Annotated in this window: 52 protein-coding genes (2 of these 52 only partly in view); 35 read left to right on the top strand and 17 right to left on the bottom strand. The window is 64.1% G+C overall.

Features of this window, described 5'->3' with window-relative positions; translation table 11 throughout:
- A protein-coding gene (locus ACMGE0_RS13415; RefSeq protein ID WP_436816352.1) for a hypothetical protein crosses the window boundary here: on the top strand, positions 1–623 show its 3' portion. Its footprint begins 10 nt before the window's first position; 623 of the gene's 633 nt are visible here — the last part of the coding sequence; the start codon falls outside the window, past its left edge; the stop codon is at positions 621–623.
- 9 nt (positions 624–632) lie between these two features.
- Here the strand turns inward: ACMGE0_RS13415 and ACMGE0_RS13410 are convergent, their stop codons facing one another.
- Positions 633–1,088: a nucleoside deaminase gene (locus ACMGE0_RS13410; protein ID WP_436816351.1), complete on the bottom strand. Its 456-nt coding sequence runs from the start codon at positions 1,086–1,088 to the stop codon at positions 633–635.
- A gap of 158 nt (positions 1,089–1,246) precedes the next feature.
- On the opposite strand from ACMGE0_RS13410, the gene ACMGE0_RS13405 reads away from it, so the two are divergent.
- From ACMGE0_RS13405 to ACMGE0_RS13395, 3 genes are read left to right on the top strand one after another with little or no spacing between them, the layout of a single operon-like run.
- Positions 1,247–3,295, top strand: coding sequence for a pseudouridine synthase (locus ACMGE0_RS13405; protein WP_436816350.1), 2,049 nt, complete (start codon positions 1,247–1,249; stop codon positions 3,293–3,295).
- A gap of 6 nt (positions 3,296–3,301) precedes the next feature.
- A complete protein-coding gene (gene rsmD / locus ACMGE0_RS13400) occupies positions 3,302–3,862 on the top strand; it encodes a 16S rRNA (guanine(966)-N(2))-methyltransferase RsmD (RefSeq protein WP_436816349.1) in 561 nt (186 codons plus the stop codon).
- Positions 3,863–3,872: 10 nt separating this feature from the next.
- The gene (locus ACMGE0_RS13395) at positions 3,873–4,751 is read left to right on the top strand and encodes a patatin-like phospholipase family protein (RefSeq protein WP_436816348.1); all 879 of its coding nucleotides are present in this window, start codon (positions 3,873–3,875) and stop codon (positions 4,749–4,751) included.
- Here ACMGE0_RS13395 and ACMGE0_RS13390 read toward each other — a convergent pair whose 3' ends face one another.
- The gene (locus tag ACMGE0_RS13390) at positions 4,752–6,557 is read right to left on the bottom strand and encodes a monovalent cation:proton antiporter-2 (CPA2) family protein (protein WP_436816347.1); all 1,806 of its coding nucleotides are present in this window, start codon (positions 6,555–6,557) and stop codon (positions 4,752–4,754) included.
- 112 nt (positions 6,558–6,669) lie between these two features.
- Here ACMGE0_RS13390 and ACMGE0_RS13385 point away from each other — a divergent pair, with 112 nt between their 5' ends.
- The 6 genes from ACMGE0_RS13385 to lpxK all read left to right on the top strand — a co-directional run bounded on the left by ACMGE0_RS13385 (position 6,670) and on the right by lpxK (position 12,466).
- Complete coding sequence (locus ACMGE0_RS13385; RefSeq protein WP_436816346.1) at positions 6,670–8,016, top strand: TldD/PmbA family protein; 1,347 nt, start codon at positions 6,670–6,672, stop codon at positions 8,014–8,016.
- Positions 8,017–8,021: 5 nt separating this feature from the next.
- Positions 8,022–8,810, top strand: coding sequence for a 3'(2'),5'-bisphosphate nucleotidase CysQ (locus ACMGE0_RS13380; RefSeq protein ID WP_436816345.1), 789 nt, complete (start codon positions 8,022–8,024; stop codon positions 8,808–8,810).
- Positions 8,811–8,873: 63 nt separating this feature from the next.
- Positions 8,874–9,116, top strand: a complete 243-nt coding sequence (locus tag ACMGE0_RS13375; RefSeq protein WP_436816344.1) for a DUF4170 domain-containing protein — start codon at positions 8,874–8,876, stop codon at positions 9,114–9,116.
- A 171-nt stretch (positions 9,117–9,287) separates the two neighbouring features.
- Positions 9,288–10,616 carry a lipid IV(A) 3-deoxy-D-manno-octulosonic acid transferase gene (gene waaA / locus ACMGE0_RS13370; RefSeq protein WP_436816343.1) on the top strand — a complete coding sequence of 443 codons (1,329 nt, stop codon included), beginning with the start codon at positions 9,288–9,290 and terminating at the stop codon, positions 10,614–10,616.
- Positions 10,613–11,341 (top strand): HAD family hydrolase, encoded by a 729-nt coding sequence (locus ACMGE0_RS13365; protein WP_436816342.1) that lies wholly within the window; start codon positions 10,613–10,615, stop codon positions 11,339–11,341. Before waaA ends, ACMGE0_RS13365 begins: the two co-directional genes overlap by 4 nt.
- Positions 11,342–11,434: 93 nt before the next feature.
- On the top strand, positions 11,435–12,466 hold the full coding sequence (gene lpxK, locus ACMGE0_RS13360) for a tetraacyldisaccharide 4'-kinase (RefSeq protein WP_436816341.1): 1,032 nt from the start codon (positions 11,435–11,437) through the stop codon (positions 12,464–12,466).
- A 399-nt stretch (positions 12,467–12,865) separates the two neighbouring features.
- Here the strand turns inward: lpxK and ACMGE0_RS13355 are convergent, their stop codons facing one another.
- Together ACMGE0_RS13355 and mutL are read right to left on the bottom strand one after the other, a co-directional pair.
- On the bottom strand, positions 12,866–13,099 hold the full coding sequence (locus ACMGE0_RS13355) for a DUF2093 domain-containing protein (RefSeq protein WP_436816340.1): 234 nt from the start codon (positions 13,097–13,099) through the stop codon (positions 12,866–12,868).
- A gap of 65 nt (positions 13,100–13,164) precedes the next feature.
- Positions 13,165–14,985, bottom strand: coding sequence for a DNA mismatch repair endonuclease MutL (gene mutL, locus ACMGE0_RS13350; RefSeq protein WP_436816339.1), 1,821 nt, complete (start codon positions 14,983–14,985; stop codon positions 13,165–13,167).
- A gap of 362 nt (positions 14,986–15,347) precedes the next feature.
- On the opposite strand from mutL, the gene ACMGE0_RS13345 reads away from it, so the two are divergent.
- The 3 genes from ACMGE0_RS13345 to ACMGE0_RS13335 all read left to right on the top strand — a co-directional run bounded on the left by ACMGE0_RS13345 (position 15,348) and on the right by ACMGE0_RS13335 (position 20,620).
- Positions 15,348–17,021 carry a response regulator gene (locus ACMGE0_RS13345; protein ID WP_436816338.1) on the top strand — a complete coding sequence of 558 codons (1,674 nt, stop codon included), beginning with the start codon at positions 15,348–15,350 and terminating at the stop codon, positions 17,019–17,021.
- Positions 17,022–17,121: 100 nt separating this feature from the next.
- Positions 17,122–18,468: a putative bifunctional diguanylate cyclase/phosphodiesterase gene (locus ACMGE0_RS13340; protein WP_436816337.1), complete on the top strand. Its 1,347-nt coding sequence runs from the start codon at positions 17,122–17,124 to the stop codon at positions 18,466–18,468.
- Between the two features lie 106 nt (positions 18,469–18,574).
- The gene (locus tag ACMGE0_RS13335) at positions 18,575–20,620 is read left to right on the top strand and encodes an oxidoreductase (protein ID WP_436816336.1); all 2,046 of its coding nucleotides are present in this window, start codon (positions 18,575–18,577) and stop codon (positions 20,618–20,620) included.
- Positions 20,621–20,689: 69 nt separating this feature from the next.
- On the opposite strand, the gene ACMGE0_RS13330 is transcribed toward ACMGE0_RS13335, so the two are convergent.
- Positions 20,690–21,271 (bottom strand): PRC-barrel domain-containing protein, encoded by a 582-nt coding sequence (locus ACMGE0_RS13330; protein WP_436816335.1) that lies wholly within the window; start codon positions 21,269–21,271, stop codon positions 20,690–20,692.
- A 196-nt stretch (positions 21,272–21,467) separates the two neighbouring features.
- Positions 21,468–22,349, bottom strand: a complete 882-nt coding sequence (locus tag ACMGE0_RS13325) for an SMP-30/gluconolactonase/LRE family protein (RefSeq protein WP_436816334.1) — start codon at positions 22,347–22,349, stop codon at positions 21,468–21,470.
- A gap of 377 nt (positions 22,350–22,726) precedes the next feature.
- Here ACMGE0_RS13325 and ACMGE0_RS13320 point away from each other — a divergent pair, with 377 nt between their 5' ends.
- The 10 genes from ACMGE0_RS13320 (at position 22,727) to ACMGE0_RS13275 (ending at position 32,497) form a co-directional block, all read left to right on the top strand.
- Complete coding sequence (locus tag ACMGE0_RS13320) at positions 22,727–23,458, top strand: LuxR family transcriptional regulator (RefSeq protein WP_436816471.1); 732 nt, start codon at positions 22,727–22,729, stop codon at positions 23,456–23,458.
- A gap of 377 nt (positions 23,459–23,835) precedes the next feature.
- Positions 23,836–24,999, top strand: coding sequence for an iron-sulfur cluster carrier protein ApbC (gene apbC, locus ACMGE0_RS13315; RefSeq protein ID WP_436816333.1), 1,164 nt, complete (start codon positions 23,836–23,838; stop codon positions 24,997–24,999).
- A 331-nt stretch (positions 25,000–25,330) separates the two neighbouring features.
- Positions 25,331–26,302, top strand: coding sequence for a magnesium transporter CorA family protein (locus ACMGE0_RS13310; RefSeq protein ID WP_436816332.1), 972 nt, complete (start codon positions 25,331–25,333; stop codon positions 26,300–26,302).
- Between the two features lie 15 nt (positions 26,303–26,317).
- Positions 26,318–28,219: a potassium transporter Kup gene (locus ACMGE0_RS13305; RefSeq protein ID WP_436816331.1), complete on the top strand. Its 1,902-nt coding sequence runs from the start codon at positions 26,318–26,320 to the stop codon at positions 28,217–28,219.
- Between the two features lie 164 nt (positions 28,220–28,383).
- Positions 28,384–29,538 (top strand): cell wall hydrolase, encoded by a 1,155-nt coding sequence (locus tag ACMGE0_RS13300; protein WP_436816330.1) that lies wholly within the window; start codon positions 28,384–28,386, stop codon positions 29,536–29,538.
- A gap of 270 nt (positions 29,539–29,808) precedes the next feature.
- Positions 29,809–30,171 (top strand): AtpZ/AtpI family protein, encoded by a 363-nt coding sequence (locus ACMGE0_RS13295; RefSeq protein WP_436816329.1) that lies wholly within the window; start codon positions 29,809–29,811, stop codon positions 30,169–30,171.
- A gap of 57 nt (positions 30,172–30,228) precedes the next feature.
- The gene (locus ACMGE0_RS13290) at positions 30,229–30,981 is read left to right on the top strand and encodes a F0F1 ATP synthase subunit A (protein ID WP_436816328.1); all 753 of its coding nucleotides are present in this window, start codon (positions 30,229–30,231) and stop codon (positions 30,979–30,981) included.
- 67 nt (positions 30,982–31,048) lie between these two features.
- A complete protein-coding gene (locus ACMGE0_RS13285) occupies positions 31,049–31,276 on the top strand; it encodes a F0F1 ATP synthase subunit C (RefSeq protein WP_037158317.1) in 228 nt (75 codons plus the stop codon).
- Positions 31,277–31,358: 82 nt separating this feature from the next.
- Complete coding sequence (locus ACMGE0_RS13280; RefSeq protein ID WP_436816470.1) at positions 31,359–32,006, top strand: F0F1 ATP synthase subunit B; 648 nt, start codon at positions 31,359–31,361, stop codon at positions 32,004–32,006.
- 5 nt (positions 32,007–32,011) lie between these two features.
- Complete coding sequence (locus ACMGE0_RS13275) at positions 32,012–32,497, top strand: F0F1 ATP synthase subunit B (RefSeq protein WP_436816327.1); 486 nt, start codon at positions 32,012–32,014, stop codon at positions 32,495–32,497.
- Between the two features lie 62 nt (positions 32,498–32,559).
- On the opposite strand, the gene ACMGE0_RS13270 is transcribed toward ACMGE0_RS13275, so the two are convergent.
- The 3 genes from ACMGE0_RS13270 to ACMGE0_RS13260 form a co-directional block, all read right to left on the bottom strand.
- Positions 32,560–32,994, bottom strand: coding sequence for a GNAT family N-acetyltransferase (locus ACMGE0_RS13270; protein ID WP_436816326.1), 435 nt, complete (start codon positions 32,992–32,994; stop codon positions 32,560–32,562).
- Positions 32,995–32,999: 5 nt separating this feature from the next.
- Positions 33,000–33,668: a ribonuclease HII gene (gene rnhB / locus ACMGE0_RS13265; RefSeq protein ID WP_436816325.1), complete on the bottom strand. Its 669-nt coding sequence runs from the start codon at positions 33,666–33,668 to the stop codon at positions 33,000–33,002.
- A 259-nt stretch (positions 33,669–33,927) separates the two neighbouring features.
- Complete coding sequence (locus tag ACMGE0_RS13260) at positions 33,928–35,085, bottom strand: PA0069 family radical SAM protein (RefSeq protein WP_436816324.1); 1,158 nt, start codon at positions 35,083–35,085, stop codon at positions 33,928–33,930.
- Positions 35,086–35,216: 131 nt separating this feature from the next.
- Between ACMGE0_RS13260 and ACMGE0_RS13255 the strand changes: the two genes are divergently transcribed.
- The gene (locus ACMGE0_RS13255) at positions 35,217–35,735 is read left to right on the top strand and encodes a glycosyl transferase (RefSeq protein WP_436816323.1); all 519 of its coding nucleotides are present in this window, start codon (positions 35,217–35,219) and stop codon (positions 35,733–35,735) included.
- A gap of 174 nt (positions 35,736–35,909) precedes the next feature.
- Positions 35,910–36,227 (top strand): hypothetical protein, encoded by a 318-nt coding sequence (locus ACMGE0_RS13250; RefSeq protein ID WP_436816322.1) that lies wholly within the window; start codon positions 35,910–35,912, stop codon positions 36,225–36,227.
- Here the strand turns inward: ACMGE0_RS13250 and moaB are convergent.
- The 4 genes from moaB to ACMGE0_RS13230 all read right to left on the bottom strand — a co-directional run bounded on the left by moaB (position 36,224) and on the right by ACMGE0_RS13230 (position 40,707).
- Positions 36,224–36,772 (bottom strand): molybdenum cofactor biosynthesis protein B, encoded by a 549-nt coding sequence (gene moaB / locus ACMGE0_RS13245; protein ID WP_436816321.1) that lies wholly within the window; start codon positions 36,770–36,772, stop codon positions 36,224–36,226. The two genes, ACMGE0_RS13250 and moaB, sit on opposite strands and share 4 nt — an antisense overlap.
- Positions 36,769–37,695: a 4-(cytidine 5'-diphospho)-2-C-methyl-D-erythritol kinase gene (locus tag ACMGE0_RS13240; RefSeq protein WP_436816320.1), complete on the bottom strand. Its 927-nt coding sequence runs from the start codon at positions 37,693–37,695 to the stop codon at positions 36,769–36,771. Before ACMGE0_RS13240 ends, moaB begins: the two co-directional genes overlap by 4 nt.
- A complete protein-coding gene (locus tag ACMGE0_RS13235) occupies positions 37,695–39,524 on the bottom strand; it encodes a tetratricopeptide repeat protein (RefSeq protein WP_436816319.1) in 1,830 nt (609 codons plus the stop codon). The genes ACMGE0_RS13240 and ACMGE0_RS13235 overlap by 1 nt, the downstream gene beginning before the upstream one ends.
- 166 nt (positions 39,525–39,690) lie before the next feature.
- Positions 39,691–40,707: a polyprenyl synthetase family protein gene (locus tag ACMGE0_RS13230; RefSeq protein WP_436816318.1), complete on the bottom strand. Its 1,017-nt coding sequence runs from the start codon at positions 40,705–40,707 to the stop codon at positions 39,691–39,693.
- A gap of 104 nt (positions 40,708–40,811) precedes the next feature.
- Here ACMGE0_RS13230 and ACMGE0_RS13225 point away from each other — a divergent pair, with 104 nt between their 5' ends.
- The 9 genes from ACMGE0_RS13225 to glyS all read left to right on the top strand — a co-directional run bounded on the left by ACMGE0_RS13225 (position 40,812) and on the right by glyS (position 50,753).
- Positions 40,812–41,033 (top strand): putative signal transducing protein, encoded by a 222-nt coding sequence (locus tag ACMGE0_RS13225; protein WP_436816317.1) that lies wholly within the window; start codon positions 40,812–40,814, stop codon positions 41,031–41,033.
- A 247-nt stretch (positions 41,034–41,280) separates the two neighbouring features.
- Complete coding sequence (locus ACMGE0_RS13220; RefSeq protein WP_436816316.1) at positions 41,281–42,078, top strand: tRNA1(Val) (adenine(37)-N6)-methyltransferase; 798 nt, start codon at positions 41,281–41,283, stop codon at positions 42,076–42,078.
- Positions 42,079–42,190: 112 nt separating this feature from the next.
- A complete protein-coding gene (locus ACMGE0_RS13215; protein WP_436816315.1) occupies positions 42,191–43,057 on the top strand; it encodes a S49 family peptidase in 867 nt (288 codons plus the stop codon).
- 26 nt (positions 43,058–43,083) lie between these two features.
- On the top strand, positions 43,084–43,275 hold the full coding sequence (locus ACMGE0_RS13210; protein ID WP_436816314.1) for a hypothetical protein: 192 nt from the start codon (positions 43,084–43,086) through the stop codon (positions 43,273–43,275).
- Between the two features lie 236 nt (positions 43,276–43,511).
- Positions 43,512–44,468 carry a glycine--tRNA ligase subunit alpha gene (locus ACMGE0_RS13205; protein WP_436816313.1) on the top strand — a complete coding sequence of 319 codons (957 nt, stop codon included), beginning with the start codon at positions 43,512–43,514 and terminating at the stop codon, positions 44,466–44,468.
- 99 nt (positions 44,469–44,567) lie between these two features.
- Positions 44,568–45,119 (top strand): LemA family protein, encoded by a 552-nt coding sequence (locus tag ACMGE0_RS13200; RefSeq protein ID WP_436816312.1) that lies wholly within the window; start codon positions 44,568–44,570, stop codon positions 45,117–45,119.
- Between the two features lie 94 nt (positions 45,120–45,213).
- Positions 45,214–46,485 (top strand): 3-phosphoshikimate 1-carboxyvinyltransferase, encoded by a 1,272-nt coding sequence (locus ACMGE0_RS13195; RefSeq protein WP_436816311.1) that lies wholly within the window; start codon positions 45,214–45,216, stop codon positions 46,483–46,485.
- A gap of 40 nt (positions 46,486–46,525) precedes the next feature.
- Positions 46,526–48,451 (top strand): DUF2207 domain-containing protein, encoded by a 1,926-nt coding sequence (locus tag ACMGE0_RS13190; protein WP_436816310.1) that lies wholly within the window; start codon positions 46,526–46,528, stop codon positions 48,449–48,451.
- Positions 48,452–48,542: 91 nt separating this feature from the next.
- The gene (gene glyS / locus ACMGE0_RS13185) at positions 48,543–50,753 is read left to right on the top strand and encodes a glycine--tRNA ligase subunit beta (protein ID WP_436816309.1); all 2,211 of its coding nucleotides are present in this window, start codon (positions 48,543–48,545) and stop codon (positions 50,751–50,753) included.
- Between the two features lie 61 nt (positions 50,754–50,814).
- On the opposite strand, the gene ACMGE0_RS13180 is transcribed toward glyS, so the two are convergent.
- The gene (locus ACMGE0_RS13180; protein ID WP_436816308.1) at positions 50,815–52,653 is read right to left on the bottom strand and encodes a methyl-accepting chemotaxis protein; all 1,839 of its coding nucleotides are present in this window, start codon (positions 52,651–52,653) and stop codon (positions 50,815–50,817) included.
- Positions 52,654–53,005: 352 nt separating this feature from the next.
- Positions 53,006–53,608 carry a TetR/AcrR family transcriptional regulator gene (locus tag ACMGE0_RS13175; protein WP_436816307.1) on the bottom strand — a complete coding sequence of 201 codons (603 nt, stop codon included), beginning with the start codon at positions 53,606–53,608 and terminating at the stop codon, positions 53,006–53,008.
- A gap of 136 nt (positions 53,609–53,744) precedes the next feature.
- Here ACMGE0_RS13175 and ACMGE0_RS13170 point away from each other — a divergent pair, with 136 nt between their 5' ends.
- Entirely contained in the window at positions 53,745–54,302 is a 558-nt protein-coding gene (locus ACMGE0_RS13170) for a DUF308 domain-containing protein (RefSeq protein ID WP_436816306.1), read from the top strand.
- 55 nt (positions 54,303–54,357) lie between these two features.
- Here the strand turns inward: ACMGE0_RS13170 and ACMGE0_RS13165 are convergent, their stop codons facing one another.
- Both ACMGE0_RS13165 and purD read right to left on the bottom strand, forming a co-directional pair.
- On the bottom strand, positions 54,358–54,867 hold the full coding sequence (locus tag ACMGE0_RS13165; protein WP_436816305.1) for a plant virulence effector HPE1-like domain-containing protein: 510 nt from the start codon (positions 54,865–54,867) through the stop codon (positions 54,358–54,360).
- Between the two features lie 99 nt (positions 54,868–54,966).
- Positions 54,967–55,917 carry the 3' portion of a phosphoribosylamine--glycine ligase gene (purD, locus tag ACMGE0_RS13160; RefSeq protein WP_436816304.1) on the bottom strand. It continues 321 nt past the right edge of the window, so the window shows 951 of its 1,272 coding nt (coding positions 322–1,272); its start codon lies beyond the right edge, outside the window; it ends in the stop codon at positions 54,967–54,969.

Here is a 55,917-nt window from a genome sequence, read left to right as displayed (position 1 = left end):
CATATGCGTTCCGTGTCGGCATGGGCGTGGCCGGCATCCTCGCCTCGACATTGACCCTTTCGGGCTGCATCGGCGGCCCCACTTACGGTACCGACAAGACCGCCATGGAGCAGCTCGCCGACGACCTCGGCAAGTCCGTTTCCCTCGGCGGAGGCCGGGAACAGGCGAACCGCAGCGTCAAATACAATCCGCGTCCCTCGCTGGTCGTCGCCACCAAGGAACAGGGTAGCGCCCTGCCGCCGCCGCAGCAGTCGCTTGCCAACCGCGAGAACAACCCGAACTGGGTGGAATCTCCGGAAGAGACCCGCCAGCGCCTCCGCGACGAGGCTGCCGCGAACGAGAAGGACCCCAATTACCGTTCGCCGCTTCTAGCCGGCAACGGCCAGGCCGGTCAGATGACCGAGACCGAGAAATGGGAAGCCTTCCGCAAGGCCAAGCAGGATGCCGAAACCGTGGACATCTCGGCGCGCCGCCGCTCGCTGGTCGATCCGCCGGCGGAATTCCGCTCGACCGATGCCGCCAATCTCACCGATCTCGGCGAGCCGGAAACGCAGAAGGAAAAGCGCCGCAAGCAGCAGGCGGCCGATGCGAAGAAGTCCAGCGAGTGGTGGAAGCTCTTCTGATAGGGCCGCTCAGCTTTCCCTTTTCGATTTGAAGAAGCCCGTAAGCAGGCTGGCCGCTTCGGTTTCCCCCAGGCCGGAATAGACCTCCGGGGCATGATGGCAGGTCGGCTGGCTGAAGAAGCGTACGCCGCTGTCCACCGCGCCGCCCTTCGGGTCTTCCGCGCCGTAATAGAGGCGGCGGATGCGCGCGAAGGAAATCGCCGCGGCGCACATGGTGCAGGGTTCGAGCGTCACGTAGAGATCGGCGCCGGCCAGCCGTTCCTGACCGAGCGTGGCGGAAGCTTCGCGGATGACGGCGATTTCGGCATGGGCGGTGACGTCGTTGTCGGCGCGGGTGCGGTTCCCGGACCGGGCGACGATCGCGCCGTCGAGCACCAGCACGGCGCCGATGGGGACCTCGCCGCGGGCCGCGGCATCGCGCGCTTCGACAAGTGCCACATCCATGAACCCGTCGGTATTCGGCATTTCGGCGATTTCCTCTTAACCCGGATCGCGCGAACTGGTAGGAAGCATCCAATCGCAGGCCCGATTTGCGGGCATCGCTCCATCGCAGTCAACACGAACAAGAATGTCCGGATCAATCTCACAGACCCGCTAGACATCACGCTTCAGGCAAACAACAAATGAATTCAAAAGACAAGCCGAAGCGCGGCGAAGGCAGGACCTTCGTTCGCGAAACCAAGCCCCGGTCGGCCCCGAAAGACGGCGCTGCGGCCAAGTCCGCTGCCGGCGCAGGGAAGAAGGCTGCCGCGGAGAAGCCCGCAAAGGCGGCTCGCAAGCCGGCGGTGGCTGTCGCGGCGCCGGTCGAGGCGGAGGGCAAGCCGGAGCGCATTTCCAAGATCCTGGCCCGTGCCGGCATCGCGTCCCGCCGCGATGTCGAGCGGATGATCATGGAAGGCCGGGTGAAGCTGAACGGCCAGGTTCTCGATACGCCGGTCGTCAACGTCACGCTTGAAGACAGGATCGAAGTGGACGGCATGCCGATCCGCGGCATCGAACGCACCCGCCTCTGGCTCTACCACAAGCCGGCCGGCCTCGTGACCACCAATTCCGATCCGGAAGGACGTCCGACCGTCTTCGACAACCTGCCGGAAAGCTTGCCGCGCGTCATGTCGATCGGCCGCCTCGACATCAATACGGAAGGCCTGCTGCTGCTTACCAACGACGGCGGTCTGTCGCGCGTGCTGGAACTGCCGACCACCGGCTGGCTGCGCCGCTATCGCGTTCGCGCTCATGGCGACGTCGACCAGGAGGCGCTCGACAAGCTTAAGGAAGGCATTGCCGTCGACGGCGTGCTCTACGGTTCGATCGACGCGACGCTGGACCGCACCCAGGGCCGCAACGTGTGGATCACCATGGGCCTTCGCGAAGGCAAGAACCGTGAGATCAAGAACGTGCTCGGCGCGCTGGGCCTCGAAGTGAACCGCCTGATCCGCATCTCCTACGGCCCTTTCCAGCTCGGCGACCTGCCGGAGGGTCAGGTGGTCGAGGTGCGCGGCCGCATGCTGCGCGACCAGCTCGGGCCGCGCCTGATCGAGGAAGCCAAGGCGAATTTCGACGCGCCGATCTACAACGACAAGGGTGCGGAAGACGACAAACTGGTGCGCGCGGAACGGTCCGATTGGTCTGGGAAGCCGGAAAAGACCGGGAAGACGGAGCGTCCGCGGGCCGGCAGGGATGAGGATCGGCGCGAGAAGGCGCTTGGCCGGCTGGATACGAAGCCCGGCGATCGGAAATTCGGCGACAAGAAGCTTGGGGACAAGAAGTTCGGCGACGGGCCGCGCGGCGCCAAGGGCAATGACCGTGATTTCGGCGACGACCGTCCGAAGAAGCGTCCTCCCATGGGCACCAGCCGTACCGCCAATGTCTGGATGGCGCCGGGCGCCCGCCCAACCACGGACAGCAAGGCGAAAAAATCTTCGGCGCGCGCCGAGGCGGAGCAGTTCTTCAAGAAGCCCGCTCCCGAGAACGACCGCCGCGTGGTGGTGAACCGCGCCGACGACGACAGCGACTGGATCCGCGCCGAAGCGCCGGCCCGCCGGCCGCGCGAGGAGGAGGGCGGCGATTCCGGCCGCAAGCGTTCGTTCGGCGACCGTGGCGAGCGCAGCTTTGGCGATAGGCCGCGCGGCGAGCGCAAGCCGCGCGAAGAAGGTGACCGCCCGCGCGGCGAACGCTCTTTCGACAGGTCGAGAGGCGAGCGCCCGTTTGGCGACAAGCCCCGCGGGGACCGCAGGCCCCGCGAAGATGGCGATCGTCCAGCCCGTTCTTTCTCCGGCGAAAGCCGGTCCGAGCGTCCGCGCGGCGAGCGCAGCTTTGGTGATCGCCCGCCCCGTGGAGATCGTCCGTTTGGCGACAAGCCGAGAGGCGACCGCCGCCCGCGTGAGGATGGCGACCGCCCCGCACGATCCTTCTCCGCAGGCGAGGGGCGTGCCGAGCGCAGCCGCTCCGAGCGCCCGGCGGGAGATCGGCCGTTCGGCGACAAACCGCGCGGTGGAAAACCGGGTGGAAAGCCCTTCGGCGGCAAGCCGGGTGGCGCCAAGGGCGGATTTGCCGGCAAACCTTCCGGCGGACGGGGAAAACCGGGTGGCGCGGGCAAGCCGGGCGGCCGTCCGGGCGGTGCCCGGAGCGGCGGCAGACCGGCCGGCGGCAAGCCGCGCACGCCGAGGGGGTGACGGGCAGTGCGGATCGTCGGCGGTGAATTTCGCGGCCGTTCCCTGGCCACGCCCAAAACAAATGCGATCCGGCCGACCATCGACCGGACGCGCGAAAGCCTGTTCAACATCATCGGCCATGTCTATCCGGAGGCGCTGAACGGCACCCGGGTGATCGATCTTTTTGCCGGCACCGGCGCGGTGGGCCTCGAAGCGGTCTCGCGGGGCTGCCGACACGCGCTCTTCGTGGAGAACGGCGTCGAGGGCCGCGGGCTGCTCTGGGAAAATATCGATGCTCTCGGCCTGCACGGCCGCACCCGCATCCTGCGCCGCGACGCGACCAAGCTCGGCGCGGTCGGCACGATGGAGCCGTTTCATTTCCTTTTTGCCGATCCGCCCTATGCTCAAGGTCTTGGCGAAGATGCGCTGCTGGCGGCGCATGCCGGCGGCTGGCTGGTTCCGGGCGCGCTCGCGATCCTGGAGGAGCGCGCCGACGTGACGCCGTCCGTCGTCCCCGCCTTCAAGCCGCTCGAAAGCCGCGTCTTCGGCGACACCCGCATGGATTTCTTCCGTTATCAGCCCGCGTGAGAGAAAAGGAATGAACACCAAGCTCGCCCTTCCCGATCTTGAGGCCGTCAGGAAGAGGGGCGGACTGACCTTCGCGGTCGCCTTCGGCGGCGGGGGGGCGCGCGGCATTTCGCATATAAGGGTCATCGAAGCGCTAGACGAACTCGGCATCCGGCCGGTGGCGATCTCCGGTTCCTCGATCGGTGCGATCATGGGAGCCGGCATGGCGTCCGGCATGACGGGCCGGGACATCCGCGACTATACGCTGGAGACGGTGGGAAACCGCGGGGCGCTCCTCAACCGGCTCTGGAGCCTCGGGCCTGCGACGATGCGCGACAAGCTCGGCGGCTTCCGCTTCGGCCACTTCAATCTCGAACTCATTCTCGACGCCTTCCTGCCGCCGCAGGTGCCGGAAGATTTCGCCGATCTCGAAATCCCGATGAAGATCTCGGCGACGGACTATTACGGTCAGGCGGAAGTGGTGCTGGAACAGGGCGGGCTGCGCACCGCGATCGCCGCATCCGCCGCCATTCCCGGCCTCTTCATGCCAGTGCATGTCAACGGCCGGATCATGATCGACGGCGGCGTCTTCAATCCCGTGCCCTACGAGCAACTGATGGAGCTTGCCGACGTGGTGATCGGCGTCGATGTGGTGGGCGCGCCGGAAGGGGACGGCACGCATCCCCCGAGCCGCATCGACGCCCTGTTCGGCGCGAGCCAGCTCACCATGCAGGCGAGCATCGCGCTCAAGCTCAAGCTCAATCCGCCGCATATCTTCCTGCGGCCGTCGGTCAACCGGTTCCGGGTTCTGGATTTCCTGAGGGCCCGCGATATCCTGGACGAATCGGAAGGCGTCAAGGACGAGCTGAAGCGCGCGGTCGACGCGCTTCATGCGGCCGCCGAGATGTGATCAGGTTTCTGCCGCCTCCGGCTCCGAACCCATCTCGTCGACGAGAGTAGGCCGCTTGGGCTTGATCAGCGGCTCCGGCCGGACCGGGCTGTTGAAGAGCATTTCGCGGCCGGCGCCGAGACCCTGCACGGCCTGGATCTGCAGCCGCTCCTCGTCGCGCTTGCGGATGTCCTCGCCGATCTCGTAGGCGTCGCTCTCCGCCATGCCGAGCCCTTCCAGCGTCCGGCGGCCGAAGAGAAGCCCGGATTCCAGCGTTTCGCGGAGTTCGTATTCGACATCCCTGTCCCTGAGCGACAATGAATGGATGCGGTCGTAGGAGCGCACGAAGAGCCGCACGTCGGGGAATTCGGAACGGATGAGATCGACGATGCGGTCGGTCGTCTCGCGCTTCTGCGTGGTGACCGCGACAATCTTCGCCTTCTCGATGCCGGAAGCGATCAGCACGTCGCGGCGCGTGCCGTCGCCGAAATAGATGCGGAAGCCGAAGCTCGCGGCCTGGCGGATGCGGTCGGCGGAATCGTCGATGACGGTCACCGCGCTGCCGCCGGCAAGCAGGATCTGCGCGGCGATCTGGCCGAAGCGCGAGAAGCCGATCATCAGCACATCGGCTCCGGCTCCGTCGAAATCCTCCTCCAGCTCCTCGCGGGTCTCGCCGCTCATGAACCGTTTGGAAAGTGCTGCTCCGAAAGGCGTGAGCGCCATGGAAAGCGTCACGCCGGCGATCAGGAGCGAGGCGGTGGCCGAGGAGAAAAGGCCCGCGGCGGTCGCGGTGGTGAAGAGCACGAACCCGAATTCGCCGCCCTGCGGCAGCAGGAAGGCGATCCTGACCGCATCGTCATGGGGCGAACCCCAGAGCCGGCAGAGCCCGTAGACGATCAGCGCCTTCACCGCCATGAAGACCGGCACGGCCGGCAGGATGAAGAGGATGTTGTCCAGAATGACCTCGACTTCCAGCGACAGGCCGACCGCCATGAAGAAGAGCGCGAGCAGCAGGCCGCGAAAGGGCTCGATATCCGCTTCCAGCTCGTGCCGGTAGGAGGATTCGGCGAGCATCACGCCCGAGAGGAAGGCGCCCATGGCCATGGAAAGCCCGACCGCCTGCATGGCCGCGGCCGACCCGAGCACGACCAGAAGGGCTGCGGCGATCATCACCTCCCGCGCGCCGGTTCGGGCGATCACCTGGAACATCGGCGTCAGCAGGTAGCGTCCGGCAAGCACCATGGCTCCGACCGCGCCGACTGCGGTCGCGAAATCGAGGAGCGGGGTCGCGGCGGCTTCGTTGGTGCCGGGGGAAAGGATCGTGATCAGCGCCAGGAGCGGCACGATGGCGAGGTCCTGGAAGAGCAGCACGGAAAAGGACCGCTGCCCGTAGCGGCTGTTCATGTCGCCGTCGTCGTTCAGGATCTGCAGTGCAAACGCGGTCGAGGACAGCGCCAGGCCGAAGCCGATGATCAGGCTGCCGCGCCAGCCCGCCATGTTCGCGAAATAGGCAAGCGCCGTCAGGATGAGGCCGGTCAGCGCCACCTGCGCGGGGCCAAGGCCGAAGACGTCGCCGCGCATCTGCCAGAGGCGCGACGGATTGAGCTCCAGGCCGATGATGAAGAGCAGGAAGACGACGCCGAATTCCGCAAAGCTCAGAACCTCCTCCGCCTCCATGATCGTGTGCATGATCGGACCGATGACGATGCCGGCGGCCAGATAGCCGAGCACCGTGCCCAAACCCAGCTTCTTGAACACCGTGGCGGCGATGACGGCGCCGCCGAGCAGAAGCAGGACTTGGAAAAACAAGGAGTCGGGCGATGTCATGCGGGATACTTTCGGGTCATGGGAAGCGAGCGGCTTCTCAAGAATCGGAGAGGCGCCCTTGATGCATCTGACAGTGCACAATAAATGGGACGATAATGAAAGGCTTGCAATCATGACCTCTGAAATCGATTCCGCCGCCCTGCTTTCCCGCGCCAGTGAACTTATCGATCTCGCCAAGGCCGCGGGAGCGGATCAGGCGGATGCGGTGGTCGTGCGATCCCGTTCGCGCTCGGTGAGCGCCCGCCTCGGCAAGGTGGAGGGAACGGAGGCCTCCGAGAGCGACGATTTCTCGCTCCGCGTCTTCGTCGGCAGAAGGGTCGCGAGCGTCTCGGCCAATCCCGGCTTCGACATGAAGACGCTCGCCGAACGCGCCGTCGCCATGGCGAAGGTCTCGCCGGAAGATCCGTTCGCCTGCCTGGCGGACGAAAAGGACCTGGCGAAATCCTATCCGGATCTCGAACTGTTCGATCCGACCGAAGTGCCGACCGATGCCCTGCGCGACGTCGCGCTCGAAATGGAGCAGGCCGCGCTCGATGTTCAAGGGGTGACCAATTCTTCCGGCGCCGGCGCCTCTGCCGGCATGGGCGGCATGGTGCTCGTCACCTCGCACGGTTTTTCCGGCAGCTACATGGCGAGCCGCTTCGGCCGTTCCGTCAGCGTCATCGCCGGCGAGGGCACCAAGATGGAGCGCGACTACGATTTCGACAGCCGCCTCTATGCCGCCGATCTCGACGATCCGAAGCTGATCGGCCGCCGCGCCGCCGAACGGGCGGTCAAGCGCCTCAGCCCGCGCCAGGTCGATACCGGCAGCAACGTCACCGTCGTCTTCGACCCGCGCATCGCCCGCGGTTTCGTCGGCCATATCGCCGGCGCGATCAACGGCGCGTCGGTCGCCCGCAAGACGAGCTTCCTGCGCGACAGGATGGGCCAGCAGGTCCTGAAAGCCGGGCTTGACATCACCGATGATCCGCTCGTGGTGCGCGGCTCTTCCTCCCGCCCCTTCGACGGCGAAGGCATTTCGGGCGAGCGCATGGTGATGATCGAGGACGGCGTGCTGAAGCACTGGTTCCTGTCCACCTCCACGGCGCGCGAGCTCGGGCTTTCGACGAACGGCCGCGGCGTGCGCGGCGGCACGGCGGTGACGCCCGCCTCCACCAATCTCGCGCTGGAGCCCGGCGACATCTCGCCGGAGGACCTGATCAGGTCGGTCGGCACCGGCTTCTATATCACGGAGCTGATCGGCCAGGGCGTCAACATGATCACCGGCGAATACAGCCGCGGCGCGACCGGCTTCTGGATCGAGAACGGCGAGCTTGCCTATCCGGTCTCGGAAGTGACGATCGCCTCCAATCTCAAGGACATGTTCATGCGGATCACGCCGGCGAACGACATCGACCGGAAGTTCGGGGTCGCTTCGCCGATGATTGCCATCGAGGGCATGACGCTGGCGGGACGTTGATCCCGATGGCTGCAGGAAACTGGCAGGACGATCTCGAACTCATCCGCGACGCGACGCGCCAGGCGGCCGAGATCGCCCATGGCTTCTTCGGCAACGCGCCGGAAGTCTGGTGGAAGAACGAGGGGAGGTCGCCGGTCAGCGCCGCCGATTTCGCCGCCAACGACCGGCTGCAGAACCTGCTTCTGAAGGCGCGGCCGAATTACGGCTGGCTGTCGGAGGAGACCGACGACGATGCCGCCCGGCTTTCCGTCGAAACCCTCTTCGTCGTCGATCCGATCGACGGGACGCGCGCCTTCATCAACGGGCAGAAGACCTGGTGCGTCTCGGTCGCCGTCGTGCATGGCGGCCGTCCGGTGGCGGGCGTGCTCGTGGCGCCGGCATTGGAGGAGGAGTTCTGCGCGGTGAAGGAAGGCCGGGCCTTGAAGAACGGCCGGCCGATCGCCGTCACCGCCGGCCGCCGGGATGACAAATTGGTGATCGCGGCCGACGAGAGCCTCGTGAAGAAATTCGATCCGGCGTTCCGCGAGGAGATCCACCGCGTGCACCACGTTCCCTCGCTTGCCTACAGGCTCGCCATGGTGGCCGACGGGCGCATCGACGGCACGGTCGTCAAGCGCAATTCCCATGATTGGGATCTCGCCGCCGCAGACCTGATCCTCGAACGCGCCGGCGGTATCCTGCAGGACTTGGACGGCAACCGGCTCTCCTACAACCGGACGGAGGTCAGTCACGAAATGCTGATCGCCGGTGCCGGGCACGCGCTCCGGAGCCTGGCTCCACACCTTCCCGGTTGACCTTTTTTCCGGAATGCAGCAGAGGAAAAGCCGGGGGAGCTGGAACGGACGGGATATCGGACAATGACGGAAACGGTCGAAAAGAAACAACTCCTGCACCTGGTCTTCGGCGGTGAATTGCAGAGCCTCGAAGGTCTTCAATTCAAGGATCTGTCCAAGCTCGACATCGTCGGTATCTTCCCCGATTACGCGAGCGCGCTCGTCGCGTGGCGGACCAAGGCGCAACAGACGGTCGACAACGCGCAGATGCGTTATTTCATCGTCCATATGCACCGGTTGCTGGATCCCGACAGCAAGTCGGCCTGAGGTCGGCCTGCCCCCTGGAAGTGCCCGTTTCAATGCAGGTCCTCTGCCTGTCGACGCTTTGGAGGACCCTATTTTGACGCATTTGTAAAACACAAAAAATTCGGCTACGGATGACGAAATCGGAGGGGCTATCACATTGACGGCGGTCACGATGGATCAGGGGCGGATGCGATGAGCAGCGGCTTGGCGCGCACGGCTCTCTTTGGCTATCGGCTGGCCGGCATCCTGCTTTATCCGCTGGTCGGTCCCTACCTCAGCTATCGTGCGATCAAGGGCAAGGAAGACAAGACCCGCCGCCTGGAGCGGCTGGGTTATGCGAGCCTTGCCCGGCCGCGCGGGCCGCTCGTCTGGGTGCATGCCGCAAGCGTCGGCGAAACCATCGCCATCATGCCGCTGATCCGCGAGCTGCGCCGCCGGGAAATCCATGTCCTGCTCACCACCGGCACCGTCACGTCCGCCAATCTCGTCCAGTCGCGGCTGGCCGACGAGGTGATCCATCAATACGTGCCGCTCGACCTGAAATTCCCGATCAAGCGCTTCATCGCCTATTGGAAGCCGGATGCCTGCATCACGGCGGAATCCGAGATCTGGCCGACGACCGTCTCGGAACTTGCCCGCCGCCATATCCCGCAGATCCGCGTCAACGCCCGCATGTCCGACCGTTCCTTCGAGCGCTGGCGCAACCACGGCTCGATCGCCGAGAGGCTGTTCGAGAAGATGGCGCTGGTCGTGGCTCAGTCGGATCTCGATGCCGAGCGGTTCCGCGATCTCGGCGCCTGGCCTGTCATCGTGTCCGGCAACCTGAAGAGCGACACGGACCCGCCGCCCTGCGACGAGGCGCTGCTTGCGCGTTATCGCAAGGAGATCGGCAATCGCCAGACCTGGGCGGCGATCTCCACTTTCGAGGGGGAAGAAAAGGCGGTCGCCACCGTGCACCGCACGCTCAAGCCGAAGAACGGCCAGTTGACCATTCTCGTGCCGCGTCATCCCGACCGCGCCGATGCGATCGAGGCCATGCTGAAGGAGGGGGGGCTGACCGTCGCGCGCCGCTCGCGCAACGATCCGCTGACGCCGGAGACCGACGTCTTCCTGGGCGATTCCATCGGCGAGATGGGGCTTTACCTGCGGCTCACGGAGATCGCCTTCGTCGGCAAGTCGCTCGCGACTTCAGAAGGCGGCCAGAACCCGCTGGAGCCGGCCATGCTGGGCTGCGCCGTACTCTCCGGCCCGCATGTCCAGAATTTCCGCGATGCCTACCAGCATCTCGTGCGCAAGGGCGGCGCCCGCATCGTCAAGGATGTGGAAATGCTCGCCAAGGCGGTGCATTATCTGATGATCAACGAGCTCGCCCGCAAGAAGATGGTGGATTCCGGCCATGATGCGATGGACGAGATGCGGGGCGCGCTGTCGAAGACGGTGAAGGCGCTGGAGCCCTACATCAATCCGTTGACGGTCAGCGCCCGGCTGCAGCCGAAAACCGCTGCGGCGGCCACAAGATGAATCCGGACAAGCTCGCAAAGATCGCCGGCATCCTGTTCGACAAGGACGGCACGCTTCTGCGTTACGACGAGAGCTGGGGACCGGTGAACCGCGAGGCGGCCCGGATCGCCGCCGCCGGCAATGCCGAGCTCGAGCCGCAGCTCCTGTTTTCGGGCGGCATGGATCCGGTTTCCGGCCATACGCGGGCGGACAGCCTGCTCGCAGCCGGCAACGCGGCCGAGATCGCCGCCGGTTTCGTCTCCGCCGGCTCGCCCCTCGATGTCGCGGAACTGACCAGGCTGCTCGACGAACTCTTCGTCCGCGCGGCGGAGTTTTCGGTGCCCGTCGCCGATCTCGCCGGGCTTTTCTCCCGGCTGAAGGCCCGCGGCTTCAAGCTGGGCGTCGCCTCCAGCGACAACGAGGAATCGATCCGCCAGACCGCCATCCGCTTCGGCTTCATCGGCCATCTGGATTTCATCGCCGGCTACGACAGCGGCCACGGCGTCAAGCCGGAGCCCGGCATGGTGCTCGGCTTCTGCGGCGCCACCGGCCTCGATCCCGGCGAGGTCGCCATGGTCGGCGACAACAATCATGACATGCATATGGGCGAGAAAGCGGGCGTCGGCTTGAAGGTCGCAGTGCTGACCGGCACAGGCTCGCGCGAGACGCTGTCGGCCGCCGCCGACATCTGCCTCGACGATATAACGGCGCTCGAAGGGCTCCTGCCCGAAAAGGTCGAAGCCTGAGCCGTGCGACCGGTGCGCAGGCTTGCCTTTTGGGAAAAAGTCCCTTCTTCTTCGCGGGCTTTTTCAGGACGGATCAGCCGGAGAGCGTAGCGTATGGTATCGGAAGCACCGCCATTCTGGTGGACGAAAGCGGATTGGCGTGCCTGGGCCCTGTCCCCCTTTTCCTTCCTCTACGGACGGATCGCCGGACGCCGGATGGCGCGCGCGCGCCGTGCCGGCGTGCCTCTCCCGGTCATATGCGTCGGCAATTTCACGGTCGGCGGGGCCGGCAAGACGCCGACGGCCCTCGCGCTCGCCCGCGCGGCGAAGGAAAAGGGCCTGAAACCGGGTTTCCTGAGCCGCGGATACGGCGGCTCGATCGATGTCACGACCGTGGTCGATCCCGCCCATCACCGCGCCGAAGCGGTCGGTGACGAGGCGCTGCTGCTTGCGCGCGAAGCGCTGACGGTGATCTCCCGGGGGCGCGTCGAAGGCGCCCGGAAACTGGCCGAGGAGGGCGCCGATCTTGTCATCATGGACGACGGTTTCCAGAGTGCGCGGCTCGTGCTGGATTTCGCTCTCGTCGTCATCGACACGGTGCGCGGCATCGGCAACGGCCATCTCGTGCCGGGCGGGCCGGTGAGGGCGCCGATACCGGAGCAGATGCGCCAGCTTTCGGCCATCCTCAAGGTCGGCAGCGGCGATGCCGCCGACCGGCTGGTGCGCCAGGCCGCCCGCGCCGGCAAACAGGTCTATGTCGCGACGCTGAAACCTCGGGAAGACCGTGAGATCGCCGGCAAGGCGCTCCTTGCCTTTGCCGGCATCGCCGATCCGCAGAAATTCTACCGCACCGTGAGGGAGCTCGGCGGGGAGATCAGGCAGGAGCGTGCCTTCCCCGACCACCACTATTTCAGCGAGGACGAGATCGCAGACCTCCTGGACGACGCGGCGAAGGAGAACCTGATGCTCGTCACGACCGCGAAGGACGCGGTGCGGCTTGCCGGCCATCACGGCCGCATGGAGGAGCTGGCAAGGAAGGCAAAGGTGGTGGAAGTCGAGATGGCGTTCGACGACCCGCTGGCGCCTTCGAAGATCATCGACACGGCGATCGCCAATTTCCGTGCGCGGCGGATCAGAGAGAAGTGAGGGGGAATCGAGCAGGTCAGCTTGCGCCCTCTTCTCCCCAGCGGGGAGAAGTGCCGAGCAAAGCGAGGCGATGAGGGGGTGTACACGCGGCAAACGCTGCATCGCTGTATTTTGGCTTCGCCCCCCTCATCCGGTCCTACGGACCACCTTCTCCCCGCTGGGGAGAAGGGGAAGCCGCTGCCGCCTCATCATTCCACAGAAGCATCAGCAATTTTGCTCAGATGCAATTGCCCTGCAACAAGCGGGAGAAAGGGGATGCGCGACGCTGAAGATGGAGGAAACCGGTGCGGCATATTTCCTTCTCCCCGCCTGCGGGGAGAAGGTGCCGGCAGGCGGATGAGGGGCAACAAGGCATGCGGATGAAGGAGAGCGGATGCCTGCCTCTGATTCCGTTCCGGGTCAGCCGCGGCTCTGGTTCGGCAAGCCGCCGGCGCGCTTCTCGGCTTCCAGCGAGGCGGCGCAATCGACATAGGGCTCCTGCCGTGCGACGCTCCAATAGCGCAGCTCGTCGATCGGGATCTGCGTGCCAGTCATGGCGCAGACGACATAGGAGCCGGCGGCGAGGATCTGGTAGTCGCCGTCGAGATACCGGATTTTGGCCTCGCGATAGCCGCTGCCCTCGAACCGGTTCATTTGTCGTCTCCTGCGGGAAAACATGGAACTGCTCTACCCCGACCGCGCCTCGATTGCCAGCCTTTTCAGCTCCGGCCGAACAGCCGCTCGATATCGGCGAGCTTGAGTTCGATATAGGTCGGCCGGCCGTGGTTGCAGGTGCCGGAGCCAGGCGTCGCCTCCATTTCCCTCAGAAGCGCGTTCATTTCCTCCGGTTTCAACCGGCGGCCGGAGCGCACCGAGCCGTGGCAGGCCATGGTGGCGGCGACATATTCGAGCTTGCCGCGCAAGCCGCCGGCGGTGTTCCATTCGGCGATCTCGTCGGCGAGGTCGCGGACCAGCGAAACCGCATCCACTTCGCCGAGCATGGCGGGCGTTTCGCGCACCGCCACCGCGCCGGGGCCGAAACGCTCGACGGCAAGCCCCAGCCGGTCGAGTTCGGATGCATGCGCCATCAGCCGGTCGCAGTCTTCCTCCGGCAGGTCGATGATCTCCGGGATCAGCAGGACCTGCGAGGCGAGCCGCTTGTCGTCGAGCGCCTTGCGCATCGCCTCGAAGACGAGACGCTCGTGCGCCGCATGCTGGTCGACGATGACGAGCCCGTCTTCGGTCTGGGCGACGATATAGTTCTCATGGACCTGCGCGCGGGCGGCACCCAGCCGGTAGCGCGATGCGTCCTCCGTGGCCTGCCTCGAAACAGGTTCCGCAATAACGGCGTCCGCTCGCGCCGCCGGCATGGTCAGCACGCCGAAATCCGACTGCGCCCGTTCGGAAAAGTCGTTGGCCGGTTGCGGGTGAAGCGGCCGGAAGGGTGAATTCGCGGCGGCCCGGGGCGTGCGCGGCGCGGGCTGCGTGGGGGCTGCCGAAAAACCCGGCCGGAAGGCGCGCATCATGCCGGAGGCGCCGGTCGTCGCGGCGCGGTCGCCTTCCCGGCGCAGCGCCTCGCGGATCGCGCCGACGATGAGGCCGCGCACCAGGCCCGGATCGCGGAAGCGCACGTCCGCCTTGGCCGGATGCACGTTGACATCCACCAGCGCCGGATCGAGCGTGATGGAGAGCACGGCGACTGGATAGCGGCCGGAGGGCACGCTTTCGGCATAGGCGCCGCGGATTGCCGACAGGATCAGCTTGTCCTGCACCGGCCGGCCGTTGACGAAAGCGTATTGATGCGCCGAGTTGCCGCGATGGAAGGTCGGCACGCCGACGAAGCCCTTGAGTTCCACGTCCTCGCGCATGGCGTCGATCTCGATCGCGTTGTCGCGGAAATCGGCGCCCAGCACCTGCGCCATGCGGGCGAGATGGTCGTCGCCCGTCGCCGCGAATTCCAGCGTCGAGCGATCGGAGCCCGAGAGCACGAAGCGGATTTTCGGAAAGGCGATCGCCATGCGCTTGACGACCTCGGTGATGGCGCCCGCCTCGGCCTTTTCCGTCTTCAGGAACTTGAGCCGGGCAGGGGTGGCGAAGAAGATGTCGCGCACCTCCACGACCGTGCCGGGATTGGCGGGCGCCGGCCTGACGCCGGAATTCCTGCCGCCAACGACGGCGACCTGCGAGCCTGCCGCATCGCCCGCTCTCCGGCTGGTGATGGTGAGCTTGGCGACCGAGCCGATCGAGGGCAGGGCCTCGCCGCGGAAGCCGAGCGTGCGGATGTCGTCGAGCGTCTCGGAGATTTTCGACGTGCAGTGCCGCCGCACGGCCAGATCGAGGTCGGCGGCATCCATGCCGAAACCGTTGTCGGTGATGCGGATGAGGCTCTTGCCGCCGCCGGCCGTGGCGATCTCGATGCGTGTGGCGCCTGCATCGATGGCGTTTTCGATCAGCTCCTTGGCGGCGCTGGCGGGCCTTTCGATGACCTCGCCGGCGGCGATCTGGTTGATCAGCGTCTCGGGCAGTTGTTTGACGGACATGCGTCATTCTCCGGGATTCGCCGTTCGAAGAAAAGCCTCGGCAGGTGAATTCAACGGTTTTGAGGAGAGGTTCGCACAAGCGTGCCGCTGTTTATTAATCGGAGCTTAAGACAAGGACGATAATTTGTTCAAGATTGAATTTGGATGAAGCCGGGGGAGCTCCCGCTCCCCGCGTGTGATCGGGATGGCGGCCGGCTGGGCACCGCCATGCGGGACCGGATCACCCGTTGAGGACTTGGAGCCAGCATGTTCTCGACCCCACACGACTTAAACCAGAAGGAATAACGCCCGAGAGGCGAACAAGCGGTTATAACGGTCCGGCTTTCGCCGTGTCCGAAAAAGCATACGGGGAGTTTCATGCTATGAATGATTTGTCGTCGGCGGACGCGAACATTCAGATTGCCATGCTCGAAGTGATTTCCGAAGGCATCTCGGGTGGCGTGCTTGTCTACGACAAGAACGACCTGATCGTCTTTGCAAGCCAGCAATTGCTTGGTCTTCTGCCGGTTCCGAAGAGCTTTCTTGCGCCCGGTACGCGCCTCAGGGATTTCCTCGGCGCCGTTTACGACAGCGGCGGGCGCTTCTCCGCCGACAGCACCGGTCCGCGCCGCATGCTGAGCCGCGAGGATTGGATCGCGGAACAGATTGCCACCCTTTGGAAGGAGCGCGCCGAGACGCTGGAACGGCGCGGCACCGACCGCTGGCTGAGCTTCACCAAGCGCCGCGTGTCCTCCGGCTACGGCGTCTGCGTCATCAGGGACGTCTCGGACCACAAGAAGCGCGAGGAGCAGTGGCGCACGGACATGGAGCGCGTGCAGATCACCGAAGAGGTGCTGGACAATCTGCCGTTCCCGGTCACCGTCAAGGATGGCAATTTCACCTTCGTCGCGGTCAACAAGGCCGCCAGCCGTTTTCTCGATCTGCCGGCCGAGGCCGTTCTGGGACACAAGGGCTCGGATATCCATCCGCCGGAGCTGGAAAAACGTCTCGACGGCATCAACCGACAGCTTTTCCAGACCGGCGAACCGGTTCAGCTTCCCGAGCGCGTCACGCGGCCCGACGGCTCGGAAGTCATCATCATCGCCAACAAATACCGTATCGGAAAGCCGGGACGGTATTACATCGTCACCGCTATGGAGGACATCACCGATCTGGTGGAGGTGGGCGAGGGCGGCCGGGTCGTCTCTCCGAAGCGCCAGGCTGCGCTGATCTCGTCCTCTCTCGGCAGGCATGAGCGCAAGGCGCGCGCCGAATCCGGGCCTGATGCCGCAGGTGTCGCCGGCCGCAAGGTCCTTGTGGTCTCCTCCGACCTTCAAATGGAGGCCGAAGCCTTGGATATCCTCGGCGGACTCGGGCTCGATACGTCATCGGTATCCTGCGCCGAGGAGCTCGAGCTCTTCCTGCGGCTGGCATATGAATCCGGAATCCGCATCGATCTCGTCGTCGTCGTCGACGTGGCGATGGACTTCCAATGCCTCAAGATCGTCGAGCGGCACGGCGTTCCGGCCCTGGCGATCGGCAGTTTGCGGATGAGGGGGGAGCTGGCCGCGGCCGTCACCCGTCTGCTTGCCTCACCTGCGAACGCGGCGGAGAAGCCGCAGGAGGAGAATTGGCGGATTGACCCCGGATGCGAGGCGGAAACTCCGGGCATCGATATCCTCGTCGCCGAAGACAATGAGGTGAACCAGATCGTTTTCTCGCAGATCCTCGAAGGCTTCGGTTACCGTTATGCGATCGCCCCGGACGGCGAGGAGGCGGTCCGTCTCTGGAAGGAGCGCTCGCCGCGGCTGATCCTGATGGACATCACGCTGCCGAAGCTGAGCGGCTTCGAGGCGAGCGCCAGAATCCGGTCGCTTGAAACGGCGGACAGTTCCATTCCGATCATCGGCGTGCTCGCCCAGCCCTTCGACCGCGACCGGGACGAATGCTTCGCCTCCGGTATGAACGAGGTCATCCTGAAACCGATCAGCCCCGAGGCCTTGGAAACTCTTTTCCAGGCCTTTCTCGACATGCCGGAAAAGCAGTCCTATGCTTAACCGATTAATCATACTGTTCCCGTAAGTTAAGCTGAGGGCAGGATTTTTTAATCTTTTTCCCGCATTCTTCCCGCGATTGTGAAGCGTAACGGGATTGTTCATGAAGTCGGCGGGAAATCCATTGCCGCAGGTCAGCCAGAATGAGCTGCAGGCAATGGCCTACAGCGATCCTCTGACGGGTCTCGGAAACCGGTACCGCCTCCGCGACAAGGTGCGCCTTCTGGCGGCCGAGCGCGCCCAGGACCCGGCACCCTTCACCATCTGCATCGCCAATCTCGACGGGTTCAAGCCGATCAACGACCTTTTCGGCGCTGAGGCCGGCGACGAGATCCTCTGCCAGGTGGCCCACCGCCTGAAGGCCTGCATTCCGGACGGGGCCACCGTCACCCGCCACGAGGGCGACGAGTTCGCCTTCATCCTGCCGCTCGTCTTCGAGCGGACCGGCGCCGAGCGCATCGGCCAGATGATCAAGGACGTGCTCTCCGCGCCTTACGACCTCGGCGACCGCAACGTGCGCCTTTCCGCCTCCTTCGGCTTTGCGATCTATCCTTTCGCGGGCGCGGATTTCGAGGAGCTGCTGAAGAGCGCCGAAACCGCCCTTTACCGCTCCAAACGTCGGGGCCGCGGCCAGATCACCGTCTATTCCCGCGAGATCGCCCAGGAGATGAAGCGGGCCACACAGCTCGAGCAGGCATTGCGCAACGCCATCATCGCCGATGCGGTCGATGTGCATTTCCAGCCGATCGTGCGTGTCGCCGATGGCGGGGTCGTCGGTTTCGAGGCGCTCGCCCGCTGGATCGATGCGGATCTCGGATCCGTTTCGCCTGCGGTATTCGTGCCACTCGCCGAGGAGCGCGGTTTTATTGACGCGCTTTCTGAAACGTTGCTGCGCAAGGCGGCGGAGGCCGCGCTCTCCTGGCCGCGCGAACTTTTCCTCTCCTTCAACCTGTCTTCCGCGCAGCTCATGGACCCCGGCACGACCGAGACCATCCTCTCGACGCTTGCCCGCGTCGGGCTCGATCCCTATCGCCTGGAGCTGGAGATCACCGAAACGGCGGTGATGACCTCCGCCGACACGGCACAGCGCATCATCACCGATCTTCGCCGGCAGGGCGTGCGCATCGCGCTCGACGATTTCGGCACCGGCCAGTCGAGTCTCGGCCGCTTGCGCGATTTCACCTTCGACAAGGTCAAGATCGACCGCGCCTTCGTCTCGCGCATCACTACCGACCGAGCCTCCGAGCATATCGTCAAGGCGATCATCGCCATGTGCCAGGGGCTGGATCTGGAGGTGGTGGCGGAAGGCATCGAGACGCCGGCCGATGCCGGTAAGCTCAACCAGCTCGGCTGCGGCATGGGGCAGGGATATTTTTACGGCAAGCCGGCCGACAGCGCCGCGACACTGCGCTACCTTCACGAACATTACCGCGATTTCGTGACGCTCTGACATCGTCCGACGACGCTCTCCGGACAATCCGCGCCGCGCGTGGTTCTCGCCATGTCCGCGTGCCTGGGCAATGATGGCCTGTCAGACCACTGCCCCCGGAAAGCCGATGCCAGCCTCCAACAATCCTCTTCTGCAGCCGTTTCAGCTCAGGCACCTGACGCTGAGGAACCGCATCATGTCGACCGCGCACGAGCCGGCCTATTCCGAGGACGGCATGCCGAAGGACCGCTACCGGCTCTACCATGCCGAAAAGGCGAAAGGCGGCATCGCGCTGACCATGACGGCGGGATCGGCCGTGGTGTCTTCCGACAGCCCGCCGGCCTTCGGCAACCTGCATGCCTATCGCGACGAGATCGTGCCGTGGCTCAGGCGGCTTGCCGACGACTGTCACGAGCATGGCGCGGCGGTGATGATCCAGCTCACCCACCTCGGCCGCCGCACCGGCTGGAACAGGGGCGACTGGCTGCCCGTGCTGGCGCCGTCGCCGGTCCGCGAGCCCGCCCATCGCGCCTTCCCGAAGGAGATCGAGGACTGGGACATCGAACGCATCGTCGCCGATTATGCCGACGCGGCCGCGCGCATGCAGGCGGCGGGCCTCGACGGCGTCGAATTCGAGGCCTACGGGCACCTGATCGACCAGTTCTGGTCGCCGGCCACCAACCGCCGGGAGGACGAATTCGGCGGTTCGCTCGAAAACCGCATGCGTTTCACCGAAATGGTCATGGAGGCGGTGCGAAAGGCGGTCGGCCCGGATTTCATCGTCGGAATCCGCATGGTGGCGGACGAGGACTGGGACAGGGGCCTGAGCCGGGAGGAGGGGGTCGAGATCGCCCGGCGCCTGGCGGGTTCCGGCAGGATCGATTTCCTCAACATCATCCGCGGCCATATCGATCACGATGCGGCCCTGAACGAGGTGATCCCGATCCAGGGCATGCGTTCGGCGCCGCATCTCGATTTCGCGGGCGAGGTGCGCGAGGCGACGAAATTCCCCGTCTTCCACGCGGCCCGCATCGCGGACGTGGCGACCGCCCGCCATGCGGTCGCGGAGGGCAAGCTGGACATGGTCGGCATGACGCGCGCCCATATCGCCGATCCGCACATCGCCGAAAAGGTGGCGCGCGGCGAGGAGGCCCGCATCCGCCCCTGCGTCGGCGCGACCTACTGTCTCGACCGCATCTACGAGGGCGGCGAGGCGCTCTGCATCCACAATGCCGCGACCGGCCGCGAAGCGGAAATCCCCCATGACATTCCCAGGGCGGATGCCTTCCGCAAGGCCGTCGTCGTCGGCGCCGGGCCTGCGGGGCTGGAGGCGGCCCGCGTGCTCGCCGAGCGGGGCCACAAGGTCATCGTGCTGGAAGCGGCGGGGGAGGCGGGCGGACAGGTCAATCTTCTCGTCCGCAATCCGCGGCGGAAGGAAATGATCGGCATCGTCGATTGGCGGCTTGCCGAGCTGGAGCGCCTGGGTGTCGAGATCCGCTACGATGTCTATGCCGAGCCGGAAGACGTGCTCGCCCTGGAGCCCGATCTGGTCGTCGTCGCGACCGGCGGCGTGGCGCAGGCGCCGGAGGTGGAAGAAGGTGCCGAGCTGCTGACGTCGAGCTGGGATATCCTTGCGGGCGCGGTGAAGCCGGCCGGCCCGGTTCTGCTGTTCGACGACAATGGCGGCCATCCCGGCATGAGCGCGGCGGAAGTGATCGCCGAGGCCGGCGCCGAGCTGGAGGTGGTTTCCCCGGAAAGGTTCTTCGCCCCGGAAATGGGCGGCATGAACCATGTGCCCTATGCCAGGGCCTTCGCCGAGAGGGGCGTGCGCGTCACCATCAATGCCCGGCTGAAATCGGTCCGGCGGGACGGCAACGCGCTGATCGCGGTCCTGGGGTCGGATTTTTCTGCCGGTGCGCTGCAGGAGCGGCGGGTCGCGCAGGTCGTGGTGGAGCACGGCACGGCGGCCAACGCGGACCTCTATCTGGCGCTGAAGCCGCTTTCGAAGAATTTGGGCGCGGTGGACTACCAGGCGCTTATCGCCCGCAGGCCACCCCTGCCGATGCGGGAGCCGCAGGCGCGCTTCGATCTCATCCGGATCGGCGATGCGGTTGCCGGCCGCAACATCCATGCGGCGATCTACGACGCATTGCGCTTCTGTTCCCTCTTATAAAAAGAGAGGCGGCACCTGGGGTACCGCCTCTTTCTCCATGGATGACGGCGAGTCATCCGTTCCGGGCCCTTACTGCTTCGGAGCCGTCGACGGGGAAGTGCCGCCGCCACCGGCAGGCATCTGCGTACCGGTAGACGATGTGGTCGTCTGGTCGGCTTCCGCCTGCTTGTCTGCCAGGGTCTTGAATTCCGGAGCGGCCTGCAGCGCTTCGGCCGTTTCGGTCGTGGTCAGACGGACCTCGTTGTTGTTCTCGGCATCACGGGTCATGGTGATCTTGTCCATGGGGACCGCGACGTCCTTTTCGCCGATGCCGAGGAAGCCGCCGACGCCCACCACGGCCGCGACGATGCCGCCGTTTTCTTCCATGATCAGGTCGTTGACGTCACCGATGCTCTTGTCTTCGGCATTGTAGATGGGCTTGCCGATATAGTCGTTGGCGCTGACCTGGGTTTCGCCCTGTTCCGTCAGGTAACCGCCGGAAGCGGCTGCGCTGTCGGCCGGCTTGGCGGCCGGGTCGGCCGGAGCGGCGGGCGCTGCCGGCGCCGGTGCCGGAGATGCTGGCGGCGCAGGCTGGGTTTGGGCGATTGCCGGCGCAATGGCGGTGGATGCCAAAAGAACTGCGGCGGCCACCGTGCTAAGGGTCTTCTTCATAACGATCCTCCTACCTTCCTCTACGAGGTTTCTCTTTATGACCGCGCGGTTTCTCCGTGCCCGGAATTCCCGGGCCGCGCCGGTTCGAGAGGGGAATGTTATGGGAGACGAATAGTTCCGGATTTGGCTGCTGAAATTTTAGGCGATTTTAAGGGAACTTTCCGGGATTTCCGCAGTTAGGTTCCCCTTGCCTCTATTATAGGCGGAAGGCAGGCTCGGGATCGCATCGGATCGGCACGGCGATCTCGAAAAGCGCCCCCGCCAGCGGGTCGGCCGCGCGGGCGGCCTCGTCCAGCCCTTCCCAGGAGGAGGTTACGGCAAGCCGTCCGTCGCCGATGAAAGCGGGGCAGGTGGTTCGGCGCGCCGGCAGAAGATGGCGGGAAAGATGGGTTCCGTCGGATGCGTAATGATCCACCGCGCCTTCTCCCCAGCGGGCATTCCAGATCGTTCCGTCGCTCGCGCAGATCGACCCGTCCATGCCGCCGGGTTTGCCGTTCTCGTCGATGAGCACCGCCGCATTTCCGGTCGGAAGTCCCGTTTCGGAATCCAGCGGCACGCGCATCAGCAGGTTGATGCGCGTATCGACATAGTAACCGATCGTCCCGTCCGGCGAAAAGCAGATCGAATTGGGAACGCTGATCCGGTCGAAGAGCTTCGTCACCACGCCTTCGCGGACATGATAGATCGAGCCTGCGCCGCCTTCTCCTTTTTTGCTCATCGTGCCGATCCAGAGGCTGCCGGAGGGATGCACGCGGCCGTCGTTCGAGCGGTTGCCGGGCTTTTCCGGCTCCAGCGCGCGGTAAAGCGAAAGCTCCCCGCTTGCCCGGTCGCGGATGAAGAGGCCTTGGTCGCTTGCCAGCAATTGCCAGCCGGCGTCGATGGCGGCCAGCACGCTGCCCATGACCGGCAGCTTGTGGACGATCTCCCGGCCCGTCGGAAGATGAAGCTCGTGCAGCGCCTTGCCGAGGATGTCGAACCACCAGAGCGTCGCCGTCTCCGCTTCAAAGGTCGGGCCTTCTCCAAGTTCGCAAAAGGAGGAGGAAAGGACTGAGCCTTCAAAATTGTGTGTAGTCGCCATACGAAATCTCCAATTGCAGCCGGGGGTACCGAATCTGTATCATCGCCGCGGGAGTCCGAAAACTCTCCGTCTAGCTGATTTGATCCCCAATAATTATCTCCTGACAAAGGGTTAGAAGCATGCGAGAAGATTTGCAAAGGCGAGCAGATGTCATCATTATCCCAAATGATAAGCGGCAGCATATTCAGAATATTCTTATATTTGAAATACCAGTCTTGGCCAGGCAGACACGTTCAGCAAGACTTCGGGCAAATCCAGCCCCCGACCGCATCGCGGCCGGTGGCTAAGGTAGCGTGAACACGAAGACCGGTTCGGGGCGAATGCATGGGAAATGCCAAGAATCGCTCGATGATAGCGGGCGAGCAAAGAAACAGATGATGTCCAATTCCGAGAAAGCTGAAGAAGCTCGGGGCTTTGACGGAAACGTCGAGGAGATTGCCGGTCTCAAGACCCAGTTCGATGTGATCCGGTTCATGAAGCGCGTCACGGAACATTACCGTTGCCGCACTTTCCTCGTCCTCAACCTGCCCGCGGCCACCTCGCTCGAACTGTCCAGCAATACCGTCGTCACGAATTGGCCGGTCGAACTCATGTCCCATTTCGACAGGGAAAGCCTGATGCAGACGAGTCCGATCCTGCGCAAGCTCCGCAAATCGACGCTGCCCTTCACCTTCGATCTGGAGACGGTCGCCACCGATCGGCGTGGACAACTGGCCCACAGCATCTTCGGCCGGTTCGGTGTCGTGCGCGGCGCCTATTTCCCGGTACACGACATGTCCGGCGCCCGCGGCGCGGTGTCCTTCGCTGGCGACGGTCCGCTCTTCAATCGTCAGCAGATGATGGAGATGATGTATATCTCCATCCATGTCTTCGAGCGGCTGGCTGAAATCCGCAATCTCGATGTGCGCGCCACCGACACGCTGACGGACCGCGAGATCGACTGCCTCAACTGGACGGCTGCGGGCAAGACCAGCGCCGAAATCGCCGATATCCTCACGCTCTCGGAGCATACGGTGAACCATTACCTGAACCGTGCGGCCAAGAAGCTCGATACGGTCAATCGCACCCAGGCGGTCGCCAAGGCTCTCCGCATCGGTTTGATCAAGTAACTAAAATCTGTGCTGCACTGCACACTGTTTCATCATCGCACAAAGCTTGACCAGCGCTAAATGGGGCGGATAGCAGCGGGTTGCTGCGCCGCAGCAGCGGCTTTACTCAGAACTTGTTGAAAAAACTCAATAAAAATAAGCATCTTCCCGTCTGGCATGTTTCGTGCTTCTGTAAGGAACAGGTCCAGAGGGGACTGTAAGCGCCCCAAGAGGCGTGCGAAGAAAAGCCGCCGTCCGATCCGCGCGCCATATGGCTGCCGATCGGACGGCGGTTTTTAATCTTTCTTGCTCCCGGCAATAGCGAACTCCTATATATCGCCGAAAGCGGGCCTGCTTCAGGACGGGACGCCCGCATGATGAAATCGGGAGTTTTCGATATGTCCGAGGTGACGAAGGAAGAAGTTCTGGCGGTGCTCGCGAAGGTGCGCGGGCCGGATCTGGAAGGTGACATCGTCTCGCGCGGCATGGTCTCGGACGTCTTCATCTCCGACAGCAAGGTTTATTTCTCGATCACGGTGCCGTCCGAGCGCGCGCAGGAACTGGAGCCGATGCGCATGGCGGCGGAGCGTGCCGTCACCTCCATGCCCGGCGTCAAGGGTGCGCTGGTGACGCTGACGGCGGACCGCAAGGCCGGCTCTGCGCCGCCGCCACGCCCGCAGCCCGCGCCGGCGGCTCATTCCCACGGACATGCCCATCCGCCCCATGGGCAGCAGCCCGGCCAGCCCCCGCAGCGCCAAAAGTCGGGCGTGCCGGGTGTCGGCGCGATCATCGCGGTCGCGTCGGGCAAGGGCGGCGTCGGCAAATCGACCACGGCCGTCAATCTCGCCCTCGGCCTCCAGGCGAACGGCCTGCGCGTCGGCATTCTCGATGCGGATATCTACGGACCTTCCGTGCCCAGGCTTCTGAAGATTTCCGGGCGCCCGCAGCAGATCGAGAACCGCATCATCAAGCCGATGGAGAATTACGGCCTGAAAGCCATGTCCATGGGTTTCCTCGTGGATGAGGAGACGGCGATGATCTGGCGCGGTCCGATGGTCCAGTCGGCGCTGATGCAGATGCTGCGCGAGGTCGCCTGGGGCGAGCTCGACGTGCTGGTCGTCGACATGCCGCCGGGCACCGGCGACGCGCAGCTCACCATGGCGCAGCAGGTGCCGCTTGCCGGCGCCGTCATCGTCTCGACGCCCCAGGATCTGGCGCTCATCGATGCCCGCAAGGGGATCGCCATGTTCCGCAAGGTCGAGGTGCCGCTGCTCGGCGTCGTCGAGAACATGAGCTACTTCCTCGCGCCCGATACGGGCAAGCGGTACGACATCTTCGGTCATGGCGGGGCGCGCGGCGAGGCGGAACGCATCGGCGTGCCCTTCCTCGGCGAGGTGCCGCTGACGATCGACATCCGCGAACGTTCCGACGCCGGGACGCCGGTGGTCGTTTCCGATCCGGAGGGCCCGTCTGCGAAGATCTACCGGGAGATCGCCGCCAAGGTATGGGCCGAACTCGGCGGGCGTACGCCGCGGCATGCGCCCTCTATCGTTTTTGAATGAAGGGCATCGTTTCCGAATAGGAATTCGAATAAATGAACCCGCGACGTCTTGGAAGAGGCACTTCGACTTTGGTCGGAGCCCCTTTTCGCGACGTTTCCGGCCAAGGCCTTGATTGAGATTGCAAATCGCCTCGTTGTTGCCGCCCCCTTGAACATCCGCCACGCCGGAGTCATGTTGCAGCGCCGAACGCGAGGCTTATGCACCTCTTGATTTTGACTATGGCTGTCTTTATAGGCGCCTCCCGCCGGAGGCCGGCTGGCGGTTCCGGAACACGGGAACCGGCAGGCCCGCTTCTCGTTCAAGGCCGACGAATTTCGGCCGGAGACACAGATTGATCAATGCCTATAGCGCCAATGGTTCGATGAAGACGCTCGCGCCGGCCGAAGCGCTGCGGCAGCTTCCCGACGGTGTCGTCTGGATCGACCTGGTCGAACCGACGCCGCAGGAGGATGCCTATGTGGAGAGCCTCGTCGGCATCCAGATTCCGACCCGGGAAGACCTGAAGGACATCGAGCCGTCGAGCCGGCTCTATATCGAGAAGGACTCGGTTTTCATGACCGCTTCGCTCGTCTGGCGGGCGGACGGCAAGGACCCGCAGCTCACCGACGTTGCCTTCATCCTTTCAGGCAACCGGTTGATCACCGTTCGCTATGCCGAACCGAAAAGCTTCCAGCTTTTCATCGCCGCGCTCGGACGCGTGCCCGAGGAGATGCGCGACGGTGTGACGCTGCTTGGCCGGCTTCTCGAGACGATCGCCGACCGGACCGCCGAGATCCTCGAGCATACGGTCGATCGGGTCGATACCCTGTCGACCCACATTTTCCGCGACCGGGGCCGGCGGCGCCCGCCGAAGTTCCTGGAAAGCAAGCTTGCCGACATCGCCGAGCAGCACCGGCTGATCAGCAAGGTGCGGGACAGCCTGGGTTCGCTGTCGCGGCTCCTGACCTTCCTGATGAACGTTCCGGTGGTCAATCGGGACGAAGCCGACGGCAGCCTCTGCCGCACCGTGGCGCACGATGTCGAGACATTGTCGGAACATGCCGCTTTCGTCGCCGGCAACATCTCCTTCCTGCTGGACGCTTCGCTCGGCCTCATCAACGTCGAGCAGAACACCATCATCAAGATCTTCTCGATCGCTTCGGTGGTCTTCCTGCCGCCGACGCTTGTCGCTTCCATCTACGGCATGAACTTTCATTTCATGCCGGAGCTCGACTGGCATATCGGATATCCGCTCGCGATCGTCGCGATGATCCTGTCCGCCATCATCCCGTTTTTCATTTTCCGCTGGAAAGGTTGGCTCTGACGAGCCAGACATCCCATGGGTCATCCCGCTGAACATCACGCTGCCGAAAAGACCAAGGTGCAGGGCCTCTTTGCCCTGGCGCTCGGCTCCGTCGGAGTCGTCTACGGCGATATCGGCACGAGCCCGCTCTATGCCTTTCGCGAGGCTTTGAAGCCGATTTCCCACGACGGCGTCACCGAAGTCGAAATCATCGGCCTTATCTCGTTGATGATCTGGACGCTGACGATCATCGTCACGCTCAAATACGTGCTCTTCCTGCTGCGCGCCGACAATGATGGGGAGGGCGGCACGCTCTCCCTCCTCGCAATGCTGACCAAGACGGCGAACGGCCACACGGCCACGCTGATGCTGCTTGGCCTGATCGGCGCCGCGCTCTTCCTGGGCGACGCGATGATCACGCCCGCGCTGTCGGTCATGTCGGCGGTCGAAGGCCTGAAGCTCGTGACGCCGAACCTGCAGAGCGCCGTGCTGCCGATCTCGGTCGGCATCCTGATCGCCCTTTTCGCCATCCAGTCGAAGGGAACGGCCCTTGTTTCCCGCTTCTTCGGGCCGATCACCGCGGTCTGGTTCATCGCGCTCGCTGCCGGCGGCATCGCCCATATCTCGGACGATTACAGCATCCTCTCCGCCTTCAATCCCTGGTATGCTATTCAATTCATGCTGCACGAGGGCTTCGTCGGCATCGTCGTGCTCGGCGCCGTCTTCCTGACCGTCACCGGCGCGGAAGCGCTCTATGCCGACCTCGGCCATTTCGGCCGCCGCCCCATCCAATGGGCCTGGTTCCTGCTGGTCTTCCCGGCGCTGACGCTGAACTATCTCGGGCAGGGGGCTCTCGTGCTCAAACGCCCGGAGACCATGTCCGATCCGTTCTACCTGATGTTCCCGCAATGGGCGCTGTTGCCGGTGGTGATCCTCGCGACCGCCGCCACCATCATCGCCAGCCAGGCGGTGATCACCGGCGCCTTCTCGCTGGTGCGCCAGGCGATCCACCTCGGCTATCTGCCGCGCATGCAGATCCTCTTCACCTCCGAGACCAATACGGGGCAGATCTTCCTGCCCTCGGTCAACACGCTGCTTCTGGTCGGCGTCATCGCCCTGGTGCTGGGCTTCGAAAGTTCCGATGCGCTTGCCACCGCTTACGGCATCTCGGTGACCGGTGCGATGGTCGTCACCACGCTGATGGCCTTCGAATTCGTGCGGGTGAAATGGAGATGGCCGCAGGCTTTTGCGGTCAGCGTGCTGGCGCCGCTGCTTGCGCTGGAACTGGTCTTCCTCGGTGCGAACCTCTTGAAGATCCATGACGGCGGCTGGGTGCCGGTCCTGATGGCGATCATCTTCACCGTCGTCATGTGGACCTGGAAGCGCGGCACCGCAATCCTGTTCGAAAAGACCCGCCGCATCGACGTGCCGCTCGCAACCTTCGTGCCGATGGTCGAGAAGAAAAGCGATCACGCCCCGGTTTCCGTGCCCGGCGTCGCGATCTTCCTGACCAGCGATCCGGAAACGGCGCCTGCGGCCCTGCTGCACAACATCAAGCACAATCACGTCCTGCACGAGAAGAACGTCGTCCTGACCATCGTCACGGTCAACAAACCGCGCGTCTCGCTCGAAGATCGCTTCAAGATCGAGAAGGTTTCCGAACGTTTCACGCTGATCGAGCTGCGGTTCGGCTTCATGCAGTCGCACAACGTCTCGCAGGCGCTCGCCTATCTGAGGAAGACGGGCTTCAAGTTCGACATCATGTCGACCTCTTTCTATCTCGGCCGCCGCAAGCTGGTGCCGGATGCCGAATCGGGCATGCCCATGTGGCAGGATCGGCTGTTCATCGCCATGGCCAACACCGCGACCGACCCGTCCGACTATTTCCACCTGCCCGCCAACCGCGTGGTGGAACTCGGCTCGCATGTCATCATCTGAGGCGGCAAGCGCGAATCTCCGGCTGACATTTATGTGAATGTCCTAAATCAGCCCGGCTTCCGGGCGTTTCCGCCATCCGCGTTAACCGCTCATCAAGGTTAATGATCGATCTTCACCGGGTCGTCTTGCCTTGTGGAGTTCCGGTTTTGCGTTCGAAGAGCGTTTTGCGTCGCAGGTCCTCGTCCCGTCGGGATGCCTGGACTTCTCCGGCCGTCTTCGGCCTCGCCTGCTGGCTGATCTTTCCCTCAGCGCCCGCTCACGGCGATCTTTCCGATCTTCTGACCGGTTTCGACCGCGCCGACCAGTGGCGCATGGTCCTGACCGATTCTCCGGCGGGTTCGATCCACCAGGCCTCGCTCGCTTTCCCGGGCGTGAGGGACGCGGTCTCCGGCAACGCCGGGCTCGAGCTTCCCGATGGCCGGAAGATCGCGCTCGCCGACGAACGGAAATCCTCCGATCCGCGGCCGGACGAGGATCGTGTCAACCGCGCCGCCAAGAAGGGCCGTATCGTCGCCGTCGAGCCCATGCAGCCGCCCAAGGCCTTCTCCGCTGGCTCCGTGCTGCAGCGTTCGAGTTCGCTCACGCTGCCGATCGAAAGCCGCGAGGAGCTGACGGCCTTTGCCCGGCCCGAAAAGGCGCAGAAGCAGATCGAGCTCGCCTCCTTCTATTTCCGCAAGGAGGAGAAGCCGAAGCCCTCCGACGACCTGATGCCGATGGTGGCAAGCCTCATCAACAACCATCAGGCCGATGTCCTGGCGGTCGCCTACGCGCCGCCGGAGCCGGACTTCGCCAAGCAATCGCCCTTCGACGCGATTCTCACGGAAAAGCCGAATGCGGGGCGCTTCATCCCGCCGATCGGCCCGGACGATCACGCCTGGGCGGCGACGCCGCTGCCGCCTTCCGCCTTCTCGGCCCGCGAGCAGCAATGCCTTTCATCCGGCATCTATTTCGAGGCGCGCGGCGAATCCGCCCGCGGCCAGGCGGCGGTCGCCCAGGTGATCCTGAACCGTGTGCGCAACCCGGCCTATCCGAAGACCATCTGCGACGTCGTCTATCAGAACGAGGACTGGCGCAACCGCTGCCAGTTCTCCTTCGCCTGCGACCGGATCAAGGACCGCATCCGCTCGCAATATCACTGGAAGATGGCCCGCGAAGTGGGGATGGCCGTGACCGCCGGCAGGATCTGGCTGCCGGAAGTGGGCTCTGCGACCCATTACCATGCCGTCTATGTCCGCCCGAAATGGGCGCGCACGATGAAGAAGGTCGGCCGCATCGGTTTGCATGTCTTCTACCGCACCTATGGCGGGGGCTGGAGCTGACGCCCGTCGAGGCCATGGCAAAATAGGCCGCGATTCCCGCGACAGTTTTACCCAGCTCAGGTTGCGTTCCTTATAAGTCAATGAAATTCCTTGGTTAATTAACCTCTGTCTAATGGCCTTGGACGCCTTGACTATGGGGACGCCCAAAACTATGTTGCGCGCGACTTGAAAACGGGCCGGAAGGCGCGAAATCCCTCGCTGGCTGACCTTTCGGGGCGGTTGGCCGGCAACCGGACCGGGCGAGCCGGAAGCCGAATGGGGAGGACGCAAATGACGGATGACCGCGACGATAGTCTGGAAGAGCGCCGGAAGCGCCTTTCCGCGGAACTTGCGGGAAGGAAGGCTGAAGACGCGGCAGAGGCGAAGAGGGACGCGCAGTCTGAAGAAAGCCGCAAGGGCATGGCCCTCGGCTTCAAGCTCTCCTCAGAGTTCATCTCCGCGGTCGCGGTCGGCGCGATCCTGGGCTATGTGCTCGACCGTTTTGCCGGCACGTCGCCGTGGGGGATGATCGTTCTTCTTCTCCTGGGCTTCTGTGCCGGTGTTCTGAATGTGCTTCGTGCCGTGGGCATGGTGGCTCCGCCGCCGTCCGTGCAGCAGCGGAGCGGCAAGGATAGGAATGGCAACGGCCTTTGAGGCGGTTGCCGCAAGCAAATTGGGCCGTCTGGCACGGCGAAGGTAAAGAGGTAGACGGTGGCAAACGATCCGATCCATCAGTTCCAGATCAGCAAGATCGTTCCGATCGAGATCGGCGGCATCGACTTCTCCTTCACCAACGCCTCTCTTTTCATGGTCGCCACCGTCGCCTGCGCCGCCGGCTTCCTGTATTTCGCGACCTCGCAGCGCGGGCTGATCCCGGGACGCTCCCAGTCGGTCGCCGAAATGTCCTACGAATTCATCGCCGGCATGCTGCGCGAAGGCGCGGGCAGCCAGGGCATGAAATTCTTCCCGCTGGTCTTCTCGCTGTTCATGTTCGTGCTGACCGCGAACATGCTCGGAATGTTCCCCTATTTCTTCACCATCACCAGCCAGATCATCGTCACCTTCGCGCTGGCGCTGCTCGTCATCGGCACGGTCCTCGTCTACGGTTTCTACAAGCACGGCCTGCATTTCCTGCAGCTTTTCGTGCCGAGCGGGGTTCCCGGCGCGCTTCTGCCGCTGGTCGTGGCGATCGAAATCATCTCGTTCCTGTCCCGCCCGGTCTCGCTCTCCGTTCGTCTCTTCGCGAACATGCTGGCCGGCCACATCACGCTCAAGGTGTTCGCAGGCTTCGTGGCCTCGCTCGGAAGCCTTGGCGCGCTCGGCATCGGCGGTGCAGTCCTTCCTCTCATCATGACCGTCGCCCTGACCGGTCTCGAATTCCTCGTCGCCTTCCTCCAGGCTTACGTCTTTGCGGTGCTGACCTGCATGTACCTCAACGACGCGATCCACCCCGGCGGGCACTAAGGATAACGACATTGGCGTCCTGAGGCGTCAGTCATCAGCCGCAACAACCATTTCGAAGGAGTTTCTCATGGAAGCGGAAGCAGCAAAGTTCATCGGTGCAGGCCTGGCTTGCTTTGGCATGGCCGGTACGGCTCTTGGCCTTGGCAACATCTTCGGCAACTATCTCTCGGGTGCCCTGCGCAACCCGTCCGCCGCTGACAGCCAGTTCGGCCGTCTGGTATTCGGCTTCGCCGTTACGGAAGCTCTGGGCATCTTCTCGCTGCTCATCGCTCTCCTGCTGCTCTACGCAGTCTGATACCTGGCCAGGCATCGGGATCGCGGCCGCTCGGACGAGCGCGCCGTGATCCTTCGCATTTGGAATACACCTGGAGGTGATGATGTTCGTGACCTCGGCATATGCGCAGACCGCGCCGGCCGCTCCTGAAACGCCTGCAGCGCCGGGTAACCCGCCCGCGGGCGATACGCATGCCGCGCCGGCTGGCGAAGTGCATACCGAAACCGGCGTCGCCCATGAAGGCGAGCACGGCGGCGGCACCTTCCCGCCCTTCGACGCGACCCATTTTCCGTCGCAGATCCTGTGGCTCGTCATCACCTTCGGCCTCTTCTATCTCCTGATGAAGAAGGTCATCGTTCCGCGCGTCGGCGGCATTCTCGAACACCGCCACGACCGGATCGCCCAGGACCTCGACGAGGCCGCCCGCCTGAAATCGGAAGCGGACGCTGCCGTCGAGACCTACGAAAAGGAACTGGCTGCCGCCCGTTCCAAGGCCCATAACATCGCCGAGACCGCCCGCGAGGCTGCCAAGACCAAGGCTTCCGCCGACCGTGCCGCGATCGAGGCGGAACTTTCCGGCAAGCTCGCCGCTGCCGAAACCCGCATCGGCGAGATCAAGGCGCAAGCCTTTGCTCAGGTCGGCCAGATCGCTGAAGAAACCGCCTCCGCCATCGTCGATCAGCTGATCGGCGCCAAGGCGAACGGCGACGATATCAAGGCTGCGGTTGCGGCCGCGAAGACGGAGGCCTGATCGAGATGGCATTCGATGCAACCTTTTTCGCCCTCGTCGGCCTCATCCTCTTCTTCGTTCTGATTGTCTACCTCAAGGTGCCGGGCATGATGGCGAAGTCGCTCGACGAGCGCGCCGACAACATCCGCAAGGAGCTCGACGAAGCCAAGCGCCTGCGCGAGGAAGCGCAGGGATTGCTCGCCGAGTACCAGCGCAAGCGCAAGGAAGCCGAAGCGGAAGCGGCGCAGATCGTCGCGCATGCCGAGCGCGAGGCTGCGGCTCTGACCGAGGAAGCCCGGCAGAGGACGGAGGAATTCGTCGCCCGCCGCAACGCGCTCTCGGAGCAGAAGATCAAGCAGGCCGAGACCGAGGCGATCGGCGCCGTACGCGCCGCCGCGGTCGACCTGGCGATTGCCGCTGCCGAAAGCGTCATCGCCAGGAAGGCGGATGCCGCCACCCAGGACACGCTCTTCAAGGATGCCGTCGGCAAGGTGCAGTCGCGATTGAACTGATTGCGATCAGATAGGGACTTCCAAAGGCCGGGCGAAAACCCGGCCTTTTCGTTTTGGAAGATCTACGCATTCGGAGAGGCGTAAAGCGCACGGACAAATCCGTCGTCGTCAAGGTCAGGCAGAAGGGTAAAGCCGCAGCGGCGAACAAGGGCAAGGGCCGCAGCGTTATCGGGAGAGATGCGGCCTTCGATGATCTCGTAAGCGCGTCCCGGCGCTCCAAGGAAAGCGCTCAGCATCGCCGTCCCGAGGCCGCGGCGGCGCCGGTGGGGGCGGAGGGCGATATCGAGATAGCCGGTCCCGCCCTCCCGATCCACCTGCAATACGGCGACGAGCCCATGCTCGTCACTGACGGCCCAGCAGGCATTTTCCGGTTGATGTACATGCCGGAACCAGATGTCGTCAGGATAGGAGATACGATGATTGAGTTCGGCATCCGCGAACCAGGCCCGGTATTCCGGCAAGTCCGTTTCGGCAAAGAGACGGAACCGGATGTCCATGGGCTTTACGCCTCCGGCAGGTCGTCCTTGCGAAGCGGCCGGAAACTCATGCGGTGAAGGCGGCAGGGGCCGTGCGCTTCGATGCCGGCGCGGTGCTGCGGCGTGCCGTAGCCCGCGTGGTTCGCGAAACCGTAGAGCGGAAATACTGCATGGGCACGGGCCATCATCCGGTCGCGGGTGACCTTGGCGATGATCGAGGCGGCGGCGATCGAGACGGAACGGGCGTCCCCCTGGATGACCGCCTTGCCGGGGCAGCAGAGCCCCTGCGGCACGTCGCGGCCGTCGGCAAGCACGTAGGACGGCGTGACGGCAAGGCCGGCCACCGCCCGGCGCATGGCGTCGAGGCTCGCGCGCAGAATGTTGCGCTCGTCGATATGGCGGGGACCGGAGGCGGCGATCGAGATCTCCGCCGTCGCCATGATCGCCTCGAACAGGATTTCCCGTTGAGCGGCGGTGAGCTGCTTGGAATCGTTGAGGCCGTCCGGAATATTGTCCGGGTCGAGGATCACCGCCGCTGCGACCACCGGGCCTGCAAGCGGGCCGCGCCCTGCCTCGTCCGTCCCGGCGACCGGCCAGTGACCGGCCTTGCGTGCAAGCAGTTCCAGGCTGAAGTCCGGAACGAGCGGCACTTCTTCGAAGAGCATCGGAGAATCGGGTGACGTGCGAGGCAACATGGCGGCAACCTCGCACGCCGACCCGATCTCCTGCAACCCCGGACAAGCGATGCGGCGTCGCTATCCACCGAGGTCGAGAAGCGCGCTCCGACTGGGGCGGCGGTGGAACCGGGGAGATTCCGGCACGAGACGGAGGCGGAAACGTGCCGAAAACTGCAATTCTGAAATCCGGGGTCTGCATGCCCGAATGTTGTTGTAATTCTGGAGCCCGACCCTGCTTCCCGCCGACCTGCAGGCGCGCGAAAAAGGCTGGGCCGCCCTAAAGCAGCGAAAGCTGGATGCCGCCGCCGTCCGGCCGGATGAAGATGTCGTCGCGCAGCGGCAGGCCGCGGCGCACCATGCCGAGCCGCTTGGTGGCCATCTCGAAGCGCCGGCCGATCTGCCAGGCATAGGGTCCGGCGCCCTTCATCCGCTTGCCCCATTCGGCATCGTAGTCCTTGCCGCCGCGCATGGAGCGGATGAGCGACATGACATGCCGGTAGCGGTTCGGATAGTTCTGCAGCAGCCAGTCGCGGAAGAGGGGGCTCACTTCCAGCGGCAGGCGCAGCAGCACATAGCTTGCTTCGGCCGCGCCGGCCGCGTGCCCCGCTTCCAGGATGCGCTCGATCTCGTGGTCGTTGAGCGCCGGGATGACGGGCGCCACCATGACCGCTGTCGGAATGCCGGCATCGGTCAGCGCCTTGATGGCGGTGAGGCGCTTGGGAGGGGTCGAGGCGCGCGGCTCCATGGTGCGGGCAAGCTTGCGGTCGAGCGTGGTAACGGAAATGCCGACCTTGGCGAGCCCTTTCGAAGCCATATCGGAGAGGATGTCGATGTCGCGGGTGATCAGCGCCGACTTGGTGACGATCGCGACGGGATGATTGGCCTTCTGCAGCACTTCGAGGATTTGCCGCATGATGCGCCATTCCCGCTCGATCGGCTGATAGGGATCCGTATTGGTGCCGATGGCGATCGCCCGGACCTTGTAGTCCGGCTTGCTGAGCTCCCGTTCGAGCAGTTTCGGCACGTCCGGCTTGACGAAGAGCTTCGATTCGAAATCGAGCCCCGGGGAAAGCCCCATATAGCTGTGCGTCGGACGGGCGAAGCAATAGATGCAGCCGTGCTCGCAGCCGCGATAGGGATTGATCGAGCGGTCGAAGGAAAGGTCGGGGGATTCGTTGCGGGTGATCGCCGTGCGCGGCTTTTCCACCTGCACCTCGGTCTTGAACGGTTCGAGCTCCTCGATCGTCTGCCAGCCGTCGTCGAAGGCCTCGCGGCGTTCCTCCTCGAAACGGCCGCTCGGGTTCAGGCCCGCGCCGCGCCCGCGCCGCCGCTCGACCTCGATCCGCAGGCCGGACGACTTCACCAGCGCATCGGCAATATCGGCCGTATGAGCAGGCGCGAAAGCGGCCTGCCGCAATTGGGACAGCTCGTTCATGGGTGCTCCTGACGGGGAAACTTCCCCGTTCCTGATGGATTAAATTCCTAGCCGCAAAATGAGAACATTGCAAGAACAAATTTTGAAAACCGTTTCTGGCGTTCCCTGCTGCGATGCGGTACATGTCAGGAATGCTGACTGTCATCATGGAATGCCGCGACCAGGAATCGGAGCTGGCGCAGACCCTATCGGTGCTCGTCTCCGGCGCGGTGGAAGGCCTTGTGAGCGATGTTGTCGTGCTCGATCACGGCTCGCGGGACGGTTCCTCCCGCGTGGCGGATGCGGCCGGCTGCCGGTTTCACACCCATTGGGACATCAAGGATATCCTGCGCAGCGCCCGCGGCGAATGGCTGCTTCTGGCCCAGCCGGGCGCGCGGCCGCAGGCGGGCTGGATCGACGAGGTGATGGAATATATCGCGCTCAACAGGCAGCCGGCGCGGTTCGCCCCGTCGCGGACGTACCGGCTGCCGTTCTTCAAGCGCATCGGTCGTGCGGTCCCGCCTCTGGAATACGGCCTTCTGCTGCCGAAGCGGCAGGCGATCGCGCTCGCAAAGTCCGGCATGGACCTGGAGGCGCTCGCCAAGGGGCAGAAGGCTTCGAAGCTGGCCAGCGAGATGATCCCCGCCTGGGTCGCGCACGCGGCACGCTGATGCGGCAAGCTGCCTGCGATATCGATGGAAATCGAGCGCGGTTGGAGTCATAATTGCATTGCGGCGCAGCCCGCGATGCATGTTTGGCGGTTGGCCGCGAAATGCCGGTTCACGGCAGAACAGGTCAGCGGAACACTCCTCTTCTGCCGGACTTCCGGCGAAAGGAGGTGCGTCATGAAACGCAGCATGGTCCGCGGACCCATCAAGGCTATCCTGTTTCTGGCGGGGCTGGTCGCATATCCGGCGGCCGCGGCCTCACAGGCCGTTCTCGGCTGCGCGGAGCACTCCCAAATCGTCGAGTTTCTCTCCAGCAACTATGCCGAGAAGCTCTCCGCCGCGGGGCTCGTCAACCCGAAGACGATCATCGAGATCTATGTCGGCGAGAACGGCAGCTGGACCCTTCTGGTGACCAATGCCGGAGGCCTGAACTGCATCCTTCTCAGCGGCGAAAGCTGGCAAACGATCCCGGTTCTGCCCGGCACGAGGAGCTAGTTGGAGCCACGTTTGAGATGCTCGTCGAGCCGCGGCATGATCTCGATGAAATTGCAGGGCATGTGGCGATAGTCGAGCTGCGCCTTCAAAATGCCGTCCCAGGCGTCCTTGCAGGCGCCGGGCGAGCCCGGCAGCACGAAGATGAAGGTGGAATTCGAAACACCGCCGGTGGCGCGCGACTGGATCGTCGAGGTGCCGATCTTGTCGTAGGAGATGCGGTGGAAGACTTCGGAAAAGCCGTCCATCCGCTTTTCGAAGAGCGGTTCCAGCGCTTCCGGGGTCACGTCCCGGCCGGTAAAGCCCGTGCCGCCGGTGGTGATCACCACGTCGATTTCCGGATCGAGCGTCCAGTCGCGCACCTGGCCCGCGATGCGTTCCCTGTCGTCCGGCACGATGGCGCGGGCTTTCAGCCGGTGGCCGGCCTCGGCGATCCTTGCGACGAGCGTGTCGCCGGACTTGTCGTTCTCCGGCGTGCGCGTGTCCGAGACGGTCAGCACGGCAATGCCGACGGGAATGAAGGGACGGGTTTCGTCGATCCTGCTCATGATCCTGTTCCCACGGTCTCAACCGCCTGAAAATACCAGTCCGGCTTCTGGCCGTTAAGGTTTTCCGCTGCTTTTCTGGCCGCTTCCGGGGAAGGAAATATCCCGAAACAGGTGGCCCCCGAACCGGACATGCGCGTCAGCACCGCACCTTCGCCGCCGATCATGCCGGAAATCTGGTCGATCTCGCGCAACAGCGAGCGGGCGGGCGGTTCGAGATCGTTGCGCAGCGTCTTCAGGAAAGCGAGCCAGTCGCCGTCGAAAGTCCCGATCGGCAGCCCTATCGGAGAATTGTCCTTGCGCGCCAGCCGCCGGAAGATGTCCGGCGTCGAAACGCCGGTGAGCGGATTGCCGAGCACGAGCGAAAAAGAGGGAAGGGCGGGCAGCGCCGTCAGGTCCTCGCCGATGCCTCTTGCCATCAGCGCCCCGCCCTTGAGGCACATGGGCACGTCCGCGCCGAGCGACAGGGCAAGCGCCGCAAGCTCTTCTTCCGGCAGGCCGGCATTCCAGAAGCGCAGCAGGCCGCGCAGCGTGGCGGCGGCATCCGCCGAACCGCCGCCGATCCCGGCTGCAACCGGCAGGTTCTTTTCGAGATGGATGGCGACGGGCGGTGCCGCGACGCGCCTGTTCATCAACGCCCGGCGCAGCAGGTCGCGGGCCTTCAGCACCAGATTGCCGTGCCGGCCTTCGGCGTCGGCGGGCACGAGCGTGGCGAACCGGCCGGAAACGGCGAAGTCGTCCGCTTCCGCCGCCGCAAAGCCCAGCCGGTCGCCCGTATCGGTAAAAGTCACGATGCTTTCCAGCAAATGATAGCCGTCGGCCCGCTGGCCGGTCACATGCAGTGCGAGATTGATCTTGGCGGGCGCCAATTCGAAAAGGCCCGCCTCGTCGGCGGGCCTCGTTTCACGAAACGTGTCGGAAAGCATCAGGACTTCTTGTCGGGAGCTGCCGGCGGCGGAGGCGGCGCAACGGGATCGGCCTGGCTGCGGGCGGTCGTCGGGTTCGGATCGAGCGGCGGCAGGCCCTTCTCGATCTTTTCCTTGATATGCTCGCGGTTGACGTCCTCTCCTTCGGAGATCAGCGAGCGGTTCCACTGGTAGACGGCTTCGAGCTTGCGGCCGACGCGCCAATAGGCGTCGCCCAGATGGTCGTTGATCGTCGCGTCTCCGGCGCGCAGCTGAACGGCGCGTTCCAGCTCGGTCACGGCATCGTCGAACTGGCCCATGCGGAAATAGGCCCAGCCGAGCGAATCGACGATGTAACCGTCGTCCGGCCGCGCATCGACGGCGCGGCGGATCATGTCGAGACCCTCCTCGAGGTTCTTGCTCATGTCGACCAGCGAATAGCCGAGATAGTTCAGGACCTGCGGCTGTTCGGGATTGAGCTCCAGGGCCTTGCGAAAGTTCGGCTCGGCCTTCTCCCACTGCTTCAGCCGCTCGTAGGCGATGCCGCGCTGGAAGAAGACGGTCCAGTCGCCCGGCTTCGGCACGGGCCCGATCACCTCGATCGCCTTGTCGTAGGTTTCCGCCATGGCCTTGTATTCCTTGGCCTCGGAAAGCACGCTGCCATAGGCGATATAGCTGCGGATATCGGTCGGATCGGAATCGATCAGGGATTTCAGGTGCTGCTTGGCTTCGTCGACCTTGCCGGTTTCTGAAAGCGTCAGGCCGAGCTGCAATTCGGAAATCCGCCGCATCGGCGAATCGGCCGGCACGCTGGAATAGAACTGGATGGCGCGGTCCGGCTGTTCGAGCTTCTCGGCCAGGCCACCGAGCATGATCAGCGTGTCGGCGCTCTTCGGATCGAGCGCGTGTGCGATCTGCAGGTAGAGCGAGACCATGTCCTCGGCGCCCTGGCGGTTCAGCGCGCCGCCGATGGAAAAGAGCACGCCGGCCGCCCCTTCGGCGGCTGTGGTGACCTGCTGCTGCGGCTTTTCGCCCTTTTCGATGCTCTGCCGCAGCGCCTTCAGCGGCGCATAATTGGCGACCATGCCGTCGCCGACGGCGATCGCATCGAGCGCCTTCTGCCTGTTGCCGGCAGCCGCTTCGAGACGCGCGAGCGCCATCACGGCGCGCATGAAGGTATCGGGCGCGGTCGCGACGGCCTCGTTATTGGTGACGGCCGTGTTGAGGTGCCGCCGCGCCGTGCCGATATCGCCGGCAACGAGCGCCATGGCGCCCAGATGGTAATCGGTGAAGACCTTGTACCAGGCCGGGCCCTTGAGATTGTTGATGCCGGCCATCGCCTGCCTGCCCTTGCCGGCGCCGATATCCGCCCAGGCGGAGAGAAGCTGGTGCGTCAGCCGGTCGAGATCGTTCGGGCCGTCATAGGCGAGGATCTTTTTCGCCGTGTCGAACTTTTTGTCGCGCAGCGCGTCGAGGCCGCGGACGATCTTGGTGATCCGCTCGACAGCCGCGTCGTCCTTCAACGCCTCGGCTTCAGCAAGGCCTTCCTCGAAATCGCCGTTGAGCAGGAGCGAGATCATCAGCCTTTCGCGGATTTCCAGATTGGCCTGATCGAAGCCGAGCGCCTTGCGGTAAAGCGAGATTGCGGTCGGGTAGTCGTGGTCCACATCGGCGGTTCGCGCCGCCAGAAAGGCGCCGGAAAACGACTTCACGTCGCCGGCATTGAAGGTGACGGTCTCTTGTGCCTCGGGCTTCGGTTCCGCCGTCGCCGCGTTCGCCATCGTCCCGACCAGAAGGACGGCCGCGAGCGCCGCGCTCGAAAGCAGAAGAAGGCTGGATTTCTGCCGCATGAAGGGTGCCTTTCGTGTAGAGCCTGAGGCGACGAAGCGATACTGCCGCCGATCCTGCACCGATTGATTCACGATAGAATGGCTTTTTTGGAGCAGGTCCGCAAGGAAATCTCCGGAACCGCCGGTGGGCGGCGCCGGTCACACCTTCGTCAGCTCCGCGCTCCGCTCAGTTGACGCGCTGGATCGAGAAGTCGATGACTTCCAGAAGGGCGGCCTTCAGCGGCGAGGCCGGCAAGGGCGCCAGCGCATCCCGGGCGATCGTGCCGTAATGCAGCGCGCGGCCGATCGTGTCGTTGAGCGCGCCGTATTTGTTGATGAGGCCGAGCGCCTTTTCGAGGTTCTCGTCGCTGCTCTCGCCCTTCTCGATCGCCTCGCGCCAGAAGGCGCGCTCGCCTTCGGTGCCGCGGCGATAGGAGAGGATGACGGGAAGCGTGATCTTGCCCTCGCGAAAGTCGTCGCCGACATTCTTGCCGAGATCGGCGGCCTTGCCGCCGTAGTCGAGCACATCGTCGACCAGCTGGAAGGCGAGGCCGAGGTTCATGCCGTAGGATTTCAGCGCCGCGCGTCCTGCCTTGTCGGCATTGGCGATGATCGGGCCGACCTCCGCGGCAGCCGCGAAGAGAGCCGCGGTCTTGGCGCGGATGACGGAGAGATAGTCGTCTTCGGTCGTTTCCATGTTCTTGGCGACCGAAAGCTGCAGCACTTCGCCTTCGGCGATGACGCAAGCCGCGGTCGAGAGCACGTCGAGCGCGTCGAGCGAGCCGACCTCCACCATCATCTTGAAGGCCTGGCCGAGCAGGAAGTCGCCGACGAGAACGCTGGCCTGATTGCCCCAGATCATCCGCGCGGTGGACCTGCCGCGACGCAGGTCGCTCTCGTCCACCACGTCGTCGTGCAGCAGGGTTGCCGTGTGCATGAACTCGACGCTGGTGGCGAGCCGCACATGGCCGTCGCCCTGATAGCCGAACAGCGAGGCGGACGCGAGCGTCAGCATCGGCCTCAGGCGCTTGCCGCCGGACGAGATGAGATGGTTGGCGACCTCCGGAATCATCTGCACGTCGGACCCGGCCTTGGACAGGATCAACTGGTTGACCCGCTCCATGTCGGCTTTGGTGAGATCCACCAGCGGTTTGACGGACGCGAGTTTGTTTTTGCCTTCTTCAAGCGGTATGACGACGCCCAACGATGAGGCCTCCCTATCGAAATTTTACGAATGACAATAGAAAGAGGCAGTTAGGGCGGCAAGGGCAAATCGCATGCCGCCGGAATGATAGGACGTTTTGAAGCATGCGGGAAATCATCCGCACCAACGACGTGGTCACCCTCTCTCTGGCGGAAAGCCTGATGAAGGATGCGGGCATCCATTGCCTGATCGCCGATCAGTCCATGAGCGTGCTGGAAGGCTCGCTCGGGTTTCTGCCGCGCCGGTTCCTGGTGGAAGAGGAAAGGGCGGAGGAGGCGCGGCGAATACTGAAGGATGCCGGTCTGGGAGCGGAGCTGAGACCTTGAAGGAATCTCTGGTCTTAACCTGCGGCGTCCCTGCGGATCGCCCCCCTCTGGCCTGCCGGCCATCTCCCCCACAGGTGGGGAGATCGGCTGGGCGTGCCGGCTTCCCCAAACAACAAGCACTGCTGTTCGGCACGTCGTCAGCTTGGCGGGAAAAGTACGCTGCTTGTGATCTCCCCACCTGTGGGGGAGATGCCCGGCAGGGCAGAGGGGGGCTGCCGACTACCGCCATTCAACGATGGCAACCCGCATGACCTCCGACCACACCATCGACGCTTTCCACCGCGGACACTTTCGCGTGATGCAGCCGAAGGGCGGGGGGCATCGCTCCGGCGTCGATGCCATGCTGCTCGCTTCGCTGGTGGCCGCCGACAAGCCGGTCAGCGTCGCCGATCTCGGCGCCGGCGCCGGCGCGGCGGGGCTTGCCGTTGCCGCGCGTCTGGAAAGGGCGAAGGTCCTGCTGGTGGAGAAATCGCCGCTAATGGCCGACTACGCCCGCCGGACGCTAGCGCTTTCCGAAAACGCCTTCCTGGCCGGTCGCGTCGAGGTGCTCGAGGCCGATGTCACCCTGACGGGCAAGCCGCGTCTCGCCGCAGGCCTCGCGGACGAAATCCACGACCATGTCATCATGAACCCGCCATTCAACGATGCGGCCGACCGCCGGACGCCGGATGCGCTGAAGGCGGAGGCCCATGCCATGACGAAGGGCTTGTTCGAGGCCTGGATCCGCACGGCCGGCGCGATCATGAAGCCCGGCGGGCAATTGTCGCTGATCGCCAGGCCGCAATCGATCGCCGAAATCGTCGAGGCCTGCGGCAGGCGCTTCGGCGGGCTGGAGATCACCGCCCTCCATCCGCGGCCGGACGAGAATGCCACGCGCATCCTCGTTACCGCCGTCAAGGGATCGCGCGCCCGGCTGGCGCTCAGGGCGCCGCTCTTCGTGCATGGTGCCGACGGCCACGCCTTCACGCTCTTCGTGGACGACCTGAACAATGGCCGGGCGGCCTATCCACGCCTCGGCCCGCGGCGGCATCCGCCGGCAGCTTGACATTGAAGCCGGGAGATGGCGCCAAAAATCCCGCTTTCTCCGGGGCCGCCATTGTGTTTGAAATTCCGCCACATACATGTTTCTGAACGTTCCAACGACAGAAGGAAGAACAATGGCCGGGTTTTGGAAGAGGCTGATGCCGAAGCGGTTCCGTAAAGCGGGCGTGACGATCCCCGTCGTCCGGCTTCACGGCGCGATCATGGCCGGCGGCAGCCAGTTCAAGCAGACCCTCAATCTGGCCACCGTCGCACCCATGCTGGACAAGGCTTTCGCCAAGAAGGAGGCGCCGGTCGTCGCCATCTCCATCAATTCGCCGGGCGGCTCGCCGGTGCAGTCGCGGCTGATCTTCCAGCGCATCCGCGCGCTCGCCGAGGAGAAAGACAAGAAGGTGCTGATGTTCGTCGAGGACGTCGCAGCTTCCGGCGGCTACATGATCGCGCTCGCCGGCGACGAGATCTTTGCCGATCCGACCTCCATCGTCGGCTCGATCGGCGTCGTGTCGGGCGGCTTCGGCTTTCCGGAACTCCTGCGCAAGATCGGCGTCGAGCGCCGCGTCTATACCGCCGGCGAGAACAAGGCGATTCTCGATCCCTTCCAGCCGGAAAAGGAAGGCGATATCGAATACTTGAAGTCGCTGCAGCTCGAAATCCACAAAGTCTTCATCGACATGGTGAAGATGCGCCGCGGCGAGCGGCTGATCGACGATGCGACCATCTTTTCCGGCCTGTTCTGGAGCGGCCTGCGCGGCCTCGATCTTGGCCTGATCGACGGATTGGGAGAGATGCGCGAGGTGGTGAAGCGCCGCTACGGCAAGGATGTGAAGCTGGAGCTCATCGGCAGTGCCCGCACGCTCTTCGGCCGCCGGCTTCCCGGCGTCGCCTTTGGAGAGGGCAAGGTCGGTGAAATCGCCGCAGGAGCGGCAACGGGACTTGCCGCAAGCCTTGAGGAAAAGGCATTGTGGAGCAGGTACGGCCTTTAAGGCCGGAAAATACGCGCGAGGGGGAAATGGCGCAGCTTATATTTCTGATTGTTCTGATCGGCGGCGGCTGGATGCTCTACAAGAAGTTCGTCAAGGATGCCGAAAAGCTCACCCAGCGCTCGAAAGAACGGGAAAAGGAGCGCCAGACCGGCGCGATCGGCACGCTCGTCAAGGATCCGGAAACGGGTGAGTATCGCGTGAAGAGGGATGAGGAGTAGGGAGACTACAATCGCTCCTTGATGCGTGAGACCCAATCGGAACCGGCATAGCTCACGCAGATGATGAAGAGGGTCAGTGTTTCGTCGTCGACGGTGAAGCAGAACCACGGCTTTTTCAGCAGCGGGGACGGCGCGCAGGCCGGGCAGGAGCGAGATGGGAAAACGCATAAATCCTTGACCCGTGCCCCTGAGGCGTGGCACTCGTCCGCATCCTTGAACCGACATCAGATACCGCCATGACCGATCTGCCCGCCCACATGTCTCCGGCCCGCTCCTTTCAAGGGCTGATTCTTGCGCTCCAGAACTACTGGGCGGACAAGGGTTGCGCGATCCTGCAGCCTTACGACATGGAAGTCGGTGCCGGCACCTTCCATCCGGCGACCACGCTGCGCGCGCTCGGGCCGCGGCCGTGGAAGGCGGCCTATGTGCAGCCGTCGCGCCGCCCCTCCGACGGCCGCTACGGCGAGAACCCCAACCGCCTGCAGCATTATTACCAGTACCAGGTCATCCTGAAGCCGAACCCGCCGAACCTGCAGGAACTTTATCTCGGTTCGCTGAAGGCGATCGGCCTCGATCCGCTGCTGCATGACGTGCGCTTCGTCGAGGATGACTGGGAAAGCCCCACCCTCGGCGCCTGGGGCCTCGGCTGGGAATGCTGGTGCGACGGTATGGAAGTCTCGCAGTTCACGTACTTCCAGCAGGTCTGCGGCATCGAATGCGCGCCGGTCGCGGGCGAGCTCACCTACGGTCTCGAACGCCTCGCCACCTATCTGCAGGGCGTCGACAGCATCTACGAGCTGAACTTCAACGGCCGCGAGGGCGAGGAAAAGATCACCTATGGCGACGTATTCCTGCAGGCCGAGCAGGAATATTCCCGCCATAACTTCGAATTCGCCGATACCGCCATGCTGCACCGGCATTTCATCGACGCGGAAAAGGAATGCCAGGCACTTCTGGCGGCCGGCGCTCCGGGCGCCAATGCCAACCAGATGCTGCACAAATGCGTCTTCCCGGCCTATGACCAGTGCATCAAGGCATCCCACGTCTTCAACCTGCTCGACGCGCGGGGCGTCATCTCGGTCACGGAGCGCCAGAGCTATATCCTGCGCGTCCGCACGCTGGCGAAGGCCTGCGGCGAGGCCTTCCTGTTGACCGAAGCCGGCGGCGTGAACTTCGGCAAAGAGGCGGCATAAACCCGATCGCGTTTGAGCATCAGGGTTGGCGCCGTTTGACGCCCTCTAAGAAGTGTGCCTAGTCTCCGCCCGGATTACACGTCTGAGGGGGATTCGTGCATGTATATCCTGATCGGCATCGTCGTTCTCGTCGCTCTATACGCCGTCGTCATCTATAACGGCCTGGTCAAATCCCGGCAGATGGCGGAGGAGGCGTGGTCGGGCATCGACGTGCAGTTGAAGCGCCGTGCCGATCTTATCCCCAACCTCATCGAGACGGTGAAGGGTTACGCCGCCCACGAGAAGAGCACGCTGGAGGAAGTGATCGAGCTGCGCAACAGGGCACAGGCCGTGCCGGCGGGTGATGTCGCCGCCCGTGCGGAAGCCGAAGGTCTGCTCGGCCAGGCGCTCGGCAAGCTTTTCGCTCTCGCGGAATCCTATCCGGACCTCAAGGCCAGCCAGAATTTTTCCGAGCTGCAGGCCTCTCTGGAAACCATAGAAAGCGAGATCCAGATGGCCAGGCGCTATTACAACGGTGCCGCGCGCGACCTGAACGTCAAGGTCGAGAGCTTTCCCTCCAATCTCGTCGCCGGCCAGTTCGGTTTTGGGAAGCGCGATTATTTCGAGATCACCGACGAATCCGACCGGGCGGTCCCGGCCGTCAAATTCTGAGTAACCGCCATTGGACCTTTGCGCCGCGACGGTTTAAGAGCGCGCTTGGCCGTGCTGTCGCGGTGTTTTGAATGGCGTAAGAGACGATATCAACATGGGCAGAGCCAAACTCACCATATTGCCGCCGGGCAAGCCGCTTATCGGGCGCGCCATGCCGCCGGGTTCGAAGTCGATCACCAATCGCGCATTGCTGCTCGCCGGGCTTGCCGAGGGCACCAGCCGGCTGACCGGCGCGCTCAGAAGCGACGATACGCGCTATATGGCGGAAGCGCTCCGGGCCATGGGCGTGACGATCGAGCAGCCGGACGAAACGACCTTCGCGGTGACCGGCACGGGCAGGCTTCTGCCGCCGGCAGCCCCGCTCTTCCTCGGCAATGCCGGCACCGCTACACGATTCCTGACGGCAGCCGTCGCCTCCGTTGATGGCACGGTCGTGGTCGATGGCGATGAGCACATGCGCAAGCGGCCGATCGGTCCGCTGGTCGCCGCGCTGAAGTCGCTTGGGATCAACGTCGAGGCGCCGACCGGCTGCCCGCCGGTCACCGTGCGCGGCAACGGCCATTTCGCTTCGGGCCGGGTGGAGATCGATGCCGGCCTGTCGAGCCAGTATGTTTCAGCCCTGCTGATGGCCGCACCGCTTGCGCCGAAAGGCGCCAATGCGCCGGTCACCGTGGCGCTTGCCGGTGCCGAGATCGGCGCGCGCGGCTATGTCGATCTGACGCTTGCCGCCATGCAGGCCTTCGGCGCCAAGGTGGAGCAGATAGACGCCGCGAGCTGGAAGGTCGAGCCGACCGGCTACAAGGCCGCGGATTTCGTCATCGAGCCGGATGCGTCCGCTGCGACCTATCTCTGGGCGGCGGAAGTGCTGACCGGCGGCAGGATCGACCTCGGCGTGCCGAGCGATGCCTTCACCCAGCCGGATGCCAAGGCCTATGACCTGATTTCCAGATTCCCGCATCTGCCGGCGGAGATCGACGGCTCGCAGATGCAGGATGCGGTGCCGACGCTCGCCGTGCTCGCAGCCTTCAACGAGACGCCGGTACGTTTCACCGGCATCGCCAATCTGCGGGTCAAGGAATGCGACCGGGTGCGGGCGTTGTCGCTCGGCCTCAACGCCATCCGCGAGGGCCTTGCCACGGAAGAGGGGGATGACCTGATCGTCGCCTCCGATCCGTCGCTCGCCGGCCAGACGCTGCCGGCCGAGATCAATACCTTCGCCGACCACCGCATCGCCATGAGCTTCGCGCTGGCGGGCTTGAAGATCGGCGGCATCACCATTCTCGATCCGGATTGCGTCGCCAAGACGTTCCCGACCTATTGGGATGTGCTGGCCTCGCTCGGCGTTTCGTACTCGGATATCGAATAGGCGCCAAAAGGATCGGCCGGGTGCCGAGAGGAGGAATGGCGTGGTGCGGTGGTTTTCCGGTTTCTGGCTTGCGCTTCTGTTCTGCCTGTCCGTGGTGGCGCCGGTCCGGGCGGAGGAATATATCCGCGCCTACCATTCAGACATCGAAGTCGGCCGAAACGGCGAGTTGACGGTTTCCGAAACGATCGCCGTCAATGCCGAAGGCCGCAACATCAGGCGCGGCGTCTTTCGCGATTTTCCGCTGACCATGGTGGATGCGAATGGCCGCACGGTGCGGGTCGGTTTCGATGTCGTCTCGGTCACGCGTGACGGGCGGAACGAGCCCTACCATACGGAATCGGTGGCGGGCGGCATCCGCATCTATGCCGGCTCCGAAGATACGCTTCTGAGGAACGGCGAACACACCTATGTCTTCACCTACCGGACCGACCGGCAGATCCGCTACTTCTCCGATCACGACGAACTCTACTGGAACGTCACCGGCAACGGCTGGCTGTTCCGCATCGCCGGGGCTTCGGCGCGGGTAACGCTTCCGGGCGGCAGGGTCACGCAGACCGCCGCCTATACCGGTCCGCTCGGATCCACGGACCGCAACGCCCGCATGCAGGCGAACGGCAACGAGGCGGTCTTTGCCACAACCCGCCCGCTCAGGGAGCAGGAAGGCCTCACCATCGTCGTCGGGTTTCCGAAGGGCGTTGTCGCGCCGCCATCCGCCGATCAGGAGCGCTCTTGGTGGTTCCGCGACAATCTCAATCTCTTCCTGGGTTTCGGCGGCCTGATCCTCGTCATCGGTTATTATTTCTTCTTCTGGACCCGTGTCGGGCGTGATCCCGCGCGCGGCGTCATGGTGCCGCGCTGGGATGCGCCCGAAGGCATCTCGCCGGCACTCGTCAACTATATCGAGAACAAGGGATTTTCGGGCGGCGGCTGGACGGCCTTTTCGGCGAGCGCGCTCGATCTCGCGGTAAAGGGCTATGTGAAGCTGGAGGATCTCAAGGAGAAGATCGTCATCCGGCGGACGGACAAGGCCGCGCCCAGGAACCTGCCGATCGGCCAGGCGTCCATCCTCGGTTCGGTCGGCGGGCCGGGACGAAGCCTGGTCATCGACGAAGCGCATGGCACGACGGTGCAATCCGTGGGTGCGAGCTTCCGCAATGCGATCGAGAAGGAGCATCGCGGCCGATATTACAAGGCCAATACGGGTTATGTGGCGGGCGGCGTGGCGCTGAGCGTGCTCGCCATTCTGGCGCTGATCGTTTTCGGCAATATCGAGCCGGATATGATCGGCATGCTGATCCTGCCGGCTTTCTTCGCCGTCTTTTTCGGCATCTTTGCCGTGAGCCTCGGCAAGGGCCTGCGCCGCGGCTCCTCGCTCGTCTCGAAAATCATTTCGATCGTGATCCTCGGTTTCATCGGCCTTGTCGCCCTGTCGATCGGCTCGGCTCTGCTGGTGGCGATCATGGCGGAGATGACCGGCAGCGACCATTGGCCGGTGCTGGTGGCGGTGGGCGGCATCGTGCTTGCGAACGTCATCTTCTTCTTCCTGATGGGCGCGCCGACGCCGCTCGGCCGCAAGCTGATGGACGGCATCGAGGGCCTGCGCACCTATCTGACGCTTGCGGAAGAGGACCGCATGAACATGGCGGGTGCACCGGCCATGTCGCCGCAGCATTTCGAAACGCTGCTGCCTTACGCGGTGGCGCTCGGCGTCGAAAAGCCGTGGAGCCGCGCCTTCGAGACATGGCTCGCGACGGCCGCGGCGGGCGCTGCCGCAGCGTCCTATGCGCCCGGCTGGTACAGCGGCAACTATTCCAATTTCGGCGACCGCATCGGCGGCTTCTCGTCCTCGATGGCCTCCACCATCGCCTCGACCATCCCGGCGCCAAAATCCTCCTCGTCCTCCTCCGGCTTCTCGGGCGGCTCCTCCGGCGGCGGGGGAGGTGGTGGCGGAGGTGGGGGGTGGTAATTTGCCGTTTGCAGGTGACTTTTGCGGTGCGGCTTGCTAGAGGCTCCGCAATTGCTCATTTCCTGTGAAATTCACACAAAAGTTGAGTTCGATGCCCGATCTTCTCCTGGAACTTCGCTCCGAAGAAATCCCCGCACGCATGCAGCGCAAGGCCGCGGGGGATCTTAAAAAGCTCGTCACCGACGCGCTGGTGGAAGCGGGTCTGACCTACGAGGGGGCGCGCGAATACTGGACGCCGCGCCGCCTGGTGCTTGATATCCGCGGCCTCACCGCCCGTTCCGCCGATCAGCGCGAGGAGCGCAAGGGTCCGCGCACCGACGCGCCGGAAAAGGCGATCGAAGGTTTTTTGCGCGGCGCAGGTCTCTCGTCGGTGTCGGAAGCGCAGGTCGTCAGCGACCCGAAGAAGGGCGATTTCTACGTCGCGGTCATCTCCAGGCCCGGCCGTCCGGCGGAAGAAATCATCGCCGACGTCATGCCCGGCATTATCCGCAATTTCCCCTGGCCGAAATCGATGCGCTGGGGCGCTGCCTCCATGCCGAAAGGCATGCGGTATGCGGGCATCGAGGGCAAGGGACCGGAAAGCCTGCGCTGGGTGCGCCCGCTGCAGTCGATCGTCTGCGTCTTCGGCCCGGAGCATGAGGAAACCCAGGTCATCCCGTTCGAGATCGACGGGCTGACGGCGGGCAACGTCACCTATGGCCACCGTTTCCATGCGCCGGAGGCGATCACCGTGCGCCGGTTCGAGGATTACGCATCGAGCCTCGAAAAGGCGAAGGTCATGCTGGATGCCGACCGCCGCAAGGACGTGATCCTGCACGACGCGCGCGATCTCGCCTTCGCCAACGGCCTCGAACTCATCGAGGACGAGGGCTTGCTGGAAGAGGTCTCCGGTCTCGTCGAATGGCCGCATGTGCTGATGGGCGAGTTCGAGAAGGAATATCTCGAAATCCCGGCGGAAATCATCCGTCTGACCATCAAGACGAACCAGAAATGTTTCGTCACGCGGCCTCAGGGCGGCGAGGGCCTTTCCAACCGCTTCATCCTGGTCTCGAACATCGAGGCGAAGGACGGCGGCAAGGAGATCGTCCACGGCAACGGCAAGGTCGTGCGTGCTCGCCTGTCGGATGCTAGGCATTTCTGGACCCGCGATCAGGGCGACATGCCGGACCTCGACACGCTGGTCGAGTCCGCGAAGAAATTCGACCTCGATCTCAAGAAGCCGCTCGACCAGCGCATGGCGAAGCTCGACGCGCTGAACGTCACCTTCCATGCCAAGCTCGGCACGCAGGGTGAACGTGTCCGCCGCATCCGCGATCTCGCGCAACAATTGGCCCCGATCGTCGGCGCCGATCCGGCGCTTGTCGATCGCGCCGCCGTGCTGGCGAAGGCCGACCTGCGCACTGAGGCTGTCGGCGAGTTCCCGGAACTGCAGGGCCTGATGGGCCGCAAATACGCGACGCTGCAGGGCGAGAGCCCATCGGTCGCCGCCGCGATCGAGGATCACTGGAAGCCAAACGGCCCATCCGACCGTCTACCTGAGGACAAGGTTGGCCTGACAGTCGCCCTCGCCGACAAGCTCGACACTCTCGTCGGCTTCTGGGCGATCGACGAAAAGCCGACCGGCTCCAAGGACCCTTATGCGCTCCGCCGCGCGGCATTGGGCGTCGTGCGTATTCTGCTGGAGCGGAAGGTGCGGTTGCCGCTTTACAAGACGCTGATTGCAGCCAATATCGATGCCGCACTTGTTGGCAAGAGCGAGATCGGTATCAACGAGGAAGTCCTGTTCGACCTCCTCTCCTTCTTCCACGACCGCCTGAAGGTCTACCTGCGCGACATGGGCGCGCGGCATGACCTGATCGACGCTGTGCTGACGCCGGAAGCCGACGATCTCCTGATGGTCGCCCGCCGTGTCGAGGCGCTGACGGGTTTCATTACATCCGAGGATGGCAAGAACCTGCTCGCCGGCACCAAGCGCGCCGTGCAGCTTCTCGCCGCTGAAGAGAAGAAGGGCACCGTCGTCGCCGACGGCGTTTCGGAAAAGCTTTTGAGGCTCGACGCGGAAAAGGCGCTCTGGGCGGCGATCAAGACCGCTTCGAAGGACGCGGCGGAGGCCATCGCCAAGGAAGACTTCCGCTCGGCCATGGAGGCCTTGTCAAAACTCCGCGCGCCGGTGGACCGGTTCTTCGAGGATGTTCTGGTCAATGACGAGGATGCCGCGATTCGCGCCAATCGCCTGGCGCTCCTGAAGGCGATCCGCGAAGCGACTGGCACGGTCGCCGACTTCTCGAAGATCGTGTCCTGACAAAAAACAAAACCGCCGGGCTTGCACCCGGCGGTTCCTCTGCCCCCCTTGAAGGTTTGGCTCAGCTTGCCCTGCGCATCTTCTGCGCCACGTGGTGAAGACCGCTTGCGCCGGCGTCGGCATTCGCAACGCGGAAGCTGCGGATCAGGTTGAGCAGCTCGTCCGTGTCGGAAGCGAGCGCTTCCGCCGAGGCCGTGGTTTCCTCGGCCATGGCGGCATTGTGCTGGGTCGCCGCGTCGAGCTGGTTCAGCGACGACGAGATCGAGCGCAGCGTCGTGTCCTGTTCGGAGGCCGAATGGGCGATCTTGCCGACGATCTCGCTTGCGGCCTTCACCTGGCTGGAGATGCGCTTGAGGGCCTCGCCGGCTTCGCCCACCAGGCGGACGCCGTTCTGCACCTGGCCGGACGAACGGGAGATCTGGTCCTTGATCTCCTTGGCGGCCGCGGCGGAGCGCTGCGCCAGTTCGCGAACTTCCTGGGCGACGACCGCGAAACCCTTGCCGGATTCGCCGGCGCGGGCAGCCTCGACGCCGGCATTGAGCGCCAAGAGGTTGGTCTGGAAGGCGATGTCGTCGATCACGCCGATGATCTTGGAGATTTCTTCCGACGAATGTTCGATGCCGCCCATGGCTTCGATCGCCTGGGCGACGATCTGGTCGGAGCGGTTGGCTTCCGTGCTGACCGAGGTCACGCGCTGGGCGGCCTCATGGGCGCCTTCGGCCGTCTGGCGGACGGCGACCGCAAGCTCATCGAGAGCGGCGGACGTCTCTTCCAGGTTGGCGGCCTGCCGTTCGGTGCGCTGCGACAGCTCGTTCGAGGCGCGCCGGATTTCCTCCTTCGAACCGCCGATGTCGATGCCTTTGGCGTTGACCTTGGCCATGGCCGCTTCGAGATGCGCGAGCGCCTCGTTGAAGTTGTGGCGCAGCGCCTCGTAACGCGGCCCGAGATCGCTGCAGCGGACGGTGAGGTCGCCGGTGGCGAGCGCTTCGAGCGCCTCGCCGATGGTCGAGACGACGCGGGCCTGTTCGGCCGCGTCCTGCTGCTGCAGGGCAAGGTTCTGCTGGCGTTCGCGGTCGAGTTCCTGCTGCTGCTTCGCCTCGCGCTCGGCCATGGCATGGCGCTCGCGGACCTTTTCCTGCAGCGCCTGGGTGGCCTTGGCCATCATGCCAATTTCGTTGGACATTTCGGTGTGCGGGATCTGCGCCTTGACGTCCTCGTCGGCAACGGCCCGCAGCGCGTCGTGAACGGCGGCAAGCGGCCTGGTGATGTTGCGGATCACGTAGGAGGCGGCAGCGAGCGCGAAGAGGAAGGCGAGGAAGCCGATGCCGACCACCTGCCAGATGGCCGTGTTGATCTTGGCATCGAGATCGTCGGTGTAGACGCCGGTTGCGACGATGATCTGCCAGGGTTCGAAAGCGCGGGAATAGGCCGCCTTCTCGAAGACCTGATCAGCCGGCATGCCGGGCTTTTCCCAATAGTAGAGGGTGATGCCGCCGCCCGCGCGGCCCTTGGCCACGAGCTCCTCGCGGAAGAGATTGCCCATCTTGTCCGGCTGGCCCTTCTGGTTCACGCCGACAAGTTTCGGGTTGTAGTGGAACTGCGTCACGGTGTCGTAGTTCAGGCCGAAAATGTAGCCCGCCGGCTCGTATTTGATGCCTGCGACCGCCGCGTAGGCGTATTTCTGGGCATCCTCGTGGCTGAGCTCTCCGGACTTTTCCCGATCGTAGTAGGACTGCAGGATGGAAATGCCGGATTCGACCTGCGTGCGCAGCATGTCGTAGCGCTCTTCGTAGATCGCGGCGATCGAGGTGCGGATCTGATAATAGGTCACGGCGGCGAACGCCACCATCAGCACGGCCACCATGCCGAGCAGCTGATGGGAGATCTTGAAGTTCTTCATTTTCGACTCACTTTCAGGCAGCCGAAATCTCCCGGAGGAGCCGGAGCGGAACGAGGTTTTGGGGAAAAGGCGCTTCCTGCGCCGGCACGTGCTCACATCGCACTGTGACGATAGAGTGATGCAGTATACTTGAATAAAAATTTAATTATGCCGGTTTTGGCGGCTGAAAAAGACAATAATTTAGGCAAATCTGCCTGGAGGAGGCGAAAGATTCACGCTGCGCGCGAATTATATTTCAGGAGCACTTTTTGCTTTGCAAATATTATATTTATCTAATTTAGAAATAATCACATTAACTGGTGAAAGGCGACGGATGACGGTTTCCGGCCCATGCGGCCATCGACTGGCGATCTTAGCCTCGAAGCTTCCTGGAATCGCGTACCCGCAGCCTGGCGATCTGAGGGGCGACGATTGCGACGAACAAGCCGGGATCGCCGAAAGCCCTCGCAGAGAGCATTGCCCCATGAACCGAGGCCATCAGCATTTGGGCCACCTCTTCCGGCCGCTCGTCCAACCGGAGCAGGTCCTGCTCGACGCCAGCCTGCAGCACCGACGTGAGCCATCCCGCGAGGCCATGGAAATGGGCACGGACGCGTGACGCGACCTCTTCCGGCAGCATCTGCATCTCGCTGGCGAGCATCGCGCAGACGCAGAAGGGCAGCGAGGCATCCCGAATGCAGGAATGCCAATAGTTCATATAGGACTGCAGTTGTTCGGCGGGGCTTGAGACCTGCTCCCGCAGAGACTTCAAGCCCGCCTCCGTCTGCTGCTTGTAGCGATCCACCAGCACCGACACCAGCTCGGCCTTGGTCGGAAAGTGATGGTGGATGCTCGCCTTCCTGATACCGATCGCGGCCGAGATGTCGGCATAGCTGAACCCGTTGTAGCCTCCCGCCACAATAAGAGACTGCGCGATGTCGAGAATTTTTTCCGAGGTCGAAGCCGTTGAATTCATGTCGTTGCCTACCTTCTGGTAGGCAGATTGTCAAGGCTGCGGCATTCCTGTTTCTCACGAAGAGGTGTTCGCGCGTCGCGTTGACTCGGAAAACAAACTACCTACTAGTAGGGAGGCAACGATAAGGAACCTCCCGATGCAAAGCCATTCTTTGACCCAGTCCAACTGGCTGCGATCCTATTATTTCGTACGCGCCCTATTCTCCATCGCCTGGATTGCGGCCGCCATTCTCCTCGGCGGACAACCACGCGGCGCCGCCTTTCTGCTGGCGATCTACCCTCTATGGGACGCGCTCGCCAATCTGGTTGATGCCCGGGTAAACGGTGGCCTGAAGGTCAACCCGTCCCAGGCGTTGAATGTGGTGGTCAGCATGACCACGACGATCGCCGTCATCGTGGCGCTCAGCAATAGCACCTACGCCGTTCTGGCCGTGTTTGGGGTTTGGGCGATCCTCTCGGGTCTGCTGCAACTCTACACGGGAGTGAGGCGCTGGCGTGCCTACGGCGCCCAATGGGTGATGATCCTGAGTGGCGCGCAGTCGGTCCTTGCCGGCGGCTTCATGATCAGCCGATCGCTCGGCATCGTGGCGCCAACGATTCTGGACATCGTCCCGTATGCGGGGTTCGGCGCGTTCTACTTCCTGCTTTCCGCAATCTGGCTTGTGGTCGCAAGCTATCGCAAAGCCCATGCGTAGGCGCTGCCCGGTCTAACGGCGGCAAGTTTGACGTTATTTGCAGGATAATCGTGGATCAGTTGACGCGAAGCCGGAACGTGTCGAGCGCCAGCGGCTCCCGGGCGGCGGATGCCTCGATGATTCCGGTATCCGCCTTGCCGATGGCCTCGACGGCGCTGGTCGTGGCTCCAAGGTCGATGCCGTCGCCGGAGGCTTCCGCCTCCTCGATCTGCATTTCGGTCGAACCGTTGGTCGTCGGATGAATCTCGGCCACGGCCTTTTCGCCGGCCAGCCATTCCGGGAGCTTGCTGACATAGATCACCGGCGAGCCGCCGAGCCAGGCTTCGGTGCGCGCGAGCTTCTTTTCGCCGTTGATATCGACGATTTCCATCTTCTGGGTTCCGGGCGCCAGCTCGGGAACCTTGTAGGTGGATTGGTCGGCCTTCGCCTCCGTGATCGGGCAATCGGCGCAACGCTTCTCGACAATGCTGGCACTCAAGGGTTGGGTGCCTCCGATCTCCACGATGGAGGAGGCGAAGGCCGCACTGCTTGCAAACACCAGAGCCGTCGTGAGAACGAGACGCATGACCGGAATCCTTCTTTGGGTCTCAAAGAAGTAGCGCGGCTTCGTTTCGATCCCGTCAGGATAATCGGTAAATTTTGAATGAATCCGTGGTCGTGGCGCTCAGTTCTGCTCGCGTGCGACGGCACGCCAGCCGATATCCCGGCGGCAGAAGCCGTTCTCCCACTTCACCTGGTCGACGAGTGCGTAGGCGCGGGCCTTGGCCTCCGCCACCGTGCGGCCGGTGGCGGTCACGTTGAGCACGCGTCCGCCGGTGGCGACGAGCGCTCCGTCCTTCAGGGCCGTGCCTGCGTGAAAGATCTTCTCTCCGTCGGATGTTTGCGGCAGACGGGCGATCGGCGTGCCCTTGTCGTAAGAGCCCGGATAACCTTTCGAGGCCATCACCACGGTCAGCGCCACCTCGTCGCTCCATTCGGCGGCAACGCGATCGAGCGTCCCTGTCGCGGCCGCATGGAGCAGTTCCAGGAGGTCGCTCTTGAGCCGCATCATCAGCACCTGGCATTCCGGATCGCCGAAGCGGACATTGTATTCGATGAGTTCCGGCCCCTTCGCCGTGATCATCAGTCCGGCGAAGAAGACGCCGGTGAAGGGATAGCCGCTGTCCGCCATGCCGCGGATAGTCGGCTCGATGATCTCCGTCATCGTGCGGGACACCATCTCCGGCGTCATGACGGGGGCGGGGGAATAGGCTCCCATGCCGCCGGTATTCGGTCCTGTATCGCCGTCGCCGACGCGCTTGTGGTCCTGGGCGGTGGCGAGCGCCAGCGCCGTCTTGCCGTCGGAGAGGCAGAAGAAGCTCGCCTCCTCGCCGTCGAGATAGGCCTCCACCACGACCTCCGCGCCGGCCGAACCGAACGCGCCGTCGAAACAGTCGTCGATCGCCGCCAGCGCCTCGTCGAGCGTCATGGCGACCGTCACACCCTTGCCGGCGGCAAGCCCGTCCGCCTTGACGACGATCGGCGCGCCCTGTTCCCTGACATAGGCCTTGGCCTCGGCCGCATCGGAGAAGCGGCGATAGGCGCCGGTCGGAATGCCGTAGCGGGCGCAGAGATC

Source organism: Neorhizobium descurainiae (assembly GCF_051400715.1).
In the GTDB taxonomy this organism is placed as follows: domain Bacteria; phylum Pseudomonadota; class Alphaproteobacteria; order Rhizobiales; family Rhizobiaceae; genus Neorhizobium.
Note: the sequence above shows the minus strand (reverse complement) of the source record. Positions and strands in the feature narration are given on the sequence as shown.

Excerpts from the sequence above, each read along its gene's own strand:
- ACMGE0_RS13410 (WP_436816351.1), bottom strand. The coding sequence starts at position 1,088 with ATGCCGAATACCGACGGGTTCATGGATGTGGCACTTGTCGAAGCGCGC.
- ACMGE0_RS13405 (WP_436816350.1), top strand. The coding sequence starts at position 1,247 with ATGAATTCAAAAGACAAGCCGAAGCGCGGCGAAGGCAGGACCTTCGTT.
- ACMGE0_RS13395 (WP_436816348.1), top strand. The coding sequence starts at position 3,873 with ATGAACACCAAGCTCGCCCTTCCCGATCTTGAGGCCGTCAGGAAGAGG.
- ACMGE0_RS13390 (WP_436816347.1), bottom strand. The coding sequence starts at position 6,557 with ATGACATCGCCCGACTCCTTGTTTTTCCAAGTCCTGCTTCTGCTCGGC.
- ACMGE0_RS13385 (WP_436816346.1), top strand. The coding sequence starts at position 6,670 with ATGACCTCTGAAATCGATTCCGCCGCCCTGCTTTCCCGCGCCAGTGAA.
- ACMGE0_RS13380 (WP_436816345.1), top strand. The coding sequence starts at position 8,022 with ATGGCTGCAGGAAACTGGCAGGACGATCTCGAACTCATCCGCGACGCG.
- ACMGE0_RS13375 (WP_436816344.1), top strand. The coding sequence starts at position 8,874 with ATGACGGAAACGGTCGAAAAGAAACAACTCCTGCACCTGGTCTTCGGC.
- waaA (WP_436816343.1), top strand. The coding sequence starts at position 9,288 with ATGAGCAGCGGCTTGGCGCGCACGGCTCTCTTTGGCTATCGGCTGGCC.
- ACMGE0_RS13365 (WP_436816342.1), top strand. The coding sequence starts at position 10,613 with ATGAATCCGGACAAGCTCGCAAAGATCGCCGGCATCCTGTTCGACAAG.
- lpxK (WP_436816341.1), top strand. The coding sequence starts at position 11,435 with ATGGTATCGGAAGCACCGCCATTCTGGTGGACGAAAGCGGATTGGCGT.
- ACMGE0_RS13355 (WP_436816340.1), bottom strand. The coding sequence starts at position 13,099 with ATGAACCGGTTCGAGGGCAGCGGCTATCGCGAGGCCAAAATCCGGTAT.
- mutL (WP_436816339.1), bottom strand. The coding sequence starts at position 14,985 with ATGTCCGTCAAACAACTGCCCGAGACGCTGATCAACCAGATCGCCGCC.
- ACMGE0_RS13345 (WP_436816338.1), top strand. The coding sequence starts at position 15,348 with ATGAATGATTTGTCGTCGGCGGACGCGAACATTCAGATTGCCATGCTC.
- ACMGE0_RS13340 (WP_436816337.1), top strand. The coding sequence starts at position 17,122 with ATGAAGTCGGCGGGAAATCCATTGCCGCAGGTCAGCCAGAATGAGCTG.
- ACMGE0_RS13335 (WP_436816336.1), top strand. The coding sequence starts at position 18,575 with ATGCCAGCCTCCAACAATCCTCTTCTGCAGCCGTTTCAGCTCAGGCAC.
- ACMGE0_RS13330 (WP_436816335.1), bottom strand. The coding sequence starts at position 21,271 with ATGAAGAAGACCCTTAGCACGGTGGCCGCCGCAGTTCTTTTGGCATCC.
- ACMGE0_RS13325 (WP_436816334.1), bottom strand. The coding sequence starts at position 22,349 with ATGGCGACTACACACAATTTTGAAGGCTCAGTCCTTTCCTCCTCCTTT.
- ACMGE0_RS13320 (WP_436816471.1), top strand. The coding sequence starts at position 22,727 with ATGTCCAATTCCGAGAAAGCTGAAGAAGCTCGGGGCTTTGACGGAAAC.
- apbC (WP_436816333.1), top strand. The coding sequence starts at position 23,836 with ATGTCCGAGGTGACGAAGGAAGAAGTTCTGGCGGTGCTCGCGAAGGTG.
- ACMGE0_RS13305 (WP_436816331.1), top strand. The coding sequence starts at position 26,318 with ATGGGTCATCCCGCTGAACATCACGCTGCCGAAAAGACCAAGGTGCAG.
- ACMGE0_RS13295 (WP_436816329.1), top strand. The coding sequence starts at position 29,809 with ATGACGGATGACCGCGACGATAGTCTGGAAGAGCGCCGGAAGCGCCTT.
- ACMGE0_RS13285 (WP_037158317.1), top strand. The coding sequence starts at position 31,049 with ATGGAAGCGGAAGCAGCAAAGTTCATCGGTGCAGGCCTGGCTTGCTTT.
- ACMGE0_RS13280 (WP_436816470.1), top strand. The coding sequence starts at position 31,359 with ATGTTCGTGACCTCGGCATATGCGCAGACCGCGCCGGCCGCTCCTGAA.
- ACMGE0_RS13275 (WP_436816327.1), top strand. The coding sequence starts at position 32,012 with ATGGCATTCGATGCAACCTTTTTCGCCCTCGTCGGCCTCATCCTCTTC.
- ACMGE0_RS13270 (WP_436816326.1), bottom strand. The coding sequence starts at position 32,994 with ATGGACATCCGGTTCCGTCTCTTTGCCGAAACGGACTTGCCGGAATAC.
- rnhB (WP_436816325.1), bottom strand. The coding sequence starts at position 33,668 with ATGTTGCCTCGCACGTCACCCGATTCTCCGATGCTCTTCGAAGAAGTG.
- ACMGE0_RS13260 (WP_436816324.1), bottom strand. The coding sequence starts at position 35,085 with ATGAACGAGCTGTCCCAATTGCGGCAGGCCGCTTTCGCGCCTGCTCAT.
- ACMGE0_RS13255 (WP_436816323.1), top strand. The coding sequence starts at position 35,217 with ATGCTGACTGTCATCATGGAATGCCGCGACCAGGAATCGGAGCTGGCG.
- ACMGE0_RS13250 (WP_436816322.1), top strand. The coding sequence starts at position 35,910 with ATGAAACGCAGCATGGTCCGCGGACCCATCAAGGCTATCCTGTTTCTG.
- moaB (WP_436816321.1), bottom strand. The coding sequence starts at position 36,772 with ATGAGCAGGATCGACGAAACCCGTCCCTTCATTCCCGTCGGCATTGCC.
- ACMGE0_RS13240 (WP_436816320.1), bottom strand. The coding sequence starts at position 37,695 with ATGCTTTCCGACACGTTTCGTGAAACGAGGCCCGCCGACGAGGCGGGC.
- ACMGE0_RS13235 (WP_436816319.1), bottom strand. The coding sequence starts at position 39,524 with ATGCGGCAGAAATCCAGCCTTCTTCTGCTTTCGAGCGCGGCGCTCGCG.
- ACMGE0_RS13225 (WP_436816317.1), top strand. The coding sequence starts at position 40,812 with ATGCGGGAAATCATCCGCACCAACGACGTGGTCACCCTCTCTCTGGCG.
- ACMGE0_RS13220 (WP_436816316.1), top strand. The coding sequence starts at position 41,281 with ATGACCTCCGACCACACCATCGACGCTTTCCACCGCGGACACTTTCGC.
- ACMGE0_RS13215 (WP_436816315.1), top strand. The coding sequence starts at position 42,191 with ATGGCCGGGTTTTGGAAGAGGCTGATGCCGAAGCGGTTCCGTAAAGCG.
- ACMGE0_RS13210 (WP_436816314.1), top strand. The coding sequence starts at position 43,084 with ATGGCGCAGCTTATATTTCTGATTGTTCTGATCGGCGGCGGCTGGATG.
- ACMGE0_RS13205 (WP_436816313.1), top strand. The coding sequence starts at position 43,512 with ATGACCGATCTGCCCGCCCACATGTCTCCGGCCCGCTCCTTTCAAGGG.
- ACMGE0_RS13200 (WP_436816312.1), top strand. The coding sequence starts at position 44,568 with ATGTATATCCTGATCGGCATCGTCGTTCTCGTCGCTCTATACGCCGTC.
- ACMGE0_RS13195 (WP_436816311.1), top strand. The coding sequence starts at position 45,214 with ATGGGCAGAGCCAAACTCACCATATTGCCGCCGGGCAAGCCGCTTATC.
- glyS (WP_436816309.1), top strand. The coding sequence starts at position 48,543 with ATGCCCGATCTTCTCCTGGAACTTCGCTCCGAAGAAATCCCCGCACGC.
- ACMGE0_RS13180 (WP_436816308.1), bottom strand. The coding sequence starts at position 52,653 with ATGAAGAACTTCAAGATCTCCCATCAGCTGCTCGGCATGGTGGCCGTG.
- ACMGE0_RS13175 (WP_436816307.1), bottom strand. The coding sequence starts at position 53,608 with ATGAATTCAACGGCTTCGACCTCGGAAAAAATTCTCGACATCGCGCAG.
- ACMGE0_RS13170 (WP_436816306.1), top strand. The coding sequence starts at position 53,745 with ATGCAAAGCCATTCTTTGACCCAGTCCAACTGGCTGCGATCCTATTAT.
- ACMGE0_RS13165 (WP_436816305.1), bottom strand. The coding sequence starts at position 54,867 with ATGCGTCTCGTTCTCACGACGGCTCTGGTGTTTGCAAGCAGTGCGGCC.